This is a genomic window from Collimonas sp., from assembly GCF_035566375.1.
In the GTDB taxonomy this organism is placed as follows: domain Bacteria; phylum Pseudomonadota; class Gammaproteobacteria; order Burkholderiales; family Burkholderiaceae_D; genus Collimonas.
The window spans coordinates 229,676-280,695 of sequence record NZ_DATMRK010000047.1; the positions used below are offsets into that span (position 1 = coordinate 229,676).

Below are 51,020 nucleotides of genomic sequence, written 5' to 3' on the forward strand. Positions count from 1 at the left end.
TTTTCAGCATAAGTCTTTTCTTTTTGCGGCGGCGCGGCATCGGTATCCGAGGCTGACGCGTAGATCGACAGGCAGGCCAGAATTGCGCCGCAAGACAACATGTTTCCCTTCGTTTTGAGACTCATTTATGCGTCCTTTCTCAAAGAAATTGCTGCTTCAAGGTGACTTCAAGGTTACTTCAAATACGGTATGACTCCTGAGCGGGCATCTCCGGCGTTCACCGCCGTTACCGATTCGGCGCGGCGTCAAGCGCGATCCGGATAGTCCTTTCCCAACTCAAGTTTTTCCAGGGCCTGCCAGTGCGAAGCAGTGAGATCCTTGCCTGGTGTAATCCAAATATTCTTACTGCCGGCTCTACGGGCCGCGCGTATGGCATGGGCCATCTGCTCAGCGTCGATAGATCCTCCCTTGTCATCCCATAGTCCGATCGAGTGCCAATAACGGTCCGCGCCAAAATTGCGGCTCAGGTATCTGGCAACCTTGCCTGCGACCCTCGGCGGCAAACGGTCAATGGCAAAATAATCCCACACTACAAGCTGATCTACCAAAGGCAACAACAAACGATAGTCCTGGCCATTTTCACTGCTGTTGCGCGTCAGGTTGTCACGGCTCACCCTGACATCCATCAAAAGTTGCTTGCCATGGGTTCCTGCAATTGCGGAAAGTCTGGCAACCGTCCTGGCTACTTGTTCCGAGCGCCATTTTCCGATGGCCGGATGCTGCCGGTCTATCCGTCCGCCGAAATGGCGTGGCCAGTCGCTGCGCCCGGACGCCTCTGCGAATGACGCGCGGCAGCGTTCATCGTAGCAATGAACGTCATAAAACATTTCCGTTATGCAAATTGAGTCTACCTCAGTTTTAGCGGCAAGTGAACGGAATGCTGCATCGAATAATTCACCATATTCTCCGTTTGCCAGGCAAGTGGAGCACACCACGTCGCGGCTATGCTTGCCCTTGACATCAACCGCAGCAAATTGCGGGTTCAATTGTAAGTAACGGGGGGCCAATGCGTCCAGCGTCGCGGTCGTCTTGTATCCTCGCGCTGCTAACGCCGCAATGGTCTCTCCCAGCAAGTCGACCTCCGCATCATGCTGTTCCGGACTCCACCATTGTTCATGTCCCGGCCACTTATAGAACGTCCAGTCGGGCCGGCCGGCGGAGATTGCGACCCTGTCAACATGCTTAGCTCCGCTGGACTGAAGGAACCACTGTAACGCTTGGCGCCAGTCGGGCCAATCGGAAAAGTGGATCGAAACGGTAAGGTTGCCGCCGACGGGTTTTTCGGGCTCAAACATTTGTCCGATCTGATTGAGATCGTCGGCGTCGATCTGCATCACAGAAGTCGCCGCCGCAAGGCCTGCGACTGTGACCCCGCCTAACACCAACCGGCGCCGCCAAGGGTCTTCCACCATAGGCGGCTGGTTGGGGTTTCTCCGCTCCAGTTTGTTCCAGTCCGTGGCGTGAGCCCGCGCTTCGGCCCAGATCGAGTAAATCACCACGGCGGTGTAAAAATAGCTCAGCGGGAGCAGGACTAAGGTATACGGCAGAAACATCAAGTCACGCAGCGACTTGTCCAGCAAAATGGCGGTCACCGCGACGGTTAGCAAGGACCCGAATCCCAGGTAGGCGACCCATTCCATGTTCTGCACGTTGACCATGCCCGCATGCAATGCCGCTGGCAACAGGAGTAAGTTGAGCGCTTGCAGGACCGGAATAACCACCATGTTGAATAAGTTAAGCAGCAGGTACAGGCCGAAGCCGCCGAATTTCGGATGCCCGATCATGTCGCGGTGCATGCGCATGACGCAGATGTAGCTTCTGATCCAGCGGACTCTTTGCCGCCACAGGCCGCGCAAGGTGTGCGGACATTCCGCAATCACCTTGGTGCTGGCGCCATACACGATGCGGACGCCGTAGCGGTGCAGTCGAAGCGTGAGTTCCAGGTCTTCTCCCCAGACCTCTCGGAAGCCGCCGATCGCGCGCAGGATATTGGTCCGCACCATGCCGAGATTACCGGGAATGATGGGTAATATCCGCGCCATCGAAAGTGCGCGGCGCACGAAGCCGGTTCCTATATGAGAAGTTACAACCATCAGCTTTTGCAAGGCCCCGCGCGGATTGAGCGGAGTGTCGTTGCCGCTGAGTGCGCCGATCTCGGGATCGGCAAAGTAGGCCACGCCATTGCGGATTGTGTCTTTTTCAAAAATGGAATCGGCGTCGGAGAACAGGATGATGTCGCCGCTGGCAAGCGCGATTCCAGCATTGAGCGCCGAGGCTTTGCCGCCATTTCTTTTGGCCCGGTAGCGAATCAGGCCGGCGTTAATGAACGGCTGGATTTCGCTTGCAGTGGCGTCGGTCGAGCCGTCGTTGATGACGATCACCTCAAAATCGGGATAGTCGGAATCGAGTATCGACTGCACGCTGAGGCAGATCGTCCGCTCTTCGTTATAGGCCGGCACCAGCACGCTCACGCGCGGCATGTAATTAGCGGCCCTGGCGCGCGCCATGAGCCGCCGCTCCCAGAAGGGATATGAAAATGCCAGCGGGAAATAGGCTAGCGATAGCAAACCGAAATAAAAAGTGACGGCGCCGAACAGCAATAGCGGGGAAAGTAGCAAGTCCGTCATCCGCCGAGATCCCCTGCTTCGTAAAGTTCCACCAGGGCGTCGAAGATTTCCGGCGCCTTCTGCGTATGAGCGCCTATCCGCGCGTTGATTTCAAGGACGTGAGCGAGGCCATTGCTATCGCGCCGGATATCCATATCCAACGGTCCCACCAACTGCAAAGCTCTGGCGGCGGATAAGGCAAGCTCGTACACATCAGGAGCGCTGACCCGTGCAACTTCCAGCGCGTTGCCGGTGCGCCCCTCGCGCAACGATTTCTTTTCGAAGACGGTGGCAGCCATTGTTCTCATCTGTTGATCCGGGCGAATCATCAATAGCACATCATATTCCGTACCCGGCATAAATTCCTGCCACACCAGGTTGTTGCCGAGGCATTCCCATTCCGTACCAGGCCCCGTATCAGGTCCGTCATGCACGACCACCTGCCGCCCGCCGCGGCCGACTCTGGGTTTGGAAATACAGGGAAAACCCAAGGGCACGACTGCCGCCGAAGCAGGATCGCCAATGGCGCTCTTGGGCACGGCGACGCCGGCCGCCATCAGACTTTGCGCCGTGAGCCATTTGTCGTTGCAGATTGCCACCGCTGCCGGATTGGCCATATAGACGGCGATGCCGCGACTTCGATATGTAGCCGCACGTTCGGCAATCGGAACCAGCTCCTCTTGCACCGTGGGGAAAAGCCACGCTATGTCGTGAGCGCGGCACAGTTCTTCTAGTTGTTCTGCGAATTTCGGATCATGCGCCGGCGGCACCAGGAAGAAGGCATCCGCGCAATGATCGACGGCAACCATATCGACTGCGATCACGCGAAAACCCTTGCTCTTGAGCGCGTGCATTGCTGCCTTGCCGGAAGGCCCGCCGGCGCCGGTTACTAAAATATTTCTTGCTTTAGTCATCGTCGCCTCCGGCAATAGATTGAATCGTTACACGGTAAATCTGACGGCTTCGAATGCTTCAGCAGCACGCAGGCGCGCTTGCCTGCCGCGCACCCTCGCCAAACTTTGCACCACGTCCTGCTCCAGATAGGGTCGGGACGTGGTTTGACTTGCATGACATTTCAATGCCTTGATTTTGTATTCCAGATACAGCGACACGTCGATATAGCAATTGGGTTGGAAATCGGGAGGGGTATTTGGATTTTCATAGCAGAGTATGGTCGGCACTCGACGCGCTGCCTCCATCGTTGCCAGGAACACGGTATGGTGGTCGCAATGCAGATCATGGCGATTATGCGTGAACACCACATCCGGATGAAGTTGACGCGTGACTTCTTCGATGACGCGCTTGATGTCGTCTTGCCGGCTCGCCAGTTTGGTATCGGGGAATTCATGGACAGTCAGGCTGTCGAGCTTCATGACCCGGCCGCCTTTCTCTGCTTCCTTTTTACGCGGATTGCCGGCTATCCCCAAGACCTTGTGGACACCGCCTTCGCCGGCGGAAAACACAATCCCGTGGGTTTCATGTCCTTCTACTTTGTAGCGCAGCAATGCAGCTCCGCAACCCAGTTCGATATCGTCCGGATGTGCGCCAACGGCCAGTACGATCAATTTTTTCTGGGATTTTGGCATGAACCTGATCAGCCAGATGAGATTGAAAATGACGAACGCCAGCACCAGGAAGCTACTGAGTTGCAACGCATAAAGGATTGCCGGGTTGGAATGTATGCCGCTGGTGAATTCAAGCGCGCCGTTGGCTGGCAACAGCACAGCGAGAAGCGGCAAGGCGCTGATTGCTCGCCTGGCCGGCGTCGGCAGCCCGGTTAGCAACAGACGGAAACGGAAAAGCTGATACGCAACGAGTATCAGTACGGTCGAATATATGCACAGCAAGACCGGCTCTTGGAAGGAAAACATACACACCCCCTAAAGAAAGGCTAGGTTGCAAGCGAAGCGTTATGGGATGCTTTATTCCATCAGCATTGGCAAAATGTCATTCCATGCTTTGACTACCGCTCGTCCAAGTCCCGCCATACTGATCGCGGAGAAGATACAAATAACCAAAAGACACAACATATTGTGTTGAAACCTTAGCGTGCTCGCTTGCTCTGTAATAATTTCTCTTTCCTTGACTAAGCTTGAAGCGTTCAACAAGAGATTTTTTTGAGGAGAGTTCACCAAGATTTTCAGCGGTGTCGCTAACACTAGATATCTTAATAATAGAATTATTAGTAATGGTTTTTACGACTAAACCTTGTCGGTTTCAGCCATGTTTTATGTCTGTTTCAGACATGTTTGATGAAAGCGGATGAGTGATCAGATCGAATCCAATGAAGCTGACTAGCGTCCGTTTCGGATGGTCGTAACTGGCCGTTTTCGCGCAGCGCGTCAGACGTTTCTCGCCCGCCTACTCGCCCCCTATCAACCGTAATTTTGACATTGCGTAATTCGGTGGGCGGTACAGGTACAGCGATCAATTGCATCAATGATGCGAGGCGCCTGGCTGACGGGACGCGCTGGAAAACACGAGCTGATTGAAATAATGCTGCAGCGCCATGATCTCTCGCGCCACATTCACCGGGAAGCCCTGCCGGCCGCCCCGGTTATCGAGCAAGAGCTGCTCCAGGAATCTCATGCACACTGCCGGCCGCTCCCAACTCTGGGCCAGTTGATTGGTAATCCGCGGAAAATATCTGGCCAGCTCCCACGGCTTTTCATTGGCAGGCAGTTTTGCAAACCACTGGTAAGTCGGCTCACACAAATCGTGATCTTTCCGATCTTCCAGGCGCCGCAAAAGCTCCCACCGCTTCGCCTCCGTTTTGGGCGCATCATCGACGCCATCAAGCACCGCCTTGGCCTCGACGATGGATACCTTTTCAAATGCCAATGGGCTTAACTCTGTATTCATCGACTTCATACCTGCCTCCAATTAGTGCGTGACTATCACATTGGGCATTAACGGCTAAGGCAGGAAGTTATTTAGACAAATCGGCCTTCCTGATGCTTCCAGAAAACTGCATCAGTGTCAGCGACCGAGCGGCCCAAAACATAAATCCAGAAAACTCCTCGATAAATATTTTGTATATGCCAACAAATTCGACATCCGTTTATGTTCGGTTACAAATGAATTTTTAAGTTTTGATTTCACCTGCCGTAAACCCCAACAACGGCGCAGTGTTTGTGACGCCGCGTCCCCGGAAGCATTGGCGTTGTTGTATCGATAGTCGACAGGCGTATCCCGTGCAATGTTATTTATTGTCCATCAAGATTTTCTCACTATTAAAAAAACAATGAATATCTCTAATCTGAAAATATCCACCAGACTCACCGCGCTATCGACATTGCTGATACTGACCTCCGTCTTGATGGGAATGATCGGCTGGCGTTCGCTCTACGAGAGCAACGCACGGACCGCCGACATGATGAAGAAAGCGGCTGACTTTCAATCAGCCGTGAATCTTGCCAGGAAAGCGCAGGTTGATTTCAAAATAGAGATCCAGGAATGGAAAGATCTCCTGTTAAGAGGTAATGACAGCGCTGCGTTTGAGAAGTATAAAAATGCCTTTGTAAAAAAGGGCGAGGAATCCAGAGACGGGCTCAAACAGTTAGGGCAAACGCTCAGTCAGTTGGGCCTCGACACGTCGCTTATTGCAGAGGCGAACCAGACCAATGCCGAGCTGGCGAAAAAATATCTGTCTGCCCTCACCCAGTTCGATCCGGCAGCAGCGGGCAGCGCCCACGTTGTCGACAAGCTGGTCGCAGGGATGGATCGCGAGCCGACAAAAAAAATCGATGACATCGTCGCCTTCGTTGCGCAGCAGTCAAAGGACTTGATGCAGCAAAGTGAAAACGAGGCATCGCAAAGCAATGCTCTGGCGTTGCGGTTTTTACTGGCGGTGGTAGTCATCGGCACAGCGATCGGCAGTGTGCTGACCTACTGGATCATCAACGGTATCACCGGACCATTGCGTTCTGCCGTCAAGGTAGCCCGCACAGTTGCCGACGGCGACCTGACCAGCCGGATCGAAACCGGGCGCAAGGATGAGATTGGCGAATTGCTGGGCGCCTTGCATCAGATGAATGAAAGCTTGCAGAGCATAGTCGGCCGCTGCCGCAGCGGTATCGAGACGATGGCCTCGGCCTCGGGCCAGATCGCCTCCGGCAATCTGGATCTGTCGGCACGTACCGAACAGCAAGCCGCATCGCTGCAACAAACCGCGGCGTCGATGGAGGAACTGACGTCGACGGTAAAACAGAATGCCGACAATGCGCGCCAGGCCAATCAACTGGCCGCATCTGCTTCCGGCGTTGCGCTCGAGGGCGGCGCCGTGGTGTCGCGGGTGGTGGCGACGATGGGCTCGATCCACGCTTCAGCCAGAAAAATTGTCGACATCATAGCCGTGATCGACGGCATTGCGTTTCAGACCAATATCCTGGCGTTGAACGCCGCGGTAGAAGCCGCGCGCGCCGGCGAACAAGGGCGCGGTTTTGCGGTAGTCGCCGCTGAAGTGCGAAATCTGGCCCAGCGCTCGGCGTCTGCGGCAAAAGAGATCAAGGCCTTGATCGGCGATTCGGTGGAAAAGGTCGACGCCGGCAGCAAGCTGGTCAATGAAGCCGGATCAACCATGGAACAGATCGTCAGCAGCGTCAAGCGCGTGAGCGACATCATGGCGGAGATTACCGCGGCTGGCGAAGAACAGAGCGGCGGCATCGAACAGGTCAATCAGGCGATCGGGCAGATGGATCAGGTTACGCAGCAAAATGCCGCACTGGTCGAGGAAGCCGCCGCTGCTGCTGAATCGCTGAAGGAGCAGGCCGCCAACCTGGCGGCGGTGATCAGCGTGTTCAAGCTGGATGCAAAGCTGGATGCAGAGCTGGGTGCAGCCCAGCCAGCCTCAATCCTGTCCATGCGCGGCAGCGAGGTCGGGACCAGCGCAGTACGGCCACAGTCACGGCCGCCACTGCAACCACAGCGCCTGGTCGCATGATGTCAGTGCATCGCCACAGCCGCCAACGTTGTTTTTTGGCTCTATGCCAACCCATTATGGGTAATAACGCAGATTCCACGGCGCCACGACGTAATCCCCTCCAGACGAATGGATCGAGTGTGTTACCTTGCCTGCTACGGGCATTCCTTCGAGTCCCGCCCATCAGTTAGTTGCGTTCAGCCAACTAAAAACCAGGAGCAGGGATATGTTCAGCACACCTGATCCAAACCAGAATCATCTGCTGGCCGCGTTGCTCGATGCAGAATTCGATCGCCTGGCGCCACATCTGGAGTTGATCCCGATGCGGCTGGGCGACCTGCTCTACGATTCCGGCGGCAAGCTGCATCATGTCTATTTTCCAACCACTTCGATTGTCTCGCTGCAATACGTCCTGGAAAACGGCGGTTCTTCCGAAATTGCCGGAGTTGGCAACGAAGGCATATTGGGAATTTCCATTTTCATGGGCGGCGATACCACGCCCAGCCGCGCTGTGGTGCAGACTGGCGGTCATGGCTATCGTCTCAAGTCGCACATATTGATGGAAGAATTCAAGCGTGCCGGGCCGGTGATGCGTCTGCTGCTGCGCTACACCCAGGCTTTGCTCACGCAAATGTGCCAGACCGCCGTGTGTAATCGTCATCATTCGCTGGATCAGCAATTGTGCCGCTGGCTCCTGTTGACCCTGGATCGCCTGCCTTCGAATGAATTGACGATGACCCAGGAATTGATTGCCAATATGCTGGGGGTGCGGCGCGAAGGGGTCACCGAAGCAGCCGGCAAACTGCAAAACCTCGGTTTCATCCGCTATCGGCGCGGCCATATCACGGTGTTGGACCGGGCTGGTCTGAACAGCAACGTTTGCGAATGTTATGGCGTCGTCAAGAAAGAATTTGCGCGCCTGTTGTCGGATGTGCACCAGCGTCAAGGCAAGCCGGCGCCAATCTCACCAATCCCGCCGGCCTGATAGCGCAAATGGCGCAGATACTTGCAGCAGAAACCATAGGCAATGCCAAAAGCAGCGTCTTGCAATCATTACAGATTCACGATCACCTTGTTTGAGCCGAGGCTAGCGCTCAGTTGTAAGTCCATCGAAATCTGAATTTATGCCCTCCATAGAAAACACCTCTGTCGAACATCTGTCGCAAGCAGTACAGCAACCATTGCTGAAGGCGGGGGCTTTGCAGAATGCGATTTTCAACAGCGCCAATTTCTCCTGCATAGCCACCGACGCCCAAGGCGTGATCCAGATTTTCAACGTTGGCGCTGAACGCATGCTCGGTTATATGGCAGAGGATGTAGTAGACAAAATCACACCGGCGGGCATTTCGGATGCGCAGGAACTGATTGCGCGGGCCGCATCCCTGAGCCTTGAGCTGGATACCCAGATCACTCCGGGTTTCGAAGCACTGGTATTCAAGGCCTCGCGCGGCATTGAAGATATCTATGAACTGACCTATATCCGCAAGGATGGCAGCCGTTTCCCGGCGATGGTGTCAGTCACCGCCCTGCGCGATGCCCAAGACAAAGTGATCGGCTACCTCTTGATCGGCACCGATAACACCGCACGCAAACAAGTCGAAGCGGAGCAGGCACTGCTCGATCAGCGCCTGCGCGATCAGCAGTTCTACACCCGCTCATTGATCGAATCGAATATCGACGCCTTGATGACGACCGATCCGCGCGGCATCATCAGCGACGTCAACCAGCAGATGGAAGCCTTGACCGGCTGCACCCGCGATGAATTGATCGGCGCGCCGTTCAAGAATTATTTTACCGATCCGGAGCGTGCCGAAGCAGCCATCAACCGTGTGCTGCACGAAGGCAAGGTGACCAACTACGAGTTGACCGCCCACGCCAGGGATGGCACGGAAACCGTAGTCTCGTACAACGCGACCACCTTCCACAACCGCGACAACAAGTTGCAAGGCGTGTTCGCGGCGGCCCGTGACGTCACCGATCGCAAACAATTCGAGCATAAGCTGCAGGAAAATAACGTCGAACTGGAAAATGCGAAAGCGGCTGCCGAAAAGGCCAATCTGGCGAAATCGGATTTCTTGTCCAGCATGAGCCATGAATTACGCACCCCGCTCAATGCAGTGCTCGGATTCGCGCAGTTGATGGCGTCCGATATACCGCCGCCATCATCGGCGCAGAAGCTGTCGATTGACCAGATTTTGCAAGCCGGGTGGTATCTGCTGCGCCTGATTAATGAAATCCTTGATCTGGCGATGATCGAATCGGGCAAGGTGACCTTGTCGCAAGAATCGATGTCGCTCACCGAGGTGATCCAGGATTGCCAGGCAATGATCGAGCCGCAGGCGCAAAAGCGCGGGGTAGAGATGACCTTCCCTCTTCTCGACAGTCTCTTCTATGTGCATGCCGATCGGACCAGGGTCAAGCAGGTGATGGTCAATCTGCTGTCGAATGCGATCAAATACAATCGGGCCGAGGGCAAGGTGGTTGTCAAATGCGAGATGAGCGGTAAAGACCGGGTCCGTGTCAGCGTTACAGATACTGGCGCCGGCCTGACCCCGGAACAGCTGGCGCAACTATTCCAGCCGTTCAACCGGCTCGGGCAAGAGAGTAGTATTGAAGAAGGTACCGGCATCGGCCTGGTGGTCACCAAGCAATTGGTGGAGTTGATGGGCGGCGTCATCGGGGTCGAAAGCAAGGTCGGCGTCGGCAGCGTATTCTGGGTCGAACTGCCCGCATCAAGCGCGCCGGAACTAGCGTTTGACAGCATCGACAAGATCGACGTCGATAAAATGGATCATGTTACAGTGCACGCACAGCAATCCCAGCGCACGCTGCTGTATGTCGAAGATAATCCCGCAAATCTGGTCCTGGTCGAGCAATTGATTGCGCGCCGCGGCGATTTGAAATTATTGACTGCCATCAATGGCCATCTGGGCATCCAGATGGCGCGCGCGCATCAGCCGGATGTGATTTTGATGGATATCAATTTACCCGGCATCAGCGGTTACGGCGTCTTGAAAGTCCTGCACGAAGATGCGGCAACAGCGCACATCCCGATCATGGCGCTGTCGGCCAACGCCGTCCCGCGCGATATCCAGAAAGGCATGGACGCCGGCTTCTTCCGCTATTTGACAAAACCGATTGAGGTTGTCGAATTTATGGACGCTCTCGACGTTGCGTTGCGTCATGCAGAACAACTTGGTTTATTGGCAGGTGAACTGGCAGGTGAACGACTTTCTTTGGGAACAACGTAATGCTTGAAACATCCGAAATTCTAAAGGCCAGCATCCTGATCGTCGATGATCAGGAAGCCAATGTCCTGCTGTTGGAGCAAATGCTGCGCAACGCCGGTTACGAACGCATCACATCGACTATGGACCCGCGCGCGGTCTGCCCTTTGCATCTGGCGCATCGCTACGACTTGATTTTGCTCGATTTGCAAATGCCGGAAATGGATGGTTTCCAGGTCATGGAAGGCTTGAAGGAAATCGAAACCGCCGGCTATTTGCCGGTGCTGGTCATCACGGCGCAACCGGCGCACAAGCTGCGCGCGCTGCAAGCTGGCGCCAAAGATTTTGTCAGCAAGCCATTCGATTTGATTGAAGTGCAGACGCGCATCCACAACATGCTGGAAGTGCGGCTGCTGTATCAGAAACTGGACAACTACAACAAGATGCTGGAACAGACGGTGCTGGAACGCACGGCCGAATTACGCGAAAGCGAGGCCCGCTTCAAGAGTTTGACGGAACTGTCATCTGACTGGTATTGGGAACAGGATCCGCAAGGAAAATTCACCAAGGTCTCGGGCCCGGTGTTTGAAATGCTCGGGATCGACCCGGACCACACTTCCGGCGCCACCGGTATCGTGGCGACAGGGCGATGGAATGAGGCCGAGCGTGCGCAACTGGACGACAATATTGCAAACCGGCGGCCATTCCTCGATTTTGTCTACAGTCGCCGCAAAGCCGATGGCACTCTGCAATATCTTCAGGTAAGCGGCGAGCCGATGTTCGATTCGACCAGCCTTTTTATCGGCTATCGCGGAATCGGCATGGATGTCACCGACCGCGTGCATCGTGATCAGGAGGAAATACACCTGCACGGTGACGCGGCTAAGATCGATAACAGCGCGGTTTAATTCGAATACCTCGGCGCGCCGGATGGCGCAGCCGGATTTGAAGCAAAATTCGCAGCTCGCTGTCTTGCAGCGAGCCGATTTTACTTAGTTAGCCCTTCCTTCTAGCCCCTCCTTCCCGTATTCCCGCCGGATCATGGCGCGACGGCGTCATGCCACTTAACTCCCCTCCCAAGCTACCGGGCCATCTCCCGCTATGCGTTGCTACAGCTCCTGCCCGCCAACTTCCCGACGCTATGTGCGCCTCCGTACGGATCTTGCTCAAAATCAAGCCTATAACAAGCTACGTCACGATCTGCATCACAACCGGCATCACGGCAATACGTCATTAGAACAAAGGGTCTCTGGAGAGAAGCAATAACAAAAAAACGAAACGCTGGCTCATGGCCCTGCTCGTGGCAACTGCAAAACCGCGTTTCTTGCAATCCAAAAATTAAAATCTAACTTATCGGGAAGTATATGAACAAATCCAATAGTTGCGCCAGAGGCCTGATATGGCTCATGACATTGCTGCTGTGCTGTCTGGCAGCAGGATGCGGAGGAGGCGGTGACGGCGGCGGCGGAAGCGCTGCGGTCACACCGCAGACGAATCAGCCCACAGTGATCTTCACCAATCCTGCCGCAGGCGCTACGGGCGTCGCGATCAACACCAAGATCACCGCCAGTTTCAGTAAGGCGATGACTCCGGCAACGATCACTGCAACGACTTTTACGCTGACGGCCCCTGGCGCAGCTGCAGTAACAGGAAGTGTGGTCTTTAACGCCACAGACAACATCGCCACCTTCGCGCCAACCGGCAATCTGCCGCCGAACACCAGGTTTACCGCCACGATTACCGCTGCAGCGCAAGATGCAGGAGGAGTTGCACTGGCTAGCAACTTTGTATGGACCTTTACCACCGGGGCGAGCGCAGACACCACCGCTCCCACAGTGATTTCCAGCAACCCGCTGAACGCCGGCACAGCCGTGCCAATCAACCAGAAAGTCACCGCCGTCTTTAGCGAAGCGATGGATCCCGCAACCATCACACCATCAGCATTTACAGTTACCGGGCCGGCCGCTACGCCGGTTCCAGGCACAGTGACCTACGCTGCCAGCGGCAATACCGCGATCTTTACCCCCATCAGCAATCTCGCAGCCAACACCACATTTACTGCGACCATCAGCAGCGGAACTCAGGATCTGGCGGGCAATGCACTGGCAAGTAACTTCACATGGACTTTTACTACCGGCGCGGTCGCAGACACCACCCTGCCCACAGTGATTTCCACCAACCCGGCTGATACCGCCAGCGGCGTATGCACTAGCAAGTCGATCAACGCCAGCTTCAGCAAAGCGATGGATCCCCTCACCGTCGGCAGCACAAGCTTTACGCTGACGGGGCCGGGCGCAACGTCAGTCGCAGGGGCCGTCGCCTACAACACGGCGGTCAACATAGCGACCTTTACGCCGGCAGCCAATCTTGCAGCGAGCACCACATATACAGCCACGATCCATGGCGGCGCCAAAGACCTCGCAGGCAATGCCCTGGCCAGCGACAAGGCATGGAGCTTTACCACCGGTACCACCGGCTGCGGCCCGATAGCGCCGGTAGCGCTTGGCGCGGCCGCCCCTTTCGGGAATTTAGGCGGCACCGCCGGCAGCACCAACAGCGGGACACTGACAGTGATTGGCGGCGATATCGGCAGCACGGCCACGACTGCTTCGTCGGTGACCGGATTCCACGATCTGGCGGGAGACGTGTATACGGAAACCGGGTCGAATAAAGGAACAGTGAACGGCAAGATCTACACCTGTACCGTCTCCACCCTTGGACCGACGTCTGCGGCAATCAATGTCCAATCCTGCGCGATCGCCAACCAGGCCAAAAGCGACGCCCAGACCGCGTTTAACAATCTGTCTCCAGCCTCATTGCCAGGCGGGACCGATCCAGGTTCCGGACAATTAGGCGGACTCACTCTGGCCCCAGGCACCTATCAAGCGGCAGGCGGCTCGTTCCAGATAACCGGATCGGATCTTACCCTGGACGCCAAGGGCGATGCGAATGCAGTCTGGGTTTTCCAGACCGCGAGCACGCTCACCGTGGGCGCTCCGGGAGCACCGCGTAGCGTCATCCTGATCAACGGCGCTCAAGCCAAGAATATTTTCTGGCAGGTAGGCACTTCCGCCACGATTAACGGCGCGGGCGGCGGCACCATGGCGGGGACCATCATCGCGTCTTCCGCAATCTCGTTCTCCACGGTCGGCAACGTACAGAAAGTGATACTGAACGGCAGAGCGGTAGGCTTGAATGCTTCCGTTACGATGACCAACACCATCATTAACGTGCCGGCGCCGTAAACCAGCAATCCCAAAGATCGGTTGAGTCATTTCTGCCGATCTTTTCAAGCCTTGATGAAGCGGTTAGCAGAAGTAGAAGTATTTTTACAGGAGCAGGAAATGAAAAAATATCTCACCGTCGCCGCAGGAATAATGGCCGGCGCCACACTAATGATAGCGAGCGCCCCAGCCATGGCAGGAGGCGTCGACGTCGATGTGAACATTGGCGTCCCAGGCGTATATCGAGCCCCGGTGTATATCCAACCGGAACCGGTTTATGTGCAGGAACGCCCTGCCTATATTCGTGAGGAACGTGAACAAGAATGGCGTGAGCGCCAGCTTAGGGCGCGTCAGTGGCAGGCAGAACGCGGGCACGATCGCCACGAGCGTGACGACCGTCAGGACGAGCGCCGCGGCCATGATCGCGGCGGACAGCATGGTCACGACGACTAATGAGCGGAATTTGATGTCGTTTCAAAGTTGAATGGATTTTGATTGCCACTAACCTAACTAGATGAGCGTTGACATGAGAACCTTCATACATTTGTATCGTTATTATCGACGCGGCGGTTACCACATAGTTCCAGCGGTGAAACGCGCTAGTCGCGCCTGGAGCCACGGATTTTAAATCGGCGTCTCGCTACTGTTTAGCTGACATGATGCTTGCCATATCCGGCATCGATCAGCAGCGCGTTGCCGCTGACAAAACGGTTGGCGTCCAATGCCAGATAGAGGACGCCGTCGCGACGTCGGTGGCCGAACCGCGGCTACCTTACATTTACGGCTCGGCCCTGGCGTTCAGTATCTGGGGCAGACTCCTCTGCCCCACATCGATTACCTCAACGCAGACTGCTTGATCTGCGGTGACATCTGAGGTGACACTACGGGGTAACGGTAAGGGTCAATCCAACGCCATTTTGCACACTGTTCGTGGGCATGCCTACAAATGTAGAGCTGTTCCCGCTAGAGCCCAAACCGATGGTCGCTTGCCAGATCGTCGGTGTCGTTGAAGTCGGCGTGACGGTCGGTTGTCCGGGGCCACTCGAATAAGTCCACTTGATGGGCAAATTGGAATCCATTTCAATGGTTTGTCCCGCCCGGATCGTATAGCTTGCCGGTTTCGACGTAAGCAATGTTTGAGGCTGAACAACACCGTTGATCTTTACAGTTGCAGCTAACTGAGGCGTCACGGTCACCATATAAGGCAAGGTCGCGCCAGTTATCGGGTACTGCGAAGTACAAGCCCGGTCTTTGCATAGCATCAGCGTGAGCGTCCCTTGATATACACCTGGGGCGAGCGTAACGTCAGGCACTAGGGTCGCGGTAAAGTTTGTGCTTGAGTTTTGGACGACAACCGTACTGCCAGTACGGAACACTGCCTTGTCTTCGGCAATAACCGGATAGGCGGTACCTGACGGTAAAGTACTTAATGTGGCGGTTACGCTAACTGTCGGATCTGCTGCTTGAGTCGTCGAATATTGCTTTTGGTTTTGAAAAAAACTGACTGCTGCGGTACTCACGTTAAATGTCACCGCAGTTGCTGCATTGCTGGCGCTTGGAGTGCCTCCGCCGCCATCGCCACCGCCACCTCCACCACAGGCTGTCAGCACAACAGATAACAAAAAAGATACATTTAATCGGATATTAAGACGCATATTGTTAACTTCCCTGAGTAATATTATTTTGTTGGTGCGTCTGGACGAGGATGATAAATAGCAAATAGATGCTACTTGTCGATTCTATAGTTAACATTTCCTTAAATCAATTTCCATCGCTGTTCCAAAAAAATAAGCCTCAGGCAGATATTTTCAATTCAAACGCTGGCCGAACTTAGCCGGCATGATGCCGGCCATAACTGGCGTCATTCACCAGTTCGTTGTCGCTGTGCAAGCCGCGTCGAATCCACTGCGTTTCCTCTCCATATCATCCGATGCATAAGTCAGAAACCACTAGAAGGGCGATGCAGAAGACGGAAACGAGACGAAGGCCTGGCTGCAATCAAGCGCTGACTGGCCGTTTTTCTGCAACTCGGTTACCGTCACGTTATTCGCCGCGGAAGATGCGACCGTGAAGTTGACCGGACCCGGACCCATGGTGAACTGCGTGTTCGATGGCGGTGTCGGACCACCGTTGTGCGAGGTATTCGATATCTTCGGCGCAGAATCGAATATGACGTTATCCAAAGCAATCTTCAACGGATTGACCGTGCCGTTGAAAGCATAGCCATTGAAGGTGAGCGTACCGCCGCCATATTTTGCGCTGCCCAAATAATGAAAACCGCTGACCGTAATGTCGTGAAAATTCGGCGCTGACGTGTGATTTCCAGGGCTGTAGTAAGGATCGAATATCATCGGCTCCTTGACGTTACGCATGCAGATTTGCTGATAGCTGATGTTTTTCACCTCGCCGCCGCGGCCATCGTCCGACTTGATCCGTATCCCCACTCCGTTAGGAGAATCCTGGCCGTCGATCGACAGATCTCGCATCTCGACGCCATCGACACCCGAATTCGTCTCGCTGCCGATCGACATGCCATGGCCATAATAGAAATGACTGTGAACAATCCGATGCGAGAGCGCCGCTGCCGATCCACTCGCCTTGATCGCAATATTGTCATCGCCGCCGCTGAAATAAGAATACGCGATCAACACATTATTCGATTGGCCGGGATCGATGCCGTCCGTATTTTTTGTGGTTTCCGGCGTAAAGCAAGTGCTTGGCGAGGTAGCTGGTGTGGTCGGATCCGGGCTGCTCCCTGCCGGGCAGGCATAACCCGGCTTGGAGTAGGCCAGGGTCGGCGTCAGAATTTTCACCCCCCAAGCCGTAAAACCGTTAACGGTATTAGGCACCACATGAAATGCCGGTGCATTCTGAACCGTAATGCGATACAGCGTGAAGTTGCTGCCGCCAAAAAGCTGGATCATGCGAGGGTTGTTCTGACTCTTGCCCGTCGATTTATTCAGCATGGCAACGTCCCACCAAGTCATTATTCCTGCATTGGCGCCGGAGGTTAATACACTGCCGCCGCGGCCGTCGATGATGCCGTCACCTACTACTCCGCTATTTTGCGTCTTGCTGGCGGTGATCAGGGCATTACAGGACTTGCCGTCACCGGCAGCGGTGCCGCAATTGCCGGCGCCCGTATCGAAATCCACCGGACTGCGAGACGCGAACAAAGTCACCCCCTGATCAATCCAGAGGGTGACGCCGCTAGCCAGAGTTAATGGGCCTGAAAGAAAGGCGTTCTGGCCGCTGCCGCCGGTAGTCAGCTTGACCGCCTGCCCGGCAGGGCAATTGGAGATTTCTTTTTGAATTCGCGCAGTATCCGGATTTGAATTGGCCAGGCTGGCGTCAATCGAAGCAGGCAACAATCCAGCCGTCTGCTGAAGATTAGCGGTCAAAGTAGCGCATACCGTTTGTGGTAGCTGCGGCTCGGCGGGAAGCGTCGCGTCCACATTGCTTGAGGTGATACCTGTTCCGGTTGAACCTGTGCCGGTTGAACCTGTTCCGGTCGAGCCTGTGCCTGTTGAGCCTGTGCCTGTTGAGCCTGTGCCTGTTGAGCCCGTGCCTGTTGAGCCCGTGCCTGTTGAGCCCGTACCTGTTGAACCCGTACCTGTTGAACCTGTACCTGTTGAACCTGTACCGCTTGAGTTGCTGACTATATTTCCTGCGCTATTAGTACCGCTGGCGCCGGAACCTGTTCCGGCATCACTTGCGCCGCCACCGCACGCGCTGACGCACACGCTGAATATCAGGCAGACAAAGATAGTTATAAAAGATTGTTTTTTCAAAAAAGGGGTCATATTTTCCAAAAGAGAAAGGTGTCCACAAGAACAATTTTTCCCATCTTGTAAAAAGGGAAAAATTATTTCTTCAGCAGGAATTTTGAGCAGTAATGACGTGCAGAGACGATCCTGAGCAGATGCGTGTGCAGTCATCTTCGGGCGACACTACAGGCACGATCCATGCCACATCGAATGTCGAACGCGCAGGCGAACCAATCCAGAAGAACACGCCGAAAAAGTGGCCCGCAACGGGATCAGCTGGCTATGGACAAAATTTGGCCGGAAAGCAAAGAAACTGACAAAGTTTGGTAGCGCTACCAAAAATTGAGGGCGGCAACCGGCTACTCGCTATTGGCACAATATTTGCGAAATGATCCGCGGATTGAATATCGTGCCGAAAATTTGTTTCGACGCCATCAAGGTCGACAGCTCGCACGTCGCGGCCAGACGAGATTCAATTTCCCAAGTGATTTCCAAAAATATATCGTTGAAAGACAAGAGCTTGAATAATCCGATGATCGATGCCAGCCACACATTGTCGCAAACACTTGTCGATACAAGCGCTGCATCCGGTGACGAACCGCACGCCAACGGCATGTCGCGTCGTAATTTCATTTCCAGCCTTGGTGTCTTGTTGCTGGCGGGCTGTGGCGACGGCGGCAATACACTCGCTACCAGCGGCGGCGTCTCGTCTGTCACGACTGTCATGCCGAGGCCAGCAACAACGGCCGTAACGGCGACGCCTGGCGTCCCTGCCACCTCTAGCCAGACGCCGGCTACACCGACACCAGCAGAAGCGACGCCTGCTGCCGTCAGCAAGGCATTTGTTCATCCAGGCCTGCTCCACACGCAGGCCGATTTTGACCGCATGAGCCAAAAGGTGAAAGCGAAAGCGTCGCCGTGGATCGATGGCTGGAATGTCCTGCTCGCTAACGGTCATTCCCACTTGAACTACGGGCCTCGTCCGCAAGCGGCAGTCTATCGGGGATGGGACGGTGTGCATGCGGAGAACTACCCCATCCTGTTTAAGGATATTGCTGCCGCCTATGCTTGTGCATTGCGATGGAAAATTTCGGGTGACACCGCCTATGCCGATAAGGCGGTGACTATTTTGAATGGCTGGTCGTCGACGCTGAAAATATTGGGTGGCAATTCGAATGTCGATCTGGCTGCCGGCCTCTATGGCTACGAATTCGCCAACGCCGCCGAAATCATGCGCTCTTATAGCGGTTGGGCTGCTGCCGATCTGGCCCGTTTCCAGAACATGATGCGGACAGTCTTTTATCCGATCAATCATGATTTCCTGAACCGTCACAACAATACCGAAGTTACTCACTACTGGGCCAATTGGGACTTGTGCAATATGGCCTCGATCATGGCGATCGGCGTGTTATGCGACGACCGCGCCATGTTTAACGAGGCGGTCGATTACTTCAAGCACGGGGCCGGCAACGGCGCTGTCTCGCAAGCCGTCTACTACATGCATCCAGGTTACCTGGGACAGTGGCAGGAAACTGGCCGCGACCAGGGACACAACACGCTCGGCATCGCATTGATGGGGCCGATTTGCGAAATGGCGTGGAACCAGGGAGTAGACCTGTATGGCTATGACAATAACCGTTTTCTTGCCGGCGCCGAATACGTCGCCAAAGCCAATCTGATTGAATCAGGTAATACGTTTTATACCGTACCCTATGTCACTTACAACAATATCGACAGAGTCAATCAAACCGCCTTGTCGACGGCTGCGCGAGGCAACGTGCGGCCGGCGTGGTCTTTGGTCTATAACCATTACGTCAATCGTAAAGGATTGGCCGCGCCGTATTCCCGGAAATTCGCAGAGCTGATCCAGCCGGAAGGCGGCGGCGGTAATTATGGGCCTAACAGCGGCGGCTACGATCAATTGGGCTACGGCACGCTGACCTGCACCCGCGACCCGATTGCAAGCGGCGCGGCGCCAAGCGGCCTGACCGCGATTGCAGGTCCGGGGCAAGTGATCCTGTCGTGGTGGGGCAGCGCGTATGCAAGCGGTTACGACGTCAAGCGCGGCACGACTGCCGGTGGACCTTATACAACCGTCGCCACCGGCATCACCGATCTGCTGACCTATATCGACAGTGGCCTGGCCGCCGGCACCTATTACTATGTCGTCACCGCGGTAACGCCGTCCGGGCTCACTGCGGCATCGAACGAGGCGACTGCGATTACGGCTGTGCAATTGCACACCTATTTGGCATTCGATGACGGCAGCGGCACTACCGCCGTCGATGCCAGCGGCCAGGGACACACCGGAACTCTGACCAACGGAGCGGCTTGGGAAATAGGCAAGCAAGGTAGCGCAGTGTCGCTTAATGGCAGCAATGCTTACGTCAGTCTGCCGGCCGATATTGTGGCCGATGTCTCGGATATCACGATCGCGGCCTGGGTCTATTGGAATGCATCGCAAAAGTGGGCGCGAGTGTTCGATTTCGGCACCGGCACCGGCCACTACATGATGTTGACGGCGCGCAGCAACAGTGGCTTCCCGCGCTTTGCCATGACGGTCAATGGCATCAGCGGCGAGCAAGGGATCGACAGCAATACGGCAATGCCGATCGGGCAATGGGCGCATGTTGCCATCACCCTGTCGGGCAATGTCGGAACCTTGTACGTGAACGGCAACGCAGTTGGCGCCAATACCGCGATGGTGCTTGCGCCATTCCGCATGGGCAGCACCAGCCAGAACTGGCTTGGGAGGTCACAGTACGCTAGCGATCCCTGCTTCAACGGCTTGATAGATGAATTCCGCATTTATCGGGGAGCTTTGAGCGCAGCACAGATCGCCGCGTTGATGTGACGTTTTGATGATTGTCATGTACTTCGCTGCTACATGTCGGCAGTCAAGCTTTTACCAGAAATTTACCCGCAGAAAGCGTCTGCGATGATGCCGCAATAATTGTTTGGATTTATGTTTCAGATATCAACACTTAAAAAGATTGCGGCATATTTATTTGCGCTTCTATTGTTTTCGCATGCAACAGCAGTCTTTTGCGATGACCGGTTCTATGTCATTTGGCGAGATATTGGATTGCCTGACGCAGTACGCCTGGTCAGTCAATATTCGGGGAGGAAAATTCATCTGGCTCAGGAAATACAGGGAACAATAAGTCTTGCTTCTACCGATCCGCTCTCACCGGATGAAGTGTTTACTCTTTTCCAAAAATCGCTGCAAGAACGCGGTCTACTCCTGGTGCGCGGCGACGGCAATGCATATCAGGTTAGCAGCGCCAAATCAGAGACCCGTCGGTATGTCGGCGCCGTATTTGCTTTCGAACAGCGCGCGCAGGCAATCGTTTCGCGGCTCCGCGCTGCGGATGGCGAGGCGGAGGTGCTGGCGTCGGGCGATCCGGCGGAGCAAGGTTTTTCTGTTGTGCTGCTGTACCGTGACAGTACGGAAGGTTATCAAGCAATGATTTCCGCCGTAGAGCGGGCAGGATTGAATAATCTGCTTGCCACGCCGACACGGCCTGTTGCGTTCCCGGTTCAGGAAAAATAATCTTTCGTCGACATCTTTACAATTTTAGCTGGCATATTGCCTAACATTCGCAGTTCTGCCCAGTCGCTCAATACCTGCGGAAGAATTTCAGTCAAACTCGCCATCGACCAGATCCCCCGAGAAAATCATGATCCACGATGTTCCGGAACCTGCCGGGTAGATTCGCGCCACCTGATTGGACAGGCGCTGGACATATGCCTGGCGTTCAATACATCCGCCTCCCACTACTGGATATAACTCCTCGACATAGACCAGGAACTGAACAGTTTCCAGACCATGCTCGGCGCATACCGCTGCAAAAATATCCTGTTCGTCCCGCGCCAATTCGGCTAGTGTTTTAGTAGTCACAGTATCCAAGTCCCACGAACATCTGTCCGTCAGCGTGCTCGACGCCGCATCCAGAGTGGTGCTTCTTGCAAAAAGCAAAGAGGCGTTATTTCTTTACTTCTTTAAAGTCAGCGTCCACTACGTCATCATCTGGCCGTTGATGTGCATCGCTAGCTGCCGCATCGCCAGCCCCGGCAGCTTGTTGCGACTGATTATTTGCGTACATCTTCTCACCGAGTTTTTGCGCAGAATTCGAGAGCGCGGCGATTTTCTCGTCGATACTCGACTTGTCGTTGCCTTTCAACGCCTCTTCCAGTTCCTTGATGGCGGTTTCGATGCCGGTCTTGTCGCCTGCATCCAGCTTGTCGCCATATTCAGCCAGGGACTTGCGCGTAGCATGCACTAACGCATCGCCATGGTTACGACTCTCGGTCAGCGCTTTCACAAGCATGTCTTCGTCGGCATGGGCGGCGGCGTCGCGCACCATCTTTTGGATTTCCGTTTCGGTCAGCCCGGAGTTTGCTTTGATGGTGATCTTGTTTTCCTTGCCCGTAGCCTTGTCCTTCGCGCTGACATGCAAAATGCCGTTGGCGTCGATATCGAAGGTCACTTCGATCTGCGGCATGCCGCGTGGCGACGGTGGAATCCCCTCCAGATTGAATTCGCCCAGCAGTTTGTTGCCGGCCACTATCTCGCGCTCGCCCTGATATATCTTGATCGTTACCGCCGGCTGGTTGTCATCGGCGGTGGAAAATACCTGGCTGAATTTGGTCGGAATCGTGGTGTTCTTTTGAATCATCTTGCTCATCACGCCGCCCAGCGTTTCGATCCCTAGAGACAGTGGGGTCACGTCCATCAGCAGCAAGTCGGTACGTTCGCCGGATAGCACCGATCCCTGGATCGCAGCGCCGACGGCGACGGCCTCATCCGGATTGACGTCTTTACGCGGCTCGCGGCCGAAGATCTCCTTGACCGTTTCCTGTACCTTCGGCATGCGGGTCATACCGCCGACCAGAATGACGTCGTCTATCTTGCTCAAGTCCACCTCTGCGTCCTTGAGCGCGATACGGCAAGGTTCGATGGTTTTTTGAATCAGTTCCTCCACCAGCGCTTCCAGCTTGGCGCGGGTGATCTTCAAATTCATATGCAAGGGCGCGCCGTTTGCCATGGCAATGTAGGGCTCATTGATTTCCGTTTGCTGTGTCGACGACAACTCGATCTTGGCGCGTTCGGCCGCGCTCTTGATGCGCTGAAGCGCGATTGCATCCTTGCTCAGGTCGACGCCATTGATTTTTTTGAATTCGTCGATGATGTAATCGATGATGCGCTGATCGAAATCTTCGCCGCCGAGAAAGGTGTCGCCATTGGTCGACAATACTTCAAACTGTTTCTCGCCTTCGACATCGGCAATTTCGATGATTGAAATATCGAAGGTGCCGCCGCCCAGATCGTAGACAGCGATCTTGCGCTCGGCCTTGCCGCTTTTATCCAGGCCGAACGCCAGCGCGGCGGCGGTTGGCTCATTGATGATGCGTTTCACGTCAAGGCCGGCAATCCGTCCCGCATCCTTGGTCGCCTGGCGCTGAGAATCATTGAAATACGCCGGGACCGTGATCACCGCCTCGGTCACCTCTTGGCCGAGATAGTCTTCAGCAGTTTTTTTCATCTTGCGCAAGACTTCGGCGGAAATTTGCGGCGGCGCCAGTTTTTTGCCGCGCACCTCTATCCACGCATCGCCATTGTCAGCCTTGATGATCTGATACGGCATCAGATGAATGTCCTTCTGCACTTCCTTTTCATCAAACTTACGGCCGATAAGCCGTTTGACGGCGTATAGGGTGTTTTTGGGATTGGTGATGGCTTGCCTCTTGGCCGGCGCGCCGACCAGGATTTCGCCGTCATCCTGATAGCCGACCACGGAGGGCGTGGTGCGAGCTCCTTCCGCATTCTCCAAAACTTTGGATTGGCCACTTTCCATAATCGCAACGCAGGAATTCGTGGTGCCCAGATCGATGCCAATCATCTTGCTCATGAATAACTCCTTCGCGAATCATTCCGGAACCGAAAATCTAGCGGGCTTGAATCAACAGGGTTAATTCAGCGGGTTTAATTCAAATATATTAACCGGCGACCGCTTTTCAAGCCCCGTTGCTGCTTGTCTTTTCTTTCGCCACCGTCACCAGCGCAGGGCGCAACAGGCGGTCGGAAATCATGTATCCCTTTTGCAGTACAGAAACGATCGTATTGGCATTCTGATCGGATGGGATCATTGAAATCGCCTGATGCCTGGCGGGATCAAGCTTCTCGCCAGGCATGGGATTAATTTCCGTCAACTGGTTTTGTTCAAAGGCGGAATTGAGCTGCTTCAATGTGATCTCGACGCCTTCTTTCAAGGCTTCAACGGAAGGCGTTTCTATCTTTAGCGCGGTTTCCAGGCTGTCCATGACGGGCGTCAGGCTTTTCGCGAAACCTTCAATGGCATATTTGCGGGTACGCGCAATCTCTTCCTGCACCCGGCGACGCATATTGTCCAACTCGGCTCTGACGCGCAGATAGTCATCCTGCGACTCGGCGAGTTTGGCCTCCGAGATAGCAAGTTTCTCCTCAACGCCAGGTTCAGCCGGCGCCGAGACGGATTCATCCTTATCCGGCGCTGGCGCCGGTGCATGGTTTTCTGAAACGCCCGGTTGCGACGGTGGCGTTGTTGATTTGCGATCAAGAGCCGCGGATGGGCTCTCTGTTTTTTCCTGTTGGCGATTTTCCTGATTTTGCATGGAACATTCTCCTTTGTCCCCAAGGTGTTGCCAGGGAACGAGAACGGTTGCACCTAACGCAAATGCCGGCAATCAAGATCAGCAGCAGGCGGTACCTGCCAAAGGTTAGCTGTTATTTTTGTCTGCTTCATCAGCCCATTTGATGTCGCGGGCCGGAACCACTGTCGAGATCGCATGTTTGTATACCAATTGGATATTGGTGCTGCGGAGCATGACGACATACTGGTCAAACGATTCGATATGGCCTTGCAGCTTGATCCCATTGACCAGAAACATCGACACAGGGACGCGCTCCTTACGCAAGGTATTTAGAAAAAGATCTTGTAACATTTGTCCCTTATTGTTCACGGCAGTTCTCGATATAGATAGAGACTATCAGTGTACCCTAGCAGGAAATTTCGGCAACACCTTCATTCTCTAATGATGCCTGCCATACCCTGCATCAATCACCAGCGCATTGCCGCTGACAAAACACCCGCTGCGATGAAATAGAAATAATGATTTTCGGCAAGTTTTCCGCCATACTGTGTTCGTGTTGATACGCTCCCTGTATTGAGCCGGATGGCTTTTTGAAATAAAAGGAGAAATCCATGGATATCGATTTCGGCTGGCCATTGCCGCCACACTGCGTGTTGGCGTCTACTTTCCCGGCAACGAACGATAGCAATGCAGCATGCATTGTTACCTTGAACGACGGCCACCGGAAGGTCGGCAATTTGATAGGTTTTGATCAAGAGGCGTCGACTCTCGAATTTCATCCGGAACGTGCCGCCGGCAATCTTCGTATCGGTTTTGCCAGCCTCAAAAGCATCCGCTTGACATCGCCGATAGAGCTAAAAAAACTGGAACTGCCTTTAACGGTAGAGACACATGAAGGCGCAGTCATCCCGGTCAGGCAAAAATGCATAATTTTCTTCAAAGACGGGGAGCGTTTGTTATCTGAAACGGTAGGTTATGTTCCGCGTGAGATTGGGCTTTTCCTGTTTCTTGTCAGCGGTGGCAACAACGTGTTGCGATGGTTTATCCCGGCTAAAGCAATCGCCAGTTATCAGATAGGCGACAAGCTTGGCAAGATGCTGATAGATGAGAATATTGTGTCGGTGGATGAGGTTGAAGCAGGGTTAAAAAAACAAAACCAACTGCGAGAATCCAAGCTGGGGACCTATCTGCAACTGGAACATCTGGTCACAGAAAAGCAAGTCGAAATGGCGCTGCAAAAACAGAAATCGATGCCAAATCTTAAGCTTGGGGAAGCATTGATTCAGGAAAATCTGATCACCGGCGAACAACTTGCTCAAGCGCTGAAGAAACAAGAGGAAGACAGGAAGCTGCACTTGGGTGAAATTCTCATCGACATGGGCTTTGTCACCAAAGAAAGCATAAAGAGGGTATTGGCGCAAAAGCTCGGCATTCCTTTCGTTAGCTTGCCAAAATTCCAGTTTGACTTGGACTTGACCAAGATCGTACCTATCGAACTTGTACGCAAATACTCGGTGATGCCGCTATACCGGACCCAGTCACGGATGGTGGTGGCCATGGAAGATCCTTTGTCATCGGACGCCCTGAAGGCCCTGGCGTTTTGCACCAAGCTTACTATCGACCCCGTTATGGCGTCCGAGACTGACTTGGCTGATGTCACTTCGAAAATTTATGGTGCACAGGGAGAACGCCAGAATATCGCAGAATTTGTTTCCAAATTGGACGATGGCGGCGCCATGGAGGCAAGCCAGGCCCAGGCCGTACACGAGGTGATTTCGGAATCCGATAACATCATGGTTCGCCTGGTCAACAAGATCATCCTTGACGCATTTGAACAGGGGGCCTCCGATATCCATATCGAAGTCATGAAAGGGAATGAGCCCACCCAGGTTCGTTTTCGCAAGGACGGGATCATGGTCGATTACTCCGATATTCCGGCAAACTACCGCAATGCCCTGATTTCCCGTCTTAAAATCATGAGCCGCCTCGATATTTCCGAGAAGCGGCGGTCGCAGGACGGGAAGATGAATTTTGAGCAGTTCGGCCCTGCAAAGATCGAACTTCGCGTCGTCACCATGCCGACTAGCGGGGGTCTGGAAGACATCGTGATGCGGATACTTACCGCTCCCAAGGCCTTGTCACTGGATGCCTTAGGCCTGCACCCGACGGTGCTGGACAGGCTCAAAAAACTTGCCCTCAAACCTCATGGCCTGTTATTTGTCTGCGGCCCGACCGGATCAGGCAAGACGACAACTTTGCATTCCTTGCTCAGTTTTATCAATACACGCGACCGCAAGATATGGACGGTCGAAGACCCTATCGAAATTACCCAGAAAGGCCTGCGACAAGTTCAAGTTCACGCAAAGATCGATTTGACATTTGCCGCCATATTGCGCAGTTTCTTGCGCGCAGATCCTGATGTCATCATGGTGGGAGAAACACGAGATCCAGAAACGGCCAAGACCGTCATTGAAGCATCACTCACCGGCCATCTGGTATTTTCTACCTTGCATACCAACAGTGCAGTTGAAAGCGTCGTTCGGTTATTGGATCTGGATCTAGACCCGTTTAATTTCGCAGACGCACTGTTGGGCGTGGTCGGTCAACGGCTGACACGCAAATTATGTACAGCCTGCCGCCAAAGTTATATCGCCACGGCAGAGCAAATCCAAATGCTGGCCTATGAGTATTGCCTGGAAACAGAGCTCCCCGCAGCCGAAATAATGGCGCAATGGCAAAAGCAATATGGCCAGGACGGCAACACACTTACGTTATACAGGGCGGTGGGTTGCGAGAAATGCGACAAGAGCGGTTACAAAGGCAGACTGGGGGTGCATGAGCTGCTATTTAACACGCCCGCCATCAAGAAAAAAATCCATGCAAAAGCGAACGTGCAGGAGATTTTGCAAACCGCCATTGGTGAAGGCATGCGTACCTTAAAACAAGACGGGATCGATAAAATATTTCAAGGCTTAACCGACTGGGAGCAAGTAAGAATGCTCTAGGACGGGCAACCTTACAACCGTATACCGATCACACTACCGATCAAACGTCCGCCTCCCGCTCAAGAGGCGGACAGTATTTCACTCAAAACGCTCAAGAGTTATTGACCTTCTCCAGCTGTAACGGTTGCTCGGCAGGCGGCGCGGCTTCCTTGTCGAAATACCGCTTCAAAGCCATGATCTCGCGGGATACTTCCTCTGGAAAGCCTTTGCGCGCTCCTCTTTGGTCCAGCAGGAGTTCGGCAAACAATTTTTCGCAGGCAGAACGCCGCAGCCAAACGTCGGCAAATTGGTTGGCGATACGCGGATAGTGTTTAATTAACCACAACGGCCAAATTTCCGTAGGCAGGGATAACAGCCAGTTATATGTCGGTTTCTGCAAATCCAGATCGGCAGGTCCAAGCATGCGACGCAAGTGCTCCCAGTTTTTTTCCTGTCGCTTTATTAAATCTTGGTCAAGTACAGCTTTTGCCTCAGAAACTGAAACTTTTTCGAATGGGATTGCATCCATGGCGCCTCCAAAAAAGGGCTGTCGAGCCGGACTTATCACGCATCAGCCAACAATAATAAGTGTCACGTATGTCACTTGAAGGGTTCGGCTCCAGCTGAAAAAATATTGCCTCACGGAATTTATTTTACACCTTTTTAAACTTTGTACACTGGCTGCAATTAACCAGCAGCGCCGGGCAATTTTGGTGGTACGTAGGTTGGCAGATGAGTTGGCAAATGAGTTGGCAGATGAGCTATTACCCGGTGTGGCGTACCCCGAAAACCCCTGATTCCCCCGATCAAACAGCAAATAACTTTTGGCATTGATCTAATAAAGCCTATGATCAATAATAGTTTCCATACGAAAACTATTTTAGTCACTTTGCCTTTTACAAGTACTCAAACCACTCAATGTTTGCGATAGCAAAAAAGAAATGCGCCCATTTTCGAATTTATAGCTGAGCCCCCAAAAATATGAGTAGTCTCCTCAACGTGCTGGCACGGCAAGTCAGATTGGCGCTTAAACGGATACCAATCACGTCATTGGCGATGATTTTCGTGATTCTCGTCTGCCTATCGCTGGCATTCATCGATGGATGGCGAAGCTGGACGGCCCGTAATATTCAGTTGCACGAAATGGGAATTTCCACCTCCAACATGACGCGCGCTATCGCGCAGCACGCCAGCGATACAATTAAAGCGGCCGACACCACTCTGGTAGGTCTTGTCGAACGCGTGCAAGCCGACGGCACCGGCCCCGACGCACTGCTGCGACTGCATGCACTATTGGTGGAGCGAGTGGGCGAGTTGCCCCAACTCCAGGGCCTGTTCGTCTATGACGAAAACGGGCGTTGGCTCGCCAATGCGTTACCCGTAACCCCAACCAACGTTAATAATTCAGATCGGGATTATTTCATCTATCACCGCACTCATCGTGATCCTAAGCCGTATATCGGCCTACCGATCCGCAGCCGATCAACGGGCGTGTGGATCATTACGGTGTCTCGCAGAATCAATCATGCCGATGGCAGCTTTGCCGGTGTCGCACTGGCGACACTCAGCATCGACTATTTCGCCAAATTTTACGATAGCTTCGATATTGGCCGTCATGGCGCGATCGTTCTGGCGTTAAACAACGGCATCATGCTGACTCGCAGGCCGCTTTTAAATGATTACACCGGCAAAAGCATGGCGAACACCGTTCTGTATCGTGACAGCATTTCCAAGAAAGCGGCCGACACGGTTTTTATTGTGTCGGCCCAGGACGGAGTGACACGACTGAACAGTTTTCGACATCTGGATGAGTACCCCTTATACGTCTCGTCAGCGTTGTCAAAAGATGAGATTCTTGCGGACTGGCTGACAGACACTTACGTGCATACAGCCGGCGTAGCGATGCTACTCGTTGTATTGGGCTTGTTAGGATTTCATCTCGTTGGCCAAATCAAGCTACGCTTGAATGCCGAAGCAGAACTGGTGCGAACCCGGGATGCCTTGGAAACGCTCAACGGGACGCTTGAAAGGCTGGCGTTGCAAGACGGCCTCACCGGACTTGCGAACCGCCGTCACTTCGACCTCACGCTAGACAAGGAGTTTAGCCGTGCGGTACGAGAAGCAAGTTCATTGGCTCTGGTCATGATTGATGTCGACTGCTTCAAACAATATAACGACATCTACGGTCACGCAGCAGGCGACGAATGCTTACGCAAGATCAGTGAGGTTGTCAAAACCAATCAAAACCGGCCTGGGGATGTAGCGGCCCGCTACGGTGGTGAAGAGCTCGGTGTACTGCTTCCTGGCACTGACGTGAGGGGAGCGATGGCCATTGCCGAAAAGATCCGCCTTGAGATACACAGTCTTGGCATCGAACATATCGGCAACTCGGCCGGCGTAGTCACAGTTAGTGCCGGGGTCGATGCAGTCATCCCTGTTCTGGATCTCGATAAGCCATTGGAACTGATCCAGGCTGCAGACAAAGCGCTTTACGCAGCCAAATCTGCTGGCCGTGATCGGGTTTGCGAAAATACCAGCGTCAGTAATCCCCATCGCTCCGATGCGCAGCAGGAGCCGCTTAGCACCTTGTAGAGCGGTCATCGTTTAAGATCAGATTACCGCTCTTCTTTAACGCGGCGCGGGCCTGGATTCCATCTTCCACACCAGCAGCAGGGCGATACCGACAAACAAGGGAATGCACCCAATCGCCCACAGCCACTCGCCCGGGCGCATGGCGTAGAACATCACCATCACGCCCAAACCTGCCGCCACGTTAGTCGCACCAAAAATCAACAGACCGCTTCTGTTCTGCCAACTCGCATTACCACCGCCGGCTGGGCGATCAGCCAGCAGACTACCGTCGAGCAATTGCGGCGGGATGTCGCGGCCTTGAGCAACCATCTGGCGCACGGTCTCGTGCATGAGCTCGGCGCGGCGCATCTTCGACTAGACCTTCATGACGATGGCTACGATGGGAATACTCAGTGCTAATACAGGAATGATGAGGGGGCCGAGGTCTGAGATGGTTTCTGGGGTCATACTGTCTCCTGAAGGGGTTGTTCGTGAACGGCTTACTCTGCTTGGATGAAGCTGAAAGGCGTTTTTGGATTCAAAACGGAGATTTTTTTTGAACGGCCTTGTCCTGGCTCTGCCATGCTCGTGTTGCCGCTTTGCAATCTTGCATCATACTGCTTTGCCTGCATAGTGCAACTCCTCCCTGAAAAATCGACCGTACTTTGGAAGGGCAAGAAATGAAGATTTCAAGAAGCGCATACACCAGGGAATTCAAGGAACAAAGGAACGAGTCATGGCTCCCTACAGAGCTAATGGCGTAGCGAATGTGCGTGGCGAACGTGCGTGGCGAACGTGCGTGGCATATATGCTAAGCTATCGCGCGCCATGGCGGCAGAGGAAGCGCCACTTGCAGCGATCGAACCATCAATCACGCGAAAGGAAATGTGTCTCATGACATCACCGGCGCGGCGTGCCGCATTTGCGGCACTGGCTTTCATGTCTATCGCAACCAGCGCGGCGGCAATTGGAAATTCAGGGAGGGAAACGATGCAAGAAAACGCATCCCACGATGTAGCCACAAGCACCGATTCGATTGCGACACGATACAAGAACATTGATGTAGACGGGGTCAGGATTTTCTATCGCGAGGCCGGGCGGCAAGGCGCGCCAGTGCTGCTGCTGTTGCATGGATACCCGTCGTCGTCGCGCATGTTTGAACCGCTATTGCCGCTCCTGGCCAAGCACTATCACCTGATTGCCCCCGATTATCCCGGTTTCGGCTGGTCGCAGGCGCCGGACCCTGCCGCATGGCCATATACCTTCGATCACCTCGCCAAGACGATGCTGGCCGTCACCGATGCGCTGGGCTTGGATCGCTATGCGATCTACCTGCAGGACTACGGCGGCCCAATCGGTTTTCGCCTGGCGCTGGCGCGGCCGGAACGGGTCCAGGCGCTGATTATTCAAAATGCGGTGATCCACGAAGAGGGGTTGACCCCGATCTGGAATTTGCGGCGCAGCTACTGGGCCGATCGCAGCGGATTCGAGCAGAAGATTCGTGAAGGCATGTTGTCCGAAGCGTCCGGCGCAGCAAGGCATGTGGGCGGCCGCCTGCACCCCGAGCAATATAATCCCGACCTGTGGATGGATGAAATCACCTTCCTCAAGCAGCCCGGCATGGCGGCGATCCAGCTTGATCTGGTCTACGACTACCAATCTAACCTCCTGGCTTACCCGCAGTGGCAGGAATACCTGCGCCAGCGCAAACCACCGGTGCTGGTGGTGTGGGGCAAACATGATCCGCTGTTCGCAGTGGCAGGCGCGCAGGCGATTCAACGCGAACTGCCGACGGCCGAACTCCACCTGCTAGACGCCGGACATTTCGCCACCAACGACGTGCCGCAACAGATTGCCGACTATATCGACGATTTTTTGCAGCGTCGGCAGGGGCGGTAGTCTGAGCGGTGGTTTTTCCGGGGCGGACGATTGGATGGCAGGAGTGGGGGCAGATGGCAATCATACGACCACACTGAGGCTAAGGCCGTCATCACATTTCTACCCCACAGCATGTTGGATAAACAATTGAAGAGGACAAACAAGATGTCGAACCATGGTTTCAAGTTATACGTGGACTCGCAGTTCGCAAGCCCATACGCGATGTCCGCATTCGTCACATTGAAAAAAAAGGGAATCCCCTTCGAAATCCAGACGGTCGATTTGGGCGATAACGAGAATCACCAGCCTGGCTATTCACAGCTTTCACTGACCCGCCGGGTGCCGACGCTTACGCATGGCAGCTTCCATTTGTCAGAGTCGTCTGCAATTTCCGAGTACCTGGAAGAACAGTTTCCTGCACCGGAATACCGCTCCGTGTATCCGCACGACGTCCAGAATAGGGCCAGGGCCAGGCAAATTCAGGCGTGGCTGCGGAGCGACTTCATGCCCATTCGTGAAGAACGTTCGACGGAAGTCATCTTCTTCAAACCAACTGACAAACCGCTTTCTGAGCTGGCGCAAACCTCTGCTGCCAAACTGTTTTCTGCGGTTGACAGCCTTCTTGGAGATAGCGCGTTAAATCTTTTTCACGAATGGTGCATCGCTGACACCGATCTTGCGTTAATGCTAAATCGCCTGGTGATGAATGGCGACGACGTGCCGGAAAAATTGATTGCTTATGCGCGCCATCAATGGCAAAGGCCATCTGTCCGGTTGTGGGTAAATCAAGTACGTTCGATATGAACACATGGAAAACAAGACATTGTTTTCAAGCGGAAATGTACTAGGTTGACAATTTGGGGAGAGGCGCACGCTAGATAATTCTTTTGCAATCTGTTCGAATCACTCTTTCGGCGCCATGGTCGTTTGATTTGCTAAAGGGGAATGAGATGAAAGAATTACGTCAACTGATCCGAAGGCGCCTCTTGTATGACGAGGTTGGGAGAGCAAGAAAAATTCTGCGATTAATCGCGATCATCTGGCTTGGCGTGCTGCTGACAAGCCTGGTTGCCGGCGCAGAGCTGTGGCGCGATACGTGGCGGCGCTCAGCGGAATTTCAGATTTTCGTTCTGGGTACTCTCGCCTGCGTCATTGTCTACTGGTTATGTTTCGCGAAGGATGAAATGGTGCTGGCGGGTGACGTGCAGATCACCGCCAGTATCAGCGAGAAACACCATAAGAGACTACGGCGTCTGGCAAACCAGCAGGATACAACCATTGGCGACATCATCGAACAGCTGGTGGACATCATTGTGAACGCCAGATCTCAAGCGCTCAAATCCCTAAGTGATGCGAAAGTGAATTACGAATCAACGCTTGATCGGTAGCGCTAAAGCCAGGTAGAGGTTGGGCCGGGTAGTGATACTCCGGCCCTTTTTTTGCTATCCTGTTCGCCCTCGCCGCTTCAGCCTGGGACACGGCACGATTCACGCGTCAAATAAAAGCTGCTTAATTAATGGAAAGATTAATCGATGACTGCACACATTATCCGCCCCCTTGAATCGTTGGATTACGAGTTCGTCTCCTCTGCCGTCGACGACTGGTGGGGCGGTCGTCCTGTCCGGGCATTAGTTCACCGCATATTTTTCGAACATTTAAACGCGACCAGTTTTGCCATAGGCCCGTCGGACGACGTCCAGGCATTTCTGATCGGCTTTGTATCGCAGTCTGATCCCAAAGTCGCCTATATCCACTTCGTGGGCGTCAGCCCTGCCGCACGTGCCAGCGGCCTCGCCCGCATGCTCTACGAACATTTCTTCAAGCTGGTCGGCGCCCGCGGCTGCACAGAGGTGCGCAGCATCACATCTGTGGCCAATACCGGTTCTATCGCATTTCATCGCAAGCTGGGATTTACGCTGCTTCCCGGATCCGCTGAAATCGATGGCGTTCCGGTGACTCTTAATTATGCTGGCGAAGGACAACATCGCGTCCTGTTCCATAAAGCGCTGTGATTCAGCGGAGGCGGCGCCGGCATCTTCAGCGGCGACGCCGGCGTGCGCCTTGGCAATCAGGTGGCAAAGGACATGATCGCCGTGCGCATCGCACCGGACTTGCGCATGGCCGTTGTCGCTTCCCCGGCCTACTTCGCCAAGCGGCCGCCGCCGCAAACGCCGCATGAGCTGGCGGCATACGATTGCATCAATCTGCGACTGACATTACATCTCTGCCATTTAAGCCGCAGATGGAATTATCTAATAGCCTCCAAATTCCCCATCAAATAAGAAACGTTCTTATTGGCCGCGCTTTGCGAAATTTTCCTGTATGAATTTGCACACAACGAAAGAAATTAATTCTGCAATGTTTCAACCGGACAATCTTCTCTGCTACGATACGGCGGCCTTAATTCGGGAGCAAGCCGACATACATCTGCCGGACACAAGGTAGTTCACGCATATAAAATTCAAAAAATAGGGAAGCAGATGAATCAGCGTTTCTTGGTCAGGGCAGCAGCAGCTATTGCAATAATTGCCTCCTCACTTCTTACCGGCTGCGCGTCTATCGTCAATGGCACGAATCAGGTGGTGACGGTCGAAGCCCGCAGCCAGGGGCAACTGGTCAAGGGCGCCTCCTGCAAACTGCAGAACGCTAAAGGTGTTTTTTATGTGACCTCGCCGGGCACAGTTACTGTCCATAAGTCTCGCGATGACCTGGTAGTGCAATGCGATAAAGAAAATATCAAACCCGGCTTGGCGAAGATTAAATCGACCGTTAAAGGAATGACGTTCGGGAATATTTTGTTCGGCGGCGTGATTGGTGTCGTCGTCGATCAAAATTCCGGCGCAGCTTTTGACTATCCCCCTATCATCACGGTCTTGATGGGAGAGAACGGTATAGCGCAAACGGCGGCAATCGCGCCTGCCGGCTCTTCGAGTAATTCAGTTGCTCCGTCTGTCACAAGTATTCAGGGCACTCCCGGCTCCTATGTCAAGCGGCAGCTGACAGGTGAAGAAATGCGAACCCATTTTGTAAATTTGGGCACCGTATCAGGCCACAACCCAGGTGGCGCAAAAATGCTTTATGAAGTAGGCCAGGACGGCAGCTTGCTGGTCCGAAATATCGACAAGGGGGGAAGCACAACCGGTGCTTATGAGATCAAGGAAGCGGAGAACAAGATCTGCATTGCGATATACGGCGGAAATGTGTGGCGAATGATGCAGGACTGCTATCGCCTGTATCAAGTTGGCGCAGACATGTTCGAAATGAAATCGGCCACCGATAACTATTTCTTTACCTACATAAACCCCCAATACATTGAAGCGAACAATACCTCCGCTGACCATCCAGGCGCCTCGCCATCCGCCGCATCTACGAATCCAGTGTCTGTCGCATCGGGATTTGCGAATGACCATCCATCTGCAGCTTTGCCATCAGCAAGTACGATAGCTGCGCCGGCCGGTCCTGCAGCGCCCTCACCTGAATTACCGACAGAGAAAATCGGTCAATATTCGTATCAAAGTGAGCACATCGCCAGAGCGCAATCATGCTCGACGGCGCCGCATGCCATCCTCAATGCCACAGGCCCCGGATTCGAGTCATATACCGTCGCCTGCGACAACGGTGACGCTCTTGCCATGCGCTGTGATTTTGGGCAATGCCGAATCTTGAAGTGATGAGAGTTGAACTCACGTCAGATAGATTGACCATCACATCCCGATCACACCGAACTCCTTTCGAGTTTGCAGACACTGCTCAATATCGGCTTGCATCCTAATAAATGGGCCGTCCTAAATATTCAAGAAATTTTCCTTTTAAGAGGCATGAACATTTAAGCATGTGATGCAATCGCGTCGTTTAGTAACGGCTATTGCGCTTGAACAGTGTGGCGACCAGGATCACGGCCAGCACTACAGACCACAACAGCGACCATTGCGGGATCGACAGACCCATGATCGGATCGTAAGGGGTAGTGCAGAGTGCGTAAGCGTCAACCTTGAACACGGACGGCAGCAGGGTGGCAGGCGGCAACGCGTTCATTGGCGCTTCCAGCGCGTCCCGGCCGCATGAGGTCGATGGATGGGCGATGACCCACAGATGCCAGATAGCGGTGCCGGCGCCACCCAGTCCTGCCAGAATTCCGATCCCGGCACCGGCTTTTTGAGCACCTGCCGGCAAGCCGGCGCAAATCAGGCAAATCAGCGCGATCGCCGCGAACGCATAACGCTGTATCACGCACAGCGGACACGGTTGCATATCCTGGAAGTGCTGCAGATACAGGGCGCCGGCCAGGATGGCCAGGGCGATGAAGGCGACTGCCAGCAAAACGGATCTAGTTGTTTTCATTTTTAAGCCATGAAGTTGAGTGGTATTTGAAAAATGGACAGCCAGTGCCCGCGCGTGAAGTCAACCATAGACTGACTCTGAGACAGAGAGTGCCTGAGCTGCGAAGCGAGCGATGTGCATAGCGCATTTTTTCAGCCGCTAAACATACTGCAAGGCATATCCTATTTTTCCTTTGGCGGGCTGTCAGCCGATGCAGCCAGCATCAGCAGCGCGCCGATAATTGAAATATTTTTCAAGAAGTGATTAAGTTGATTCTGCATGCCGGCAGGTTCTGCTTGCCAGAACCGATGAGCAGTCAAAGTTGCCATCACCGTGAACAAGGCCACGATCACGGCGACAGGACGGATCTGCCAACCGCTTAGAATCGCCAGACCGCCTCCAGCCTCAACCAGAATCGCGACCAGCACGGCGATAGTAGCGAACGGCACACCGATACGGTCCATATATCCAACCACGCTAGAAAAGGCGGTGATCTTGAGCACGCCCGAAATGACGAACAGTGAGGCAAGCAGGGTACGGCCAATGCGATGCAGTACAGATGAAGTTTGCATAGTTTTTCAATATTTAATGGATTGTGATGTGAGTTGAGATTTACTTTGAAGCCACTACAGCATCAACTGACTTAGCGGAAGATCTGATGCTGAAGCAGATAGCTGAGGAAAACATAGCTCAATACCGTGGTGACACGCGTAGCGCATCACCACATTCCTCTATTCGCGTGGCTTGCCTATCAATTATCTGTTTAATGGCCAACGTTTATGCGGAGCACATCCAGCTCTCGATTCGCAATAGTTGCATCGGCGTTCAACGTGGCCTTTACTGCGGCGCGAGTTTTAGTCGATGCGGCAGGTTGTAGAACAGGAGGGGCAGAGGCAGCATAGTTCAGACCGTCCTCATCACTTTCCTGCTTCAATTCAGCGATAACCCCTGCACGAGTCTTGCTCGAGACAAACGAAACTTCTGGCGGATAACTTGCTTCAGCAAAAGCGGCGCCCGTGGCCGCGACAAGAGTTGCAGTAATAACTATTTTTGAAATGTTCATTTGCGCTTTCAGTAGAAATATGAGCCGGGATGGCGACGGTGTCGGCAATCTGTGAAACTTGCTTTCCAGCATGTCTTACCGTGTGATCGATACTATGCGCAAAGAAAATTAAGATAAATTAGCTAAAATGCGATCTTCTGTTCCGCATATGGAACGATAAGACAGGATTTTGATGAACAAATTAACCATCGACCTCAATGACCTGTATTTCTTTGTACAGGTTGTTGACAGCAACGGCTTCACAGCGGCGGCAGACGCTCTGGGCATACCGAAATCCAGATTGAGCCGGCGTACAGCAGAGCTGGAGAAATTGCTTGGCGTCCGATTGCTGCACCGGACCTCCCGCCGGATCGCGCTCACCGACGTCGGCGCCGAGTTCTACCGGCATTGTGTGGCGATGATCGTCGAGGCCCATGCTGCCGAAGATGTCGTGCAACGCACCTTGGTCGAACCGGTGGGGGTTATACGTTTTAGCGCTCCGGAAGGCATGGTCGATTTGATTCTGAGCGATCTTTTGCCTCGCTTCATGGCCATGTATCCAAAAGTCCAGGTTATGACGCAGATTACCAATCGCAATGTAGACCTGATCGAAGAGAGGATAGATGTAGCCTTGCGGATTAATGCGCTGGCACTGGAGAATTCAAGTTTAGTTCAAACCAATTTGTGCTCAACCCCGTGGGGGCTATATGCGAGCCCTTCCTTTATAGAACGTGCCGGGCAGTTGCAATGCCCGGCCGATCTGGCCCCGCTGGACGCGCTTGTATTTGGCATGGAGGAAGAATCGCCGGCTTGGCGAATGCTGAACCAGGCCGGCGAACAACAAGCGGTTACCTTAAAGCCACGCATGAGAAGCGACAACATCCGGCTTCTTAAAAAGGCAGCACTTGCGCATATGGGAGTGATAGCTTTGCCGCGCCACATATGCTCTGAGGACCTGGCACAAGGGTCTTTGCAGCGTGTGCTACCCGATTGGCACCCTCCGGCGGGACAGGTGCGCCTGGTATTCCCGACCCGCCGCGGCCTCGTCCCAGCTGTACGGGCATATATAGAATTTCTGAAAGCGGAGTTGCCGGCCAGAGTTGCACTGCTATCCGGGAACAATTGACTATCTACGCGCAATGCGATGCACGGACACGCTAGCCATTCGAACTGTTTCGCGGTATGCCAGACATCGCCTCAATGGCCATTAGATGACTGATGTTGCAACCAGGAAATGGCCGTGCTGAAGTGCATAGCGCCATACCTCCTCCTCCGAACAACCGGACACAACGCCTCCGGCGCATGGTCAGCACGCCAGCTCTACTACGTCTGCGATGAAAACCGACCGCGGATCTACGACCAAGGCCTCGCCGGTTTCGTCATGGGCACTGACGATCCGTCGCTTGGCTACGTCTCGATCGTGCGGCTGCCGGCCGATGCTGCCCAAGCCCTGCTATCCCACATCCCCCCCTCCGGCAACTATCAATACTGCCAGTAGAAAACGCATCGACAAAGGTGTATCCCTATTTCACCGTTAAACATTGTTGGACGCTAATAACCGTTATCGGGCCAGAACCCTCAAAGAGTTCCGGAGAATGATTGGCAGATGCATCGCCCGGAAATCTTTCCATCTGCTTGCGACATTTTTCCAATGTTTTCAAACTCGGAGGCTTTCATGGCAATTGATTTTGAGGTTATCGATACCAAGGTGCAGGATCCGGATCCTGGATACAAGAAACTCGAGGATTGCAAGAAACTGATTATCTCGTCGCAATGCATCGGCATAAACTCAGCTGACGCCAGTAGCTACTATCACATGAGCTACGCAGTCTCATTCCTGTTGGTGGCTGTTGATAACAACAATAATGTTCTTGTCGACTGCTCGACCTTGCTTCCAACGCAAACCTTTACCTGCACCAGCTATCCCACATGCAAAGTCAAGGATTTCGCGATTCACGTAACACGGGGTCCTTTACCACCAGGTTGGGATCACACAAATTTTCCGTGTGCAGTTCTGCCGTCGGGGTGTGATTCCTTTTCCGTAGTCATCATCGCAACGCCAGCCGACAACTTTGTGCGGAATTGCTGTGGACAATGGAATAATGTCAAGGCTAGTAACTGTATCCGCAGGTGTTGCCCAAGACCTTGTGTTTTGCCGCCCTCTGTCAGGCCCCCTGTGCAGCCGATTCCCTCCGTCCCTTCGACTGGCGGACAACCTGGCGGCGTATCGGGTTTGAAAATCTGCCACTGCTACAATTTTGAATGCAACGGAATCAGCGTAAGGAAACCGGAGCCTAGCTCTGACTATGCGAAACTGGCCTCATGCCAGGTATTTACAATCAAAGGGCAATGTACGCTGCCCAGCGAAGCGGCAGCGAAGGGTGGCGCTGTATTCTCTGTCACATATCATCTGTGCAACGCAAAAGACACTTCCGAAGTCGTCGCTGATATACAAAAGCTTATTCAACCAAAAGTAGTTACCTGCGGTACATTTCCTGTGACGCTGATCCCAGACGTCGTGGTCGGCATCACGACACAGCCAATCCCAGCCGGCTGGAATCACGAGAGGTACCCCCTGTGTTACATACGCCCTGAAGCCGCATCTACCCTCTTGTGCGTCCGTGCCGTAGCAGGCACGACCTCGAATGTTCCCAACTCCCCCGCCACGACTAGTGCGCCGTTCGACCCTCCACAACTAAGATAGGTAAAGACCTTAGCCCGGTATGGCATACCGGGCCAGGCGATCGCACCTCAGGGAAATCGGCCGTCACAATCCCCATCCCTGAGACACGCTCGCTTAGCGATGCCAATGCCAGATTGTGAACACGCAATTTTGCAATTAATATGCCTCGCATGAACCAATTTTTGTTAGTTTCCGTGGCGGGTTTAATAGCTGGCGCAATGAATGCCCTGGCTGGCGGAGGTTCGTTCATCAGCCTGCCTGCATTAATCGCCGTAGGCCTGCCATCGGTTCAGGCAAATGCTTCGAGTACGGTGGCCTTGTTTCCTGGCGGCGTTGCCAGCGCGTGGGCCTATCGCGACGGGCTCGGGCCGCTGGGCTCGATATCGCTGCGGCCTCTGCTATTGACCACGCTCGTTGGCGGTTTGACCGGGGCGGTTTTGCTCTTGTGCACATCTCCAAAAACCTTCAATTTCGTGCTCCCCTGGCTACTTCTGTTAGCCAGTCTGGCGCTGGCTTTCGGACGCCAGATCGGCGAATTGCTGCGCCGTCATTGGCGGATAAGGCCATCGGTGGTTTTGGCGATCCAGTTCGGACTAGGCGTCTACGGCGGTTATTTCGGCGGCGCTGTGGGAATCATGATGATGGCCGTCTGGGGCCTGTTGGACAAGCGTGATCTGAAGAGCTTGAACGCCCCTCGTACGCTACTCGTCAGCGCCGCCAACGCGGTAGCGGTTGTTACTTTCATCCTGGCTAATGCTGTTCGCTGGCCGGAAACGATTGCCATGCTTGTTGCAGCAATAGTCGGTGGCTACGGAGGGGCGCAAATCGGTCGCCGCGCCCCTGCGAAAGTGATTCGCGCAGCAACATTGTTGCTGACGACTTGCATCACCCTGGTGTTTTTCATCCGAGCATACCTGCCGCAACTGCCGTGACGATAGATTGAACACCCAAGCCATGAACCTCGTGCACCGCGTGAACCGCTTACGGCGCATACGGCGATATGACTCGCCTCATACAGATACCGAGATATCGGCCCCAAAAATAGATCGCTTTGCCGCATCAAGGACACCGATCGGCATGCTTCAATAAATAGTATGCGTGCGCGCGTTGTCGCGCGGCGGCAACGAGTCCAGGAATCCAATGTCACGCAAGGTGTGATCGCTCAGATCGTGTGTGCGCACCAGATATCTGAGTGTCGGTTCTGGTGGAGTCCGCCGTTGCTCCCACCACGCTATGACCCTATGCAGCAGCCGGGCCAATAGGTACCGCCGACGCGGCACTGCAACCGGGTAGCTTGGCAATTCCGGGGTGATTCGAAGGGGCGGTGATCCGCTGTGCATGAGATATTCCAAAAACAGGTCTTAGGAGAGCGCCACGAACAGAGCAACGAGCAGCATGCAGGCGGCGAACACAAAACCTTGCAGCCTGATTGATCGCGCACTCTTGATTCGACTGAAAAGGATTTGTCCGGCGTAGATCCAGGGAAAATGGCAGGCGACGCAAACGGCAAGAAATACGGCAGCGATCTGAATAACCTGGTTCAGCAGCGGCAGTGCCGGGTTCAGGAATTGCGAAAACATCACCAGGATCATCGAATGAATTTTCACGTTGAATGAAACCGATACAAATCCATCGATCACACCGAGCGGCTTCATTTCCTTCTGATTTGCAGGCAAGGACGACTGCAGAAAGCCGTAGGCCAGATACAGGATATAGAGCGTACCGGCCCATTTGAAGGTCTCGTGCAGGAACGGATGCTGCCTGAATACTTCACTCAGACCCAGGCCGTAAACCAGGCACCAGAACAGATTTGCCGTCTCGAATCCAAGCCAGAACGGGATGGTTCCCCTGATTCCGAATTTCCCGCCGGCTGCGGCCAGGATAGTATTGCCAGGGCCGGGACTGATGACCATCGGGACTGAAAATCCTAGTATGAGTATCCATGTCTCGATTGTGATCATTTCACTTTCCTTTATTGGTCATTGGTCATTGGCGACAGAAATCTGGGAATACACCTCGTTTGCAGAGGCAAATTAAAACGCAGTAACCTGCTTTTACAAAACGAAGTATTCTCATGCCTTCGATAAGAAAAATTGATTGAGCAATGCGCCGACTGCCCCCACTCACATCCCTGAAAGCCTTTGAAGCAGCCGCCCGGCATCGAAATTTCACGCGCGCTGCGGCAGAGCTCTACGTTACGCAGGCGGCCATCAGCCACCAGGTGAAGCAATTGGAAGATTGGTTGGGATTTAAGCTGTTTGAGCGGCGCGGCCACACGCTGGCGCTGACGCCCGACGGAAAATCGTATCTGCCGGGCGTGGCCGATGGCCTGGATCGCCTGGCCGCGGCAACCGAACGCTTGACGAATCAGTCGGCAACCGGTTCGCTGCGCATCACGGTGCTGCCGTCCTTTGCAGCAAAATGGTTGATGCCCCGCTTGAGCCGATTCCATGCCGCGCATCCGGATATCGAGCTGGATTTGCTCAGTACGGAGGAAAGTTGGGATTTTTCAGACAAGCAAATCGATCTCGGCATCAGATTGGGCAATGGCCGCTGGCCCGGCTTGCAGGCCGATCTCATCGCCCAGGAGTGGCTCACACCGATGTGCAGCCCGGCGCTGGTCGCGCACAAGCCGTTGCAGAGTCCATCCGATTTACGCCACTACGCACTACTGCATGATGCGCCGCGGGACGGCTGGCCGAGATGGCTGGAACTGGTCGATGCGTCGGCCGTAGACGCCCGCAAAGGCGCGGGTTTTACCGATAGCGGGCTAGCGCTGCAAGCCGCGATCGATGGCCATGGCGTATTGCTGGGCCGTTTGTTTTTAGCGGCCGACGATCTTGCCGCCGGCCGGCTGGTGACGCCGTATAAGCAGCGCCTGAAAAACGACTATGCCTATTGGTTGGTGTGCCCAAAAGCTTCCGCGCAAAATCCCAGGATCATGGCGTTTCGTTCATGGCTGCTGACTGAGGCCGCAGGTTTACAAAACGCTTGATTCGATAGCGCGAAGGCAAAACAACGCACCTCGCCGAGACGCTTTCCACGCATGCGCGATCAGGCTGACGGGATTTCAATCGTTCCCTCCAGGTATTGAACCGCCGCCCCAGAAACATAAACGCGATCATTTTCAACACGGCATTTCAGTAATCCGGTACGACGTGATACTTGCAGTGCCACCAGATTATTTTTCCCTAGCCTAGCAGCCCAAAACGGCGCAAGACCGGCGTGTATTGAGCCTGTCACCGGGTCTTCTTCGCCGCCATTGGCAGGCCAAAAATAACGTGAGACAAAATCATGATATTTCCCTGGCGCTGTCACCACCACATCCAATGGGCCAAGTTCAATGAGCTTTTGCAGATCCGGCACAACAGCCTTTACTTCCTGTTCATTTTCATAAATCGCGAAGTAAGCCTGCTGATTTTTCAGCACCTCTTTTGGTCTGATGGAGAGTCCTTCGAGCAGACTTGAAGGTATCGTTTCCAATTGCTCCGGGCTGCGCTTCGGAAAACTCATTTCTATCGACCCATCCTGCAATTTGACGGCAGACAGGGTTCCAACTGCCTTTGTCAGAAATTTAATGACAGGCATATTTTTGTTTTTTTGAAATATCAGATACGCACTCGCGAGCGTCGCATGCCCGCAAAAATCAATTTCCTTGAGTGGCGAAAACCATCGTATTTCGAAAGCATCTTCAGCACTGCGAACAAAAAATACGGTTTCAGAGAGATTATTTTCAAGCGCTATTGATTGCATCACGGCGTCCGGCAGCCAACTCTCGAGAGGTACTACCGCGGCAGAATTACCTTTGAATACCTGATCCGTAAAAGCGTCAATTTGATAGATTGGAAGTTTAATCATGAAGTTTTACCTCTATGTAAATTTTGATGACTACTTGCGGTATGCGGCTTGCACCAGTTCTAACGCCATCCAGCGCTTGAGAAGGTCTTCACCAGTCGAATCGGTGCGATCATCTGCGGCAATCAATTTACCATTGCCGCCAAAAATCAAAATAAAAGGCGCCTTGTAGATTCTCGTTTGGTAGTCCCTGATCGCCTCCGAGTATGCGTTAGTCCCTTTGCTGATAGGTATCTTGCGCACGGCGACATCCGGACGAACGCGCAGAAAATCAGCTAGATTCCGATCCAGTTGCATGCATGCTTCGCAGGTATCGTCATGGAAATACACGACCGTGGTCAACCCGGGCTCTGCCAGATCTTTTGGGGTAATCGGCAATTTGGCAGGGTCGACTGCAACGAATCGATTGCCAGCCTGTGACTCCACATGGGTCTTTACCGGTAGCATCAATTTTTCCAAGTCTGTCTTCCAGGCGAAAGCGAAATAAATCGCACAGGCAAGGATGATAAATACGCCAATATGCTTTTTCCCGATATGCTTTTTCTTTCTGCTTCGAAGCCAGAATAGGACCGCCGCGTAGCCGGCGCCAAGCAAGACCAGCGCCCCGATCAAGAGATACTTCGGTTGGTTGGGAGCGACCTGGGCAGCCTGATACTCATAGGATGCAGTTTTGGTGTCCTCCCCCTGCGCGGCTAGAATCATGGCGTCGATAGCACCCTCAATGCCCTCGGAAAATTCTTCCTTTTTCCAACGCGGCTCTATGAGTTCTCTGACGATTTGTGCGAGCTTTGCGTCGGGGAGCGCGCCAGCAATGCCGGGCCCCGTCAAGATAACGGGACCGTAGCCCTGGGCTGCCAAAAACAATACCCCGTTGCCTTGCCCATTGTTCCCAATGTCCCATTTTTCAGCCACTTTCACCGCATAGGGGTAAGGACCATCCGCGCCGACAGACGGTACCGACAAGAACACAATTTGGGTGCCGTTACGCTTCTCCAATGCCTGGAGCTTTTTGCTTATCTCCAGTCTCTTCGACATGTCGAGGACATCAAGATAGTCGTTGACCAGCTGGTAACGATCTGGAATAGGAAAGGCTTCCTCAGTTTGCTGATCATTTTCAGCTGCGTGCGCATAAGCAGCAGCACAACATATCAGCGCTACAAAGATCCAGAATTTACGCAGCATCATTCCAGCTCTACTTTCGGTACAGGAGGCAGCGCCGAAGTGTTTCCCGCGCTGAGATTTGCTCTAACCTTATAGCCGGCCCACTTCCCGATCAAATTACTTGGAAAGCGGCGCAATATGAGATTGTATTCAGCGACGGCTGCGATGTAGCGTTGACGCGCATAGGAAATACGATTTTCCGTCCCCTCCAGCTGCACCATCAAGTCTCTAAACAGTTCACTAGCCTTCAAGTCCGGATAACTTTCTGCAAGTATTAATAGTCGAGATAGCGGTGCAGACAATCGATCTTGTGCTTGCTGGAATTGCGCAACGGCGCGCGGGTCTCGGCTGTCTTCTGGAGAGGTCGGAAGAGCGGCAAGCCGGCCGCGCGCAGCCGCGATCTCAGCGAACAGTGTCGACTCATGAGTGGCATAAGATTTGGCCACTGAAACCAGATTCGGAATCAGATCGGTACGGCGAGCGTATTGATTCAACATGTGGCTCCATTCGGCATCAACCAATTCATCGTTGCGTTGCATACCGTTGTATTGATCAACCGAATACCACACCGTTGTGGTGAGCAATATGAAGAGGACTACCAACATGGCGGCAAGCCATCTGCGAGCATGGGATTTCGGCAGAGTGCCGAGGTTTGCGGCATTACTCACGCTGTTTTGCGTGGAAGATACATCGTCCATTTAAGCTCATTCATTTCAATTGATTTAGCTGTATAGCTACAGGCCGGAAAATGGCGAAACCGAAAATGGATTGCCACATGGAAAAAGAAGGCATATTACATTATCAATTGGAAAATTCACAACAAAATGAATATGCTGCAAATCGAGATGCAAAACGAGATGCAAAACGAGATGCGACACGAGTAACTCAACACGTGTGCGCGTGTGCTTCAGATCGAAAGAATTATCGCAACTGTGATCATCAGGAATAACAGCCCCCCTAGATCGCACAGCAAAAATTGTGATGGCAAAAGCCATCACTACCAGCTAGACATCTGACAACAAAGATCTGCAATCGGATTTGTGCGTCGCACAATACATCATTTAAATCCATTGCCCTTTACAAGCTGCGGCTAGTCTTTCGCCACCTTTCGTTATGCCACCAATGTTGCGTGTTTTTTGCAACAGCGGCTCCTGAGACTGCCTTATAAGGGCGCCATAACGCGATTTCCCTGACAATAATGCCGCATTGCAACCATATTTATTGTTGCTATACTGAAATTTAATTATTTACCATCTGTACCGCATATTGAAATCGCTTTCAGTGAGTTTTTTAGTCAGATCAAGCAGTTTCCAATGATTTTCCGATTAGCTCTGTTGGAGGGGACACCTGGAATTGTCCTCGACAAACTCGGGCGCCGTTATCGTGCTACACGAAGTTATTTGTATAAATTATTTCCACTTCAACGGAAAAGCTAGCAGGGTTACTCGACAAAACTGGATCGACACACCACCACGTACAAATAATTGATATTGAGTTGTAAGTTCGACTTAGGTCGGACATCCAATGAGTGCTGATCAGATCGGGGGAACTTCCGAGGAAACAAACTGTGGAGTCTCAAATGAACCACGTTTATCTGGTAACGACGTACGACCCTCGCCTTGTCACCCTGTCGCTGATCGTAGCGATGTTCTCATCTTTCATCGCTCTGGATCTGGCGCGACGCGTGCACACCGCGGACGCGGCCACAGCGCGTTATTGGCTGGTGGGCGGCTCGATCGCAATGGGTACTGGCATCTGGTCGATGCACTTCGTAGCCATGCTCGCATTCTCGTTGCCGATCCAGCTCGGTTACGAATTCTTTATTACCGCTCTGTCGTGGGTCGCGGCCGTAGCGGTATCATGGGTCGCACTTTCGATTGCTAACCGGACCGAGGTAAACTGGAAACAGGTCGCGGTGGGAGGAATGGCGATGGGTACCGGCATATCCGTGATGCACTACACGGGTATGTTCGCCATGCAGATGGAACCAGGCATCGACTGGCATCGAGGCTGGTTAGCCATCTCGGTAGCCATCGCCATGATCGCTTCATTCGCATCCTTAATGATCTTTTTCTGGATGCGCGACCGCCAGGGCGGAAGTCGCCTGGTGTGGCAAGCATGCGCGGCCGCGGTAATGGGATTTGCGATCGCCGGTATGCATTACAGCGGCATGCAGGCGGCAAATTTTCCCGTCGGTAGCATCTGCCGCGCTGCAAGCGCGCTCGACAACACCTGGTTTGCGCTGCTGATCGGCGGAGCGACCATGAGCCTGCTGATCGTTACACTGGTAACTTCGACGCTCGATGCACGACTGCAATCGCGAACAGCGACGCTGATGTCGTCACTCAAACAAGCCAATACCGAACTGCAACGGATTGCTTTTCTCGATGGGCTGACGCAATTGCCGAACCGGTTGCTGCTCGCGGACCGTCTCAAGCAGGCAGTCGCGCGCGCACGCCGCAATGGCCACGCCATCGCATTATTGTTCGTCGATCTTGACGGCTTCAAGACCATCAATGACTCGCTCGGTCATCATGCTGGCGACGAGGTGCTGAAATTGATCGCAAAGCGGCTCACTGCCACTATTCGCGAATCGGAAACGGTCGCCCGGATCGGCGGCGACGAATTTGTCGTCCTCGTCGACATGATGGAAATGGTCAAAGAGCGCAGCGTACTCGCCCTGCTGGCGCAACGCATCCAGGCAGTCGTGAGTTTGCCTATCATACTGGAGCACGAGGAGATACAGCTGTCGGCATCAATCGGCATCGCGGTGTTTCCAGACGACGCTGATGACGAACAACACCTGCTTACCTGCGCGGACACCGCAATGTACAGCGCTAAAGCAGACGGAAAAAATACCTATCGCTTTCACGACGCCGCAACCACCGCCCTTGCTGCGGGATTGATAGCTGATTTGCGCTACTTGCGTCACGCCTTAGAGCACGGCGAGTTCGAGTTGTTTTACCAGCCCAAGCTCGCACCGAACGGTAGCGACATGCTTGGGGTAGAAGCATTAATACGGTGGCATCATCCCGAACGCGGCCTGGTCGTTCCTGATGACTTCATTCCCATTGCCGAACGTTTCGGCATGATTGTTGCCATTGGAACCTGGGTGATCAACGATGCCTGCCGGCAGATGCGGGCATGGCTCGATAGCGGCTGGAAGATTCCCGTGGCGGTCAACCTCTCGGTCCTGCAATTGCGCCAGCCGGACCTGCTCGACCAGATCGGAGAATCGCTAGCGCGATATCAGATCGAAGCCAGGCAGCTTACGCTCGAGATCACGGAGTCGGCAGCAATGAATGATGCGGCACAGACACTCGAGGTACTCAAGCGTCTTGAAACTCTAGGGGTAAAAGTCGCTATCGACGATTTCGGAACTGGCTATTCAAGCCTGTCCTACTTGCGCCGTTTTTCTGTAGACGAATTGAAGATTGACAGTTCGTTCGTACAGGATATCGAGCATAGCGAGCAAGCGCGCTCCATTGTCGCGGCCGTAGTCAAGCTCGCCCATTCGCTCGGATTGCGGGTGGTCGCAGAAGGGATTGAATCGGCGCACCAAAGTGATTTCTTATCAAGAATGAAGTGCGATGAACTACAAGGTTACTTTTTTTCGCATCCCATCCCGGTGGACGAACTCGCGTACCGGCTGAAGGCAGGGAAGTTCAAGCTGGCTATTTTTACCGAACCCTATCCGTTCATCGGCGAGAAACCGGCATCCGACGAAATGGTTGAGAGCGTGCTTTCGCAACAGATTGACGACCTTGAGCTGACATTGACACGATACGGCTACCGCCTTAAAGAGCAGGAGTTTGACGCCAAACCGGCCGAGATCAAGGCGCTTTTCAGCGACACATTGGAGCTAACGCGTGCCAAGGAATTGCGCGACCAAATGTCGCGGGCCGGATTGAAGCTATGAGCGTCCTTACTTGCAATTAAAATCAAGGGCGCTCAAAAACGCCGGCCACTACTTTGAAATTGACTGTTCTCGCTGGGGTAAGGCCGGCGTCATCCCTTATTTGACTGGGAAAACTGCCGGGTTGGCCGTGATGTAGGCATTCAGGTTGTCGACGTTCAAGCTGCCGAAGCCGGTTGCCGCGCTCCATCCCGAGGCCGCAGCCTTCATCCCTGGATAAGTCGCGCTCCAGCCGTTGTATTCAACCGCATCGCCGTCCACCGTGGCGCTAGTCACAGGGAAGACCAGATTCGGGTGCGACGGGATTGCAGCGTACAGGGCCGAGCCAGGGAAACCCAGATGATTGCCGTGCGCCGACTCCAGGCGCGACCAGAAGCCGGCGAATATCGGCGCCGCCATGCTGGTGCCGCCGACCACGCCGGCTGCGGTGCCGCCGTTGTTCGCGGCAGTGACGTAGATGTAGGTGCCGCTGGCCGATGCAGCATCGAAAACAAGATCAGGCAAACCACGTGTAAGGTGGCCGATGCCGACAATGCTTAAAATCTGCCAGAGTGGCGCAATCTCATATTTACTGAAGCCGCCGCCAGTGGACCAGATACGCACGGCGCTGCCGACGCCGGTGGCAGCGCTGCCTTCATTCCACACCGCCTGGCCGTTATAGGCGCCGGTCGAAGTAGTAAACAGCGCTGTGCCGCCCACAGCAACCACATATGGCGAGCTGGCAGGTTCGCTCACGTCATAGGTCTTTTGCTTGGTAGTGGTATTTGCCACGCCGGGATTGCCTTGGGAATCGGTATCGCAGTTGTAAGGACCGGCATCGCCAGAGGCGACCGAGAAGGTGATCCCCTGCGCCACGCCTTGTTCAAACACGGCGTCATCGGCTGCTTGTGCACCGGACGCCTTGGCCGCAGCCTCGCACTCGCCCAGTGAAACATTGATCACTCTGGCGACGTTGGCGGTTACGGCAGCGTTATAGGTAGCGTACAGCGGCGCATCTTGCAGCGAGCTGGCGGTGTAGAAAATCAGTTGCTTGACGCCGCCCGCAGCGCCGTAGATCACCTGGCTGTCCAGCGCCCATTCGACTTCGCCGGATTCGTCAGAGCTCTTGGCGCCGACGTAGACCACGGCTGGCGTCAGCCTCGGCAGACTCGGATTATTGTTGAGGAAGGTCTGAAAATCATTCAGGGTATACGTCATGTCGCCTGCGGCGATCGTACCGACCACTGCGTTGGAAGCGGCTGGCGTGGTGACAGCGTTATAGATCCTTGGGTATTGCACCGGCGTGTGCGGTGTTTCGGTGCCGGCGACGGTTTGCACAATGCTCCTCTGCGCGCTGTGCACGCCGCTGTGCGTCACATGGTGGAGCGCCGCATTTTGCAGGCCCAGCACCGAGCCGATGACGGCCCCCAGTTCCGGCGGAACCTGGGCTGCCGTTTCATTGGCGAACACATCGCGGCCTTCATGCGTAAAACGTTTCAGGGAAGTGTTGAACGCTTGCTTGATGGTGGCGGCGGTGCCGTCGGCGCTCACCAGCAAGCGATTCGAGCTAACGTTGATATTCTTGAAGCCGGCTTTGCTCAAGTGCGCGGTGACGGCGTCCACTTGTGCCTGCGTAGGCGAATACTGGGCGGCGAACTGCGCTGGCGTCAGGAACTGGTGATACACCGGACTGCCTGGCGTGTAGAGTTCTTTGACGAAGTTGTCCAGTTGCGCCTTGTTGCGCAGTTGCAGGCTGACAGTGACGCTCTTCTCTTCACCTTGCACCATATCAACCGCAACCTTGTCCGCGGTGATTGCGGCGCCAGTGCTGTCGTGCGTCAGTACCTGTGGCAGGAACGCCTCGGTCTTGGTCGATACCCAGGTTGAGGTATCGGCAGCTGCCTGCGCCGCCATGCCGATGCATGCCAAGGAAAGTGCCAGTGCTGAAAAGCGCGCGAGCGCAAATCCCCTTGTTTTTGCCGCCGATGGTTTCATTTTCTTATTCCTTATATGGACGTAACGTCCCGCTGGAAAGGACGGAAGCGCTACCACATCCGAATTTACGAATATATGAGCGTGGTGTGATCCTGGCGGTCATTGGACACTTTGCGGAAGTCCGCCAGGTAGGCCCGGCCTTTTCCGGTCAGTTGTGGCTTGCCATGACGTTGAACGGCAAGTCTGAGGCCGTAAAATTTCTTCAAATATAGTTCTGGGATCGATGCTGAATTGTTCTTTTCAAGTTCAAGCAAAGCG

At 54.0% G+C, this 51,020-nt stretch carries 42 protein-coding genes and 2 pseudogenes (1 of these 44 cut by a window edge); 21 read left to right on the forward strand and 23 right to left on the reverse strand.

Features of this window, described 5'->3' with window-relative positions:
- The 5 genes from VNZ60_RS15910 to VNZ60_RS15930 form a co-directional block, all read right to left on the reverse strand.
- Positions 1-125, reverse strand: the 5' portion of a protein-coding gene (locus VNZ60_RS15910; protein WP_325660768.1) for a hypothetical protein. It extends 1,141 nt beyond the left edge of the window; only the first 125 of its 1,266 coding nucleotides appear in the window; the start codon lies at positions 123-125; the stop codon falls past the left edge of the window.
- 120 nt (positions 126-245) lie between these two features.
- The gene (locus VNZ60_RS15915) at positions 246-2,627 is read right to left on the reverse strand and encodes a glycosyltransferase family 2 protein (RefSeq protein WP_325660770.1); all 2,382 of its coding nucleotides are present in this window, start codon (positions 2,625-2,627) and stop codon (positions 246-248) included.
- Positions 2,624-3,520: an ATP-grasp domain-containing protein gene (locus VNZ60_RS15920; RefSeq protein ID WP_325660773.1), complete on the reverse strand. Its 897-nt coding sequence runs from the start codon at positions 3,518-3,520 to the stop codon at positions 2,624-2,626. The genes VNZ60_RS15915 and VNZ60_RS15920 overlap by 4 nt, the downstream gene beginning before the upstream one ends.
- A gap of 27 nt (positions 3,521-3,547) precedes the next feature.
- Complete coding sequence (locus VNZ60_RS15925) at positions 3,548-4,477, reverse strand: PIG-L deacetylase family protein (protein ID WP_325660775.1); 930 nt, start codon at positions 4,475-4,477, stop codon at positions 3,548-3,550.
- A 565-nt stretch (positions 4,478-5,042) separates the two neighbouring features.
- On the reverse strand, positions 5,043-5,477 hold the full coding sequence (locus VNZ60_RS15930) for a hypothetical protein (RefSeq protein ID WP_325660777.1): 435 nt from the start codon (positions 5,475-5,477) through the stop codon (positions 5,043-5,045).
- A 373-nt stretch (positions 5,478-5,850) separates the two neighbouring features.
- On the opposite strand from VNZ60_RS15930, the gene VNZ60_RS15935 reads away from it, so the two are divergent.
- The 6 genes from VNZ60_RS15935 (at position 5,851) to VNZ60_RS15960 (ending at position 14,431) form a co-directional block, all read left to right on the forward strand.
- Positions 5,851-7,548: a methyl-accepting chemotaxis protein gene (locus VNZ60_RS15935; protein WP_325660779.1), complete on the forward strand. Its 1,698-nt coding sequence runs from the start codon at positions 5,851-5,853 to the stop codon at positions 7,546-7,548.
- Positions 7,549-7,753: 205 nt separating this feature from the next.
- Positions 7,754-8,512 carry a Crp/Fnr family transcriptional regulator gene (locus tag VNZ60_RS15940; RefSeq protein ID WP_325660780.1) on the forward strand — a complete coding sequence of 253 codons (759 nt, stop codon included), beginning with the start codon at positions 7,754-7,756 and terminating at the stop codon, positions 8,510-8,512.
- Positions 8,513-8,651: 139 nt separating this feature from the next.
- Positions 8,652-10,778: a hybrid sensor histidine kinase/response regulator gene (locus tag VNZ60_RS15945; protein WP_325660782.1), complete on the forward strand. Its 2,127-nt coding sequence runs from the start codon at positions 8,652-8,654 to the stop codon at positions 10,776-10,778.
- Positions 10,778-11,662: a response regulator gene (locus VNZ60_RS15950; protein WP_325660784.1), complete on the forward strand. Its 885-nt coding sequence runs from the start codon at positions 10,778-10,780 to the stop codon at positions 11,660-11,662. Before VNZ60_RS15945 ends, VNZ60_RS15950 begins: the two co-directional genes overlap by 1 nt.
- Positions 11,663-12,118: 456 nt before the next feature.
- The gene (locus VNZ60_RS15955) at positions 12,119-13,999 is read left to right on the forward strand and encodes an Ig-like domain-containing protein (protein ID WP_325660786.1); all 1,881 of its coding nucleotides are present in this window, start codon (positions 12,119-12,121) and stop codon (positions 13,997-13,999) included.
- Positions 14,000-14,098: 99 nt separating this feature from the next.
- Complete coding sequence (locus VNZ60_RS15960) at positions 14,099-14,431, forward strand: hypothetical protein (protein WP_325660788.1); 333 nt, start codon at positions 14,099-14,101, stop codon at positions 14,429-14,431.
- Between the two features lie 428 nt (positions 14,432-14,859).
- On the opposite strand, the gene VNZ60_RS15965 is transcribed toward VNZ60_RS15960, so the two are convergent.
- Positions 14,860-15,633, reverse strand: coding sequence for a hypothetical protein (locus VNZ60_RS15965; RefSeq protein ID WP_325660790.1), 774 nt, complete (start codon positions 15,631-15,633; stop codon positions 14,860-14,862).
- Between the two features lie 294 nt (positions 15,634-15,927).
- Positions 15,928-17,916 carry a glycoside hydrolase family 28 protein gene (locus VNZ60_RS15970; protein WP_325660792.1) on the reverse strand — a complete coding sequence of 663 codons (1,989 nt, stop codon included), beginning with the start codon at positions 17,914-17,916 and terminating at the stop codon, positions 15,928-15,930.
- Positions 17,917-18,358: 442 nt separating this feature from the next.
- On the opposite strand from VNZ60_RS15970, the gene VNZ60_RS15975 reads away from it, so the two are divergent.
- Both VNZ60_RS15975 and VNZ60_RS15980 read left to right on the forward strand, forming a co-directional pair.
- A complete protein-coding gene (locus tag VNZ60_RS15975) occupies positions 18,359-20,599 on the forward strand; it encodes a LamG-like jellyroll fold domain-containing protein (protein ID WP_325660858.1) in 2,241 nt (746 codons plus the stop codon).
- Between the two features lie 111 nt (positions 20,600-20,710).
- A complete protein-coding gene (locus VNZ60_RS15980; RefSeq protein WP_325660793.1) occupies positions 20,711-21,298 on the forward strand; it encodes a hypothetical protein in 588 nt (195 codons plus the stop codon).
- Positions 21,299-21,385: 87 nt separating this feature from the next.
- Here the strand turns inward: VNZ60_RS15980 and VNZ60_RS15985 are convergent, their stop codons facing one another.
- From VNZ60_RS15985 to hfq, 4 genes are all read right to left on the reverse strand, one after another.
- Positions 21,386-21,646 (reverse strand): hypothetical protein, encoded by a 261-nt coding sequence (locus VNZ60_RS15985; protein ID WP_325660795.1) that lies wholly within the window; start codon positions 21,644-21,646, stop codon positions 21,386-21,388.
- A gap of 85 nt (positions 21,647-21,731) precedes the next feature.
- Positions 21,732-23,657: a molecular chaperone DnaK gene (gene dnaK / locus VNZ60_RS15990; RefSeq protein ID WP_325660797.1), complete on the reverse strand. Its 1,926-nt coding sequence runs from the start codon at positions 23,655-23,657 to the stop codon at positions 21,732-21,734.
- A gap of 106 nt (positions 23,658-23,763) precedes the next feature.
- Positions 23,764-24,399 carry a nucleotide exchange factor GrpE gene (grpE, locus tag VNZ60_RS15995; protein ID WP_325660799.1) on the reverse strand — a complete coding sequence of 212 codons (636 nt, stop codon included), beginning with the start codon at positions 24,397-24,399 and terminating at the stop codon, positions 23,764-23,766.
- Positions 24,400-24,504: 105 nt separating this feature from the next.
- Positions 24,505-24,747: an RNA chaperone Hfq gene (hfq, locus tag VNZ60_RS16000; RefSeq protein ID WP_325660801.1), complete on the reverse strand. Its 243-nt coding sequence runs from the start codon at positions 24,745-24,747 to the stop codon at positions 24,505-24,507.
- 242 nt (positions 24,748-24,989) lie between these two features.
- Between hfq and VNZ60_RS16005 the strand changes: the two genes are divergently transcribed.
- A complete protein-coding gene (locus tag VNZ60_RS16005) occupies positions 24,990-27,383 on the forward strand; it encodes a GspE/PulE family protein (protein WP_325660803.1) in 2,394 nt (797 codons plus the stop codon).
- A 91-nt stretch (positions 27,384-27,474) separates the two neighbouring features.
- Here VNZ60_RS16005 and VNZ60_RS16010 read toward each other — a convergent pair whose 3' ends face one another.
- Complete coding sequence (locus tag VNZ60_RS16010; RefSeq protein WP_325660805.1) at positions 27,475-27,891, reverse strand: hypothetical protein; 417 nt, start codon at positions 27,889-27,891, stop codon at positions 27,475-27,477.
- A 452-nt stretch (positions 27,892-28,343) separates the two neighbouring features.
- Between VNZ60_RS16010 and VNZ60_RS16015 the strand changes: the two genes are divergently transcribed.
- Complete coding sequence (locus VNZ60_RS16015) at positions 28,344-29,954, forward strand: sensor domain-containing diguanylate cyclase (protein ID WP_325660807.1); 1,611 nt, start codon at positions 28,344-28,346, stop codon at positions 29,952-29,954.
- 36 nt (positions 29,955-29,990) lie between these two features.
- Here VNZ60_RS16015 and VNZ60_RS16020 read toward each other — a convergent pair whose 3' ends face one another.
- Positions 29,991-30,302, reverse strand: a complete 312-nt coding sequence (locus tag VNZ60_RS16020; protein WP_325660809.1) for a DUF6249 domain-containing protein — start codon at positions 30,300-30,302, stop codon at positions 29,991-29,993.
- 131 nt (positions 30,303-30,433) lie between these two features.
- Positions 30,434-30,565, reverse strand: a complete 132-nt coding sequence (locus VNZ60_RS16025; protein ID WP_325660811.1) for a hypothetical protein — start codon at positions 30,563-30,565, stop codon at positions 30,434-30,436.
- A 262-nt stretch (positions 30,566-30,827) separates the two neighbouring features.
- Here VNZ60_RS16025 and VNZ60_RS16030 point away from each other — a divergent pair, with 262 nt between their 5' ends.
- The 6 genes and pseudogenes from VNZ60_RS16030 to VNZ60_RS16055 all read left to right on the forward strand — a co-directional run bounded on the left by VNZ60_RS16030 (position 30,828) and on the right by VNZ60_RS16055 (position 35,482).
- Positions 30,828-31,832 (forward strand): alpha/beta fold hydrolase, encoded by a 1,005-nt coding sequence (locus VNZ60_RS16030; protein WP_325660813.1) that lies wholly within the window; start codon positions 30,828-30,830, stop codon positions 31,830-31,832.
- 144 nt (positions 31,833-31,976) lie between these two features.
- Positions 31,977-32,615 carry a glutathione transferase gene (yfcF, locus tag VNZ60_RS16035; RefSeq protein ID WP_325660815.1) on the forward strand — a complete coding sequence of 213 codons (639 nt, stop codon included), beginning with the start codon at positions 31,977-31,979 and terminating at the stop codon, positions 32,613-32,615.
- 146 nt (positions 32,616-32,761) lie between these two features.
- Positions 32,762-33,199: a hypothetical protein gene (locus tag VNZ60_RS16040; RefSeq protein ID WP_325660817.1), complete on the forward strand. Its 438-nt coding sequence runs from the start codon at positions 32,762-32,764 to the stop codon at positions 33,197-33,199.
- A gap of 144 nt (positions 33,200-33,343) precedes the next feature.
- Positions 33,344-33,823, forward strand: coding sequence for a GNAT family N-acetyltransferase (locus tag VNZ60_RS16045; RefSeq protein WP_325660819.1), 480 nt, complete (start codon positions 33,344-33,346; stop codon positions 33,821-33,823).
- A 33-nt stretch (positions 33,824-33,856) separates the two neighbouring features.
- Positions 33,857-34,033: pseudogene (locus VNZ60_RS16050) on the forward strand (LysR family transcriptional regulator); the annotation flags it as partial.
- Between the two features lie 258 nt (positions 34,034-34,291).
- Positions 34,292-35,482 (forward strand): hypothetical protein, encoded by a 1,191-nt coding sequence (locus VNZ60_RS16055; protein WP_325660821.1) that lies wholly within the window; start codon positions 34,292-34,294, stop codon positions 35,480-35,482.
- A 181-nt stretch (positions 35,483-35,663) separates the two neighbouring features.
- Here the strand turns inward: VNZ60_RS16055 and VNZ60_RS16060 are convergent, their stop codons facing one another.
- From VNZ60_RS16060 to VNZ60_RS16070, 3 genes are all read right to left on the reverse strand, one after another.
- A complete protein-coding gene (locus VNZ60_RS16060) occupies positions 35,664-36,152 on the reverse strand; it encodes a disulfide bond formation protein B (protein ID WP_325660823.1) in 489 nt (162 codons plus the stop codon).
- A gap of 161 nt (positions 36,153-36,313) precedes the next feature.
- Positions 36,314-36,703 (reverse strand): DoxX family protein, encoded by a 390-nt coding sequence (locus VNZ60_RS16065; RefSeq protein ID WP_325660825.1) that lies wholly within the window; start codon positions 36,701-36,703, stop codon positions 36,314-36,316.
- Positions 36,704-36,894: 191 nt separating this feature from the next.
- Positions 36,895-37,194, reverse strand: coding sequence for a DUF4148 domain-containing protein (locus VNZ60_RS16070; protein ID WP_325660827.1), 300 nt, complete (start codon positions 37,192-37,194; stop codon positions 36,895-36,897).
- Between the two features lie 172 nt (positions 37,195-37,366).
- Here VNZ60_RS16070 and VNZ60_RS16075 point away from each other — a divergent pair, with 172 nt between their 5' ends.
- From VNZ60_RS16075 to VNZ60_RS16085, 3 genes and pseudogenes are all read left to right on the forward strand, one after another.
- The gene (locus tag VNZ60_RS16075) at positions 37,367-38,299 is read left to right on the forward strand and encodes a LysR substrate-binding domain-containing protein (protein ID WP_325660829.1); all 933 of its coding nucleotides are present in this window, start codon (positions 37,367-37,369) and stop codon (positions 38,297-38,299) included.
- 168 nt (positions 38,300-38,467) lie between these two features.
- Positions 38,468-38,671, forward strand: a pseudogene (locus VNZ60_RS16080) (DUF2145 domain-containing protein); the annotation flags it as partial.
- 1,355 nt (positions 38,672-40,026) lie between these two features.
- Positions 40,027-40,788 (forward strand): sulfite exporter TauE/SafE family protein, encoded by a 762-nt coding sequence (locus tag VNZ60_RS16085; RefSeq protein ID WP_325660830.1) that lies wholly within the window; start codon positions 40,027-40,029, stop codon positions 40,786-40,788.
- A 429-nt stretch (positions 40,789-41,217) separates the two neighbouring features.
- Here VNZ60_RS16085 and VNZ60_RS16090 read toward each other — a convergent pair whose 3' ends face one another.
- Positions 41,218-41,817: a LysE family translocator gene (locus VNZ60_RS16090; protein WP_325660831.1), complete on the reverse strand. Its 600-nt coding sequence runs from the start codon at positions 41,815-41,817 to the stop codon at positions 41,218-41,220.
- A 143-nt stretch (positions 41,818-41,960) separates the two neighbouring features.
- Between VNZ60_RS16090 and VNZ60_RS16095 the strand changes: the two genes are divergently transcribed.
- Positions 41,961-42,851 (forward strand): transcriptional regulator GcvA, encoded by an 891-nt coding sequence (locus VNZ60_RS16095; RefSeq protein ID WP_325660832.1) that lies wholly within the window; start codon positions 41,961-41,963, stop codon positions 42,849-42,851.
- A gap of 59 nt (positions 42,852-42,910) precedes the next feature.
- On the opposite strand, the gene VNZ60_RS16100 is transcribed toward VNZ60_RS16095, so the two are convergent.
- The 3 genes from VNZ60_RS16100 to VNZ60_RS16110 are packed head-to-tail and all read right to left on the reverse strand — an operon-like array spanning position 42,911 to position 45,570.
- Complete coding sequence (locus tag VNZ60_RS16100) at positions 42,911-43,714, reverse strand: PhzF family phenazine biosynthesis protein (protein ID WP_325660834.1); 804 nt, start codon at positions 43,712-43,714, stop codon at positions 42,911-42,913.
- Positions 43,715-43,744: 30 nt separating this feature from the next.
- On the reverse strand, positions 43,745-44,896 hold the full coding sequence (locus VNZ60_RS16105) for a TPM domain-containing protein (protein ID WP_325660836.1): 1,152 nt from the start codon (positions 44,894-44,896) through the stop codon (positions 43,745-43,747).
- Complete coding sequence (locus tag VNZ60_RS16110; protein ID WP_325660838.1) at positions 44,893-45,570, reverse strand: LemA family protein; 678 nt, start codon at positions 45,568-45,570, stop codon at positions 44,893-44,895. The genes VNZ60_RS16105 and VNZ60_RS16110 overlap by 4 nt, the downstream gene beginning before the upstream one ends.
- A gap of 881 nt (positions 45,571-46,451) precedes the next feature.
- Between VNZ60_RS16110 and VNZ60_RS16115 the strand changes: the two genes are divergently transcribed.
- Positions 46,452-48,791 carry a putative bifunctional diguanylate cyclase/phosphodiesterase gene (locus tag VNZ60_RS16115; protein WP_325660840.1) on the forward strand — a complete coding sequence of 780 codons (2,340 nt, stop codon included), beginning with the start codon at positions 46,452-46,454 and terminating at the stop codon, positions 48,789-48,791.
- A 96-nt stretch (positions 48,792-48,887) separates the two neighbouring features.
- Here the strand turns inward: VNZ60_RS16115 and VNZ60_RS16120 are convergent, their stop codons facing one another.
- Together VNZ60_RS16120 and VNZ60_RS16125 are read right to left on the reverse strand one after the other, a co-directional pair.
- Complete coding sequence (locus VNZ60_RS16120; RefSeq protein WP_325660842.1) at positions 48,888-50,762, reverse strand: S53 family peptidase; 1,875 nt, start codon at positions 50,760-50,762, stop codon at positions 48,888-48,890.
- 65 nt (positions 50,763-50,827) lie between these two features.
- The coding region (locus VNZ60_RS16125; protein WP_325660844.1) for a hypothetical protein at positions 50,828-51,020 on the reverse strand (193 nt) is incomplete at its 5' end.

Coding starts and splice junctions, on each gene's coding strand:
- VNZ60_RS15915 (WP_325660770.1), bottom strand. CDS start 2,627: ATGACGGACTTGCTACTTTCCCCGCTATTGCTGTTCGGCGCCGTCACT.
- VNZ60_RS15920 (WP_325660773.1), bottom strand. CDS start 3,520: ATGACTAAAGCAAGAAATATTTTAGTAACCGGCGCCGGCGGGCCTTCC.
- VNZ60_RS15925 (WP_325660775.1), bottom strand. CDS start 4,477: ATGTTTTCCTTCCAAGAGCCGGTCTTGCTGTGCATATATTCGACCGTA.
- VNZ60_RS15930 (WP_325660777.1), bottom strand. CDS start 5,477: ATGAAGTCGATGAATACAGAGTTAAGCCCATTGGCATTTGAAAAGGTA.
- VNZ60_RS15935 (WP_325660779.1), top strand. CDS start 5,851: ATGAATATCTCTAATCTGAAAATATCCACCAGACTCACCGCGCTATCG.
- VNZ60_RS15940 (WP_325660780.1), top strand. CDS start 7,754: ATGTTCAGCACACCTGATCCAAACCAGAATCATCTGCTGGCCGCGTTG.
- VNZ60_RS15945 (WP_325660782.1), top strand. CDS start 8,652: ATGCCCTCCATAGAAAACACCTCTGTCGAACATCTGTCGCAAGCAGTA.
- VNZ60_RS15950 (WP_325660784.1), top strand. CDS start 10,778: ATGCTTGAAACATCCGAAATTCTAAAGGCCAGCATCCTGATCGTCGAT.
- VNZ60_RS15955 (WP_325660786.1), top strand. CDS start 12,119: ATGAACAAATCCAATAGTTGCGCCAGAGGCCTGATATGGCTCATGACA.
- VNZ60_RS15960 (WP_325660788.1), top strand. CDS start 14,099: ATGAAAAAATATCTCACCGTCGCCGCAGGAATAATGGCCGGCGCCACA.
- VNZ60_RS15965 (WP_325660790.1), bottom strand. CDS start 15,633: ATGCGTCTTAATATCCGATTAAATGTATCTTTTTTGTTATCTGTTGTG.
- VNZ60_RS15970 (WP_325660792.1), bottom strand. CDS start 17,916: ATGACTGCACACGCATCTGCTCAGGATCGTCTCTGCACGTCATTACTG.
- VNZ60_RS15975 (WP_325660858.1), top strand. CDS start 18,359: ATGTCGCGTCGTAATTTCATTTCCAGCCTTGGTGTCTTGTTGCTGGCG.
- VNZ60_RS15980 (WP_325660793.1), top strand. CDS start 20,711: ATGTTTCAGATATCAACACTTAAAAAGATTGCGGCATATTTATTTGCG.
- dnaK (WP_325660797.1), bottom strand. CDS start 23,657: ATGAGCAAGATGATTGGCATCGATCTGGGCACCACGAATTCCTGCGTT.
- grpE (WP_325660799.1), bottom strand. CDS start 24,399: ATGCAAAATCAGGAAAATCGCCAACAGGAAAAAACAGAGAGCCCATCC.
- VNZ60_RS16005 (WP_325660803.1), top strand. CDS start 24,990: ATGGATATCGATTTCGGCTGGCCATTGCCGCCACACTGCGTGTTGGCG.
- VNZ60_RS16010 (WP_325660805.1), bottom strand. CDS start 27,891: ATGGATGCAATCCCATTCGAAAAAGTTTCAGTTTCTGAGGCAAAAGCT.
- VNZ60_RS16015 (WP_325660807.1), top strand. CDS start 28,344: ATGAGTAGTCTCCTCAACGTGCTGGCACGGCAAGTCAGATTGGCGCTT.
- VNZ60_RS16020 (WP_325660809.1), bottom strand. CDS start 30,302: ATGCGCCGCGCCGAGCTCATGCACGAGACCGTGCGCCAGATGGTTGCT.
- VNZ60_RS16025 (WP_325660811.1), bottom strand. CDS start 30,565: ATGCAGGCAAAGCAGTATGATGCAAGATTGCAAAGCGGCAACACGAGC.
- VNZ60_RS16030 (WP_325660813.1), top strand. CDS start 30,828: ATGACATCACCGGCGCGGCGTGCCGCATTTGCGGCACTGGCTTTCATG.
- yfcF (WP_325660815.1), top strand. CDS start 31,977: ATGTCGAACCATGGTTTCAAGTTATACGTGGACTCGCAGTTCGCAAGC.
- VNZ60_RS16040 (WP_325660817.1), top strand. CDS start 32,762: ATGAAAGAATTACGTCAACTGATCCGAAGGCGCCTCTTGTATGACGAG.
- VNZ60_RS16045 (WP_325660819.1), top strand. CDS start 33,344: ATGACTGCACACATTATCCGCCCCCTTGAATCGTTGGATTACGAGTTC.
- VNZ60_RS16055 (WP_325660821.1), top strand. CDS start 34,292: ATGAATCAGCGTTTCTTGGTCAGGGCAGCAGCAGCTATTGCAATAATT.
- VNZ60_RS16060 (WP_325660823.1), bottom strand. CDS start 36,152: ATGAAAACAACTAGATCCGTTTTGCTGGCAGTCGCCTTCATCGCCCTG.
- VNZ60_RS16065 (WP_325660825.1), bottom strand. CDS start 36,703: ATGCAAACTTCATCTGTACTGCATCGCATTGGCCGTACCCTGCTTGCC.
- VNZ60_RS16070 (WP_325660827.1), bottom strand. CDS start 37,194: ATGAACATTTCAAAAATAGTTATTACTGCAACTCTTGTCGCGGCCACG.
- VNZ60_RS16075 (WP_325660829.1), top strand. CDS start 37,367: ATGAACAAATTAACCATCGACCTCAATGACCTGTATTTCTTTGTACAG.
- VNZ60_RS16085 (WP_325660830.1), top strand. CDS start 40,027: ATGAACCAATTTTTGTTAGTTTCCGTGGCGGGTTTAATAGCTGGCGCA.
- VNZ60_RS16090 (WP_325660831.1), bottom strand. CDS start 41,817: ATGATCACAATCGAGACATGGATACTCATACTAGGATTTTCAGTCCCG.
- VNZ60_RS16095 (WP_325660832.1), top strand. CDS start 41,961: ATGCGCCGACTGCCCCCACTCACATCCCTGAAAGCCTTTGAAGCAGCC.
- VNZ60_RS16100 (WP_325660834.1), bottom strand. CDS start 43,714: ATGATTAAACTTCCAATCTATCAAATTGACGCTTTTACGGATCAGGTA.
- VNZ60_RS16105 (WP_325660836.1), bottom strand. CDS start 44,896: ATGATGCTGCGTAAATTCTGGATCTTTGTAGCGCTGATATGTTGTGCT.
- VNZ60_RS16110 (WP_325660838.1), bottom strand. CDS start 45,570: ATGGACGATGTATCTTCCACGCAAAACAGCGTGAGTAATGCCGCAAAC.
- VNZ60_RS16115 (WP_325660840.1), top strand. CDS start 46,452: ATGAACCACGTTTATCTGGTAACGACGTACGACCCTCGCCTTGTCACC.
- VNZ60_RS16120 (WP_325660842.1), bottom strand. CDS start 50,762: ATGAAACCATCGGCGGCAAAAACAAGGGGATTTGCGCTCGCGCGCTTT.